At 63.8% G+C, this 55,533-nt stretch carries 57 protein-coding genes (2 of these 57 only partly in view); 25 read left to right on the plus strand and 32 right to left on the minus strand.

Annotation, left to right across the window (positions count from 1 at the left end):
* A protein-coding gene (locus QN413_RS13720; RefSeq protein ID WP_323497150.1) for a helix-turn-helix transcriptional regulator crosses the window boundary here: on the plus strand, window positions 1-119 show its end. Its footprint begins 613 nt before the window's first position; 119 of the gene's 732 nt are visible here — the last part of the coding sequence; its start codon lies off the left edge, out of view; the stop codon is at window positions 117-119.
* A gap of 73 nt (window positions 120-192) precedes the next feature.
* Here the strand turns inward: QN413_RS13720 and QN413_RS13725 are convergent, their stop codons facing one another.
* From QN413_RS13725 to QN413_RS13770, 10 genes are all read right to left on the minus strand, one after another.
* The gene (locus QN413_RS13725; RefSeq protein ID WP_323497151.1) at window positions 193-909 is read right to left on the minus strand and encodes a response regulator transcription factor; all 717 of its coding nucleotides are present in this window, start codon (window positions 907-909) and stop codon (window positions 193-195) included.
* 25 nt (window positions 910-934) lie between these two features.
* Entirely contained in the window at window positions 935-1,456 is a 522-nt protein-coding gene (locus QN413_RS13730) for a hypothetical protein (RefSeq protein ID WP_323497152.1), read from the minus strand.
* Between the two features lie 455 nt (window positions 1,457-1,911).
* Window positions 1,912-2,343 carry a hypothetical protein gene (locus QN413_RS13735; protein ID WP_323497153.1) on the minus strand — a complete coding sequence of 144 codons (432 nt, stop codon included), beginning with the start codon at window positions 2,341-2,343 and terminating at the stop codon, window positions 1,912-1,914.
* A 102-nt stretch (window positions 2,344-2,445) separates the two neighbouring features.
* Entirely contained in the window at window positions 2,446-2,787 is a 342-nt protein-coding gene (locus QN413_RS13740; RefSeq protein ID WP_323497154.1) for a DUF805 domain-containing protein, read from the minus strand.
* A gap of 200 nt (window positions 2,788-2,987) precedes the next feature.
* A complete protein-coding gene (locus QN413_RS13745; RefSeq protein WP_323497155.1) occupies window positions 2,988-3,320 on the minus strand; it encodes an FHA domain-containing protein in 333 nt (110 codons plus the stop codon).
* A gap of 112 nt (window positions 3,321-3,432) precedes the next feature.
* Window positions 3,433-4,710, minus strand: coding sequence for an FIST signal transduction protein (locus QN413_RS13750; protein ID WP_323497156.1), 1,278 nt, complete (start codon window positions 4,708-4,710; stop codon window positions 3,433-3,435).
* A 4-nt stretch (window positions 4,711-4,714) separates the two neighbouring features.
* Window positions 4,715-5,476: a PhaM family polyhydroxyalkanoate granule multifunctional regulatory protein gene (locus QN413_RS13755; RefSeq protein WP_323497157.1), complete on the minus strand. Its 762-nt coding sequence runs from the start codon at window positions 5,474-5,476 to the stop codon at window positions 4,715-4,717.
* Window positions 5,477-5,539: 63 nt separating this feature from the next.
* Window positions 5,540-6,454 (minus strand): copper chaperone PCu(A)C, encoded by a 915-nt coding sequence (locus QN413_RS13760; RefSeq protein WP_323497158.1) that lies wholly within the window; start codon window positions 6,452-6,454, stop codon window positions 5,540-5,542.
* Between the two features lie 26 nt (window positions 6,455-6,480).
* Complete coding sequence (locus QN413_RS13765) at window positions 6,481-8,859, minus strand: TonB-dependent receptor (RefSeq protein WP_323497159.1); 2,379 nt, start codon at window positions 8,857-8,859, stop codon at window positions 6,481-6,483.
* A 101-nt stretch (window positions 8,860-8,960) separates the two neighbouring features.
* Window positions 8,961-9,332, minus strand: a complete 372-nt coding sequence (locus QN413_RS13770) for a DUF2946 family protein (protein ID WP_323497160.1) — start codon at window positions 9,330-9,332, stop codon at window positions 8,961-8,963.
* 54 nt (window positions 9,333-9,386) lie between these two features.
* On the opposite strand from QN413_RS13770, the gene QN413_RS13775 reads away from it, so the two are divergent.
* Window positions 9,387-9,800 carry a VOC family protein gene (locus tag QN413_RS13775; protein WP_323497161.1) on the plus strand — a complete coding sequence of 138 codons (414 nt, stop codon included), beginning with the start codon at window positions 9,387-9,389 and terminating at the stop codon, window positions 9,798-9,800.
* Window positions 9,801-9,808: 8 nt separating this feature from the next.
* A complete protein-coding gene (locus QN413_RS13780) occupies window positions 9,809-10,993 on the plus strand; it encodes a hypothetical protein (RefSeq protein WP_323497162.1) in 1,185 nt (394 codons plus the stop codon).
* A gap of 23 nt (window positions 10,994-11,016) precedes the next feature.
* Here the strand turns inward: QN413_RS13780 and QN413_RS13785 are convergent, their stop codons facing one another.
* Window positions 11,017-11,784 (minus strand): M48 family metalloprotease, encoded by a 768-nt coding sequence (locus tag QN413_RS13785; protein WP_187054078.1) that lies wholly within the window; start codon window positions 11,782-11,784, stop codon window positions 11,017-11,019.
* 162 nt (window positions 11,785-11,946) lie between these two features.
* Entirely contained in the window at window positions 11,947-13,059 is a 1,113-nt protein-coding gene (locus tag QN413_RS13790) for a fumarylacetoacetate hydrolase family protein (protein ID WP_323497163.1), read from the minus strand.
* Window positions 13,060-13,130: 71 nt separating this feature from the next.
* On the opposite strand from QN413_RS13790, the gene QN413_RS13795 reads away from it, so the two are divergent.
* The 3 genes from QN413_RS13795 to QN413_RS13805 all read left to right on the plus strand — a co-directional run bounded on the left by QN413_RS13795 (window position 13,131) and on the right by QN413_RS13805 (window position 15,768).
* Window positions 13,131-14,390, plus strand: coding sequence for a DUF3108 domain-containing protein (locus QN413_RS13795; RefSeq protein WP_323497164.1), 1,260 nt, complete (start codon window positions 13,131-13,133; stop codon window positions 14,388-14,390).
* Window positions 14,391-14,500: 110 nt separating this feature from the next.
* Window positions 14,501-14,812 carry a DUF3567 domain-containing protein gene (locus QN413_RS13800; RefSeq protein WP_323497165.1) on the plus strand — a complete coding sequence of 104 codons (312 nt, stop codon included), beginning with the start codon at window positions 14,501-14,503 and terminating at the stop codon, window positions 14,810-14,812.
* Window positions 14,813-15,015: 203 nt separating this feature from the next.
* Window positions 15,016-15,768, plus strand: coding sequence for a ChaN family lipoprotein (locus QN413_RS13805; RefSeq protein ID WP_323497166.1), 753 nt, complete (start codon window positions 15,016-15,018; stop codon window positions 15,766-15,768).
* 40 nt (window positions 15,769-15,808) lie between these two features.
* Here the strand turns inward: QN413_RS13805 and QN413_RS13810 are convergent, their stop codons facing one another.
* Window positions 15,809-17,143 (minus strand): aminotransferase class III-fold pyridoxal phosphate-dependent enzyme, encoded by a 1,335-nt coding sequence (locus tag QN413_RS13810; RefSeq protein WP_187054076.1) that lies wholly within the window; start codon window positions 17,141-17,143, stop codon window positions 15,809-15,811.
* Between the two features lie 89 nt (window positions 17,144-17,232).
* On the opposite strand from QN413_RS13810, the gene purU reads away from it, so the two are divergent.
* Genes purU through QN413_RS13830 form a run of 4 tightly spaced genes read left to right on the plus strand, consistent with a single transcriptional unit; the run spans window position 17,233 to window position 20,737 of the window.
* Window positions 17,233-18,084: a formyltetrahydrofolate deformylase gene (gene purU / locus QN413_RS13815; protein WP_323497167.1), complete on the plus strand. Its 852-nt coding sequence runs from the start codon at window positions 17,233-17,235 to the stop codon at window positions 18,082-18,084.
* Window positions 18,085-18,116: 32 nt separating this feature from the next.
* Window positions 18,117-19,622, plus strand: coding sequence for an FAD-linked oxidase C-terminal domain-containing protein (locus tag QN413_RS13820; RefSeq protein ID WP_323497168.1), 1,506 nt, complete (start codon window positions 18,117-18,119; stop codon window positions 19,620-19,622).
* A gap of 10 nt (window positions 19,623-19,632) precedes the next feature.
* A complete protein-coding gene (locus tag QN413_RS13825) occupies window positions 19,633-20,010 on the plus strand; it encodes a CidA/LrgA family protein (RefSeq protein WP_323497169.1) in 378 nt (125 codons plus the stop codon).
* Between the two features lies 1 nt (window position 20,011).
* The gene (locus QN413_RS13830) at window positions 20,012-20,737 is read left to right on the plus strand and encodes an LrgB family protein (RefSeq protein WP_323497170.1); all 726 of its coding nucleotides are present in this window, start codon (window positions 20,012-20,014) and stop codon (window positions 20,735-20,737) included.
* Window positions 20,738-20,777: 40 nt separating this feature from the next.
* Here the strand turns inward: QN413_RS13830 and QN413_RS13835 are convergent, their stop codons facing one another.
* Window positions 20,778-22,016 carry an SGNH/GDSL hydrolase family protein gene (locus QN413_RS13835; RefSeq protein ID WP_323497171.1) on the minus strand — a complete coding sequence of 413 codons (1,239 nt, stop codon included), beginning with the start codon at window positions 22,014-22,016 and terminating at the stop codon, window positions 20,778-20,780.
* 187 nt (window positions 22,017-22,203) lie between these two features.
* Window positions 22,204-25,500 carry a carboxyl transferase domain-containing protein gene (locus QN413_RS13840; RefSeq protein ID WP_323497172.1) on the minus strand — a complete coding sequence of 1,099 codons (3,297 nt, stop codon included), beginning with the start codon at window positions 25,498-25,500 and terminating at the stop codon, window positions 22,204-22,206.
* A 128-nt stretch (window positions 25,501-25,628) separates the two neighbouring features.
* Here QN413_RS13840 and QN413_RS13845 point away from each other — a divergent pair, with 128 nt between their 5' ends.
* On the plus strand, window positions 25,629-26,282 hold the full coding sequence (locus QN413_RS13845; protein ID WP_323497173.1) for a TetR/AcrR family transcriptional regulator: 654 nt from the start codon (window positions 25,629-25,631) through the stop codon (window positions 26,280-26,282).
* A gap of 100 nt (window positions 26,283-26,382) precedes the next feature.
* On the plus strand, window positions 26,383-29,610 hold the full coding sequence (locus tag QN413_RS13850; protein ID WP_323497174.1) for a bifunctional cytochrome P450/NADPH--P450 reductase: 3,228 nt from the start codon (window positions 26,383-26,385) through the stop codon (window positions 29,608-29,610).
* Between the two features lie 23 nt (window positions 29,611-29,633).
* On the opposite strand, the gene QN413_RS13855 is transcribed toward QN413_RS13850, so the two are convergent.
* The 5 genes from QN413_RS13855 to QN413_RS13875 all read right to left on the minus strand — a co-directional run bounded on the left by QN413_RS13855 (window position 29,634) and on the right by QN413_RS13875 (window position 34,002).
* Window positions 29,634-30,428, minus strand: coding sequence for an esterase/lipase family protein (locus tag QN413_RS13855; RefSeq protein ID WP_323497175.1), 795 nt, complete (start codon window positions 30,426-30,428; stop codon window positions 29,634-29,636).
* A gap of 75 nt (window positions 30,429-30,503) precedes the next feature.
* On the minus strand, window positions 30,504-31,136 hold the full coding sequence (locus QN413_RS13860) for a TetR/AcrR family transcriptional regulator (RefSeq protein ID WP_187054065.1): 633 nt from the start codon (window positions 31,134-31,136) through the stop codon (window positions 30,504-30,506).
* Between the two features lie 34 nt (window positions 31,137-31,170).
* Window positions 31,171-31,518, minus strand: coding sequence for a phasin family protein (locus tag QN413_RS13865; RefSeq protein WP_323497176.1), 348 nt, complete (start codon window positions 31,516-31,518; stop codon window positions 31,171-31,173).
* 175 nt (window positions 31,519-31,693) lie between these two features.
* Complete coding sequence (locus tag QN413_RS13870) at window positions 31,694-32,179, minus strand: hypothetical protein (protein ID WP_323497177.1); 486 nt, start codon at window positions 32,177-32,179, stop codon at window positions 31,694-31,696.
* Window positions 32,180-32,304: 125 nt separating this feature from the next.
* Window positions 32,305-34,002 (minus strand): wax ester/triacylglycerol synthase family O-acyltransferase, encoded by a 1,698-nt coding sequence (locus tag QN413_RS13875; protein ID WP_323497178.1) that lies wholly within the window; start codon window positions 34,000-34,002, stop codon window positions 32,305-32,307.
* Window positions 34,003-34,151: 149 nt separating this feature from the next.
* On the opposite strand from QN413_RS13875, the gene rocF reads away from it, so the two are divergent.
* Together rocF and QN413_RS13885 are read left to right on the plus strand one after the other, a co-directional pair.
* The gene (rocF, locus tag QN413_RS13880) at window positions 34,152-35,063 is read left to right on the plus strand and encodes an arginase (protein WP_323497179.1); all 912 of its coding nucleotides are present in this window, start codon (window positions 34,152-34,154) and stop codon (window positions 35,061-35,063) included.
* A gap of 68 nt (window positions 35,064-35,131) precedes the next feature.
* The gene (locus tag QN413_RS13885; protein ID WP_323497180.1) at window positions 35,132-35,599 is read left to right on the plus strand and encodes a response regulator; all 468 of its coding nucleotides are present in this window, start codon (window positions 35,132-35,134) and stop codon (window positions 35,597-35,599) included.
* 16 nt (window positions 35,600-35,615) lie between these two features.
* Here QN413_RS13885 and QN413_RS13890 read toward each other — a convergent pair whose 3' ends face one another.
* The 3 genes from QN413_RS13890 to QN413_RS13900 all read right to left on the minus strand — a co-directional run bounded on the left by QN413_RS13890 (window position 35,616) and on the right by QN413_RS13900 (window position 38,446).
* A complete protein-coding gene (locus QN413_RS13890; RefSeq protein ID WP_323497181.1) occupies window positions 35,616-36,260 on the minus strand; it encodes a DUF2242 domain-containing protein in 645 nt (214 codons plus the stop codon).
* A 123-nt stretch (window positions 36,261-36,383) separates the two neighbouring features.
* Complete coding sequence (locus QN413_RS13895) at window positions 36,384-37,658, minus strand: Glu/Leu/Phe/Val dehydrogenase (RefSeq protein ID WP_323497182.1); 1,275 nt, start codon at window positions 37,656-37,658, stop codon at window positions 36,384-36,386.
* Between the two features lie 101 nt (window positions 37,659-37,759).
* Window positions 37,760-38,446: a YggS family pyridoxal phosphate-dependent enzyme gene (locus tag QN413_RS13900; RefSeq protein WP_323497208.1), complete on the minus strand. Its 687-nt coding sequence runs from the start codon at window positions 38,444-38,446 to the stop codon at window positions 37,760-37,762.
* 47 nt (window positions 38,447-38,493) lie between these two features.
* Here QN413_RS13900 and QN413_RS13905 point away from each other — a divergent pair, with 47 nt between their 5' ends.
* The 3 genes from QN413_RS13905 to QN413_RS13915 are packed head-to-tail and all read left to right on the plus strand — an operon-like array spanning window position 38,494 to window position 41,652.
* Window positions 38,494-39,537 (plus strand): type IV pilus twitching motility protein PilT, encoded by a 1,044-nt coding sequence (locus QN413_RS13905; protein WP_187054056.1) that lies wholly within the window; start codon window positions 38,494-38,496, stop codon window positions 39,535-39,537.
* Between the two features lie 31 nt (window positions 39,538-39,568).
* A complete protein-coding gene (locus tag QN413_RS13910) occupies window positions 39,569-40,705 on the plus strand; it encodes a PilT/PilU family type 4a pilus ATPase (RefSeq protein WP_187054055.1) in 1,137 nt (378 codons plus the stop codon).
* 23 nt (window positions 40,706-40,728) lie between these two features.
* Complete coding sequence (locus QN413_RS13915) at window positions 40,729-41,652, plus strand: NAD(P)-dependent oxidoreductase (RefSeq protein ID WP_323497183.1); 924 nt, start codon at window positions 40,729-40,731, stop codon at window positions 41,650-41,652.
* Window positions 41,653-41,669: 17 nt separating this feature from the next.
* Here the strand turns inward: QN413_RS13915 and QN413_RS13920 are convergent, their stop codons facing one another.
* Genes QN413_RS13920 through QN413_RS13930 form a run of 3 tightly spaced genes read right to left on the minus strand, consistent with a single transcriptional unit; the run spans window position 41,670 to window position 43,465 of the window.
* Window positions 41,670-42,440 carry a BON domain-containing protein gene (locus tag QN413_RS13920; protein ID WP_323497184.1) on the minus strand — a complete coding sequence of 257 codons (771 nt, stop codon included), beginning with the start codon at window positions 42,438-42,440 and terminating at the stop codon, window positions 41,670-41,672.
* Window positions 42,437-43,045 (minus strand): SIS domain-containing protein, encoded by a 609-nt coding sequence (locus QN413_RS13925; protein WP_323497185.1) that lies wholly within the window; start codon window positions 43,043-43,045, stop codon window positions 42,437-42,439. Before QN413_RS13925 ends, QN413_RS13920 begins: the two co-directional genes overlap by 4 nt.
* Before the next feature lie 48 nt (window positions 43,046-43,093).
* The gene (locus QN413_RS13930; RefSeq protein WP_323497186.1) at window positions 43,094-43,465 is read right to left on the minus strand and encodes a YraN family protein; all 372 of its coding nucleotides are present in this window, start codon (window positions 43,463-43,465) and stop codon (window positions 43,094-43,096) included.
* 33 nt (window positions 43,466-43,498) lie between these two features.
* On the opposite strand from QN413_RS13930, the gene rsmI reads away from it, so the two are divergent.
* Window positions 43,499-44,485, plus strand: a complete 987-nt coding sequence (rsmI, locus tag QN413_RS13935; RefSeq protein ID WP_323497187.1) for a 16S rRNA (cytidine(1402)-2'-O)-methyltransferase — start codon at window positions 43,499-43,501, stop codon at window positions 44,483-44,485.
* Here rsmI and QN413_RS13940 read toward each other — a convergent pair.
* Window positions 44,482-45,204, minus strand: coding sequence for a glutathione S-transferase (locus tag QN413_RS13940; RefSeq protein WP_323497188.1), 723 nt, complete (start codon window positions 45,202-45,204; stop codon window positions 44,482-44,484). The genes rsmI and QN413_RS13940 overlap by 4 nt on opposite strands.
* A 263-nt stretch (window positions 45,205-45,467) precedes the next feature.
* Between QN413_RS13940 and QN413_RS13945 the strand changes: the two genes are divergently transcribed.
* Entirely contained in the window at window positions 45,468-45,647 is a 180-nt protein-coding gene (locus QN413_RS13945; RefSeq protein WP_323497189.1) for a DUF2892 domain-containing protein, read from the plus strand.
* Between the two features lie 11 nt (window positions 45,648-45,658).
* On the opposite strand, the gene QN413_RS13950 is transcribed toward QN413_RS13945, so the two are convergent.
* From QN413_RS13950 to QN413_RS13965, 4 genes are read right to left on the minus strand one after another with little or no spacing between them, the layout of a single operon-like run.
* Window positions 45,659-46,339: a DUF599 domain-containing protein gene (locus tag QN413_RS13950; protein WP_323497190.1), complete on the minus strand. Its 681-nt coding sequence runs from the start codon at window positions 46,337-46,339 to the stop codon at window positions 45,659-45,661.
* Window positions 46,340-46,348: 9 nt separating this feature from the next.
* On the minus strand, window positions 46,349-46,786 hold the full coding sequence (locus QN413_RS13955) for a YeeE/YedE family protein (protein WP_323497191.1): 438 nt from the start codon (window positions 46,784-46,786) through the stop codon (window positions 46,349-46,351).
* Between the two features lie 11 nt (window positions 46,787-46,797).
* A complete protein-coding gene (locus QN413_RS13960) occupies window positions 46,798-47,232 on the minus strand; it encodes a YeeE/YedE family protein (protein WP_323497192.1) in 435 nt (144 codons plus the stop codon).
* Window positions 47,232-47,555, minus strand: coding sequence for an ArsR/SmtB family transcription factor (locus QN413_RS13965; RefSeq protein ID WP_323497193.1), 324 nt, complete (start codon window positions 47,553-47,555; stop codon window positions 47,232-47,234). The genes QN413_RS13960 and QN413_RS13965 overlap by 1 nt, the downstream gene beginning before the upstream one ends.
* Window positions 47,556-47,668: 113 nt before the next feature.
* Here QN413_RS13965 and QN413_RS13970 point away from each other — a divergent pair, with 113 nt between their 5' ends.
* Window positions 47,669-48,550 (plus strand): MBL fold metallo-hydrolase, encoded by an 882-nt coding sequence (locus QN413_RS13970; protein ID WP_323497194.1) that lies wholly within the window; start codon window positions 47,669-47,671, stop codon window positions 48,548-48,550.
* A 363-nt stretch (window positions 48,551-48,913) separates the two neighbouring features.
* On the opposite strand, the gene senA is transcribed toward QN413_RS13970, so the two are convergent.
* On the minus strand, window positions 48,914-50,185 hold the full coding sequence (gene senA, locus QN413_RS13975) for a selenoneine synthase SenA (protein ID WP_323497195.1): 1,272 nt from the start codon (window positions 50,183-50,185) through the stop codon (window positions 48,914-48,916).
* On the opposite strand from senA, the gene senB reads away from it, so the two are divergent.
* The 5 genes from senB to QN413_RS14005 form a co-directional block, all read left to right on the plus strand.
* Window positions 50,184-51,176, plus strand: a complete 993-nt coding sequence (gene senB, locus QN413_RS13980; protein WP_323497196.1) for a selenoneine biosynthesis selenosugar synthase SenB — start codon at window positions 50,184-50,186, stop codon at window positions 51,174-51,176. The genes senA and senB overlap by 2 nt on opposite strands.
* An 845-nt stretch (window positions 51,177-52,021) precedes the next feature.
* Complete coding sequence (locus tag QN413_RS13990; RefSeq protein WP_323497197.1) at window positions 52,022-52,459, plus strand: hypothetical protein; 438 nt, start codon at window positions 52,022-52,024, stop codon at window positions 52,457-52,459.
* Window positions 52,456-53,883, plus strand: a complete 1,428-nt coding sequence (locus QN413_RS13995) for a TolC family protein (protein WP_323497198.1) — start codon at window positions 52,456-52,458, stop codon at window positions 53,881-53,883. Before QN413_RS13990 ends, QN413_RS13995 begins: the two co-directional genes overlap by 4 nt.
* Before the next feature lie 35 nt (window positions 53,884-53,918).
* Window positions 53,919-55,334: a copper oxidase gene (locus QN413_RS14000; protein WP_323497199.1), complete on the plus strand. Its 1,416-nt coding sequence runs from the start codon at window positions 53,919-53,921 to the stop codon at window positions 55,332-55,334.
* A gap of 45 nt (window positions 55,335-55,379) precedes the next feature.
* A protein-coding gene (locus QN413_RS14005) for a cupredoxin family protein (protein WP_323497200.1) crosses the window boundary here: on the plus strand, window positions 55,380-55,533 show its 5' end (the start). Its footprint extends 353 nt past the window's final position; 154 of the gene's 507 nt are visible here — the first part of the coding sequence; its start codon is at window positions 55,380-55,382; the stop codon falls past the right edge of the window.

The following is a 55,533-nucleotide window of genomic DNA, read 5'->3' on the forward strand; positions in this document are numbered from 1 at the left end:
ACTTCGCGCAGCAGCACCAGACCGACCAGAAGCTCTCCCCGAAGGATCGCGAGGGCTACACGCTGCTGCTGGGCATGCGCAACTGGGAGTTCGAACTGTTCACGCGCTTGCGGCGCTAGCGCTTTCGGCATCGCACTGCCGACGACAAAGCTGATGCTGCCTACAGAAACACTGCGCCAAGACGGCGCACGTTCAGGCCTCCACTGGCAATCGTTCCAGCCGATATCCGAAACCGTAGACCGCCTGTAGCTGAAATCCGTTCTCGACTGTGAGACCGAGTTGGGTGCGTACGCGCGATACGTGCGTGTCGATGGTGCGTGCCATGGCTTGGCCATTCCAGATCGCCTGGTTCAGGTGCTCCCGCGACAGCGGACTACCGAAGTGCTTGAACAGCAATCGGGCGACTTCGAACTCTTTGTGCGTGAGCTTCACTGCAACACCGTCACGCGTCACGACCCGCTGCGCTGCATCGAAGTGCATGCCTTCGGTCTGCTCGACGCTTTGCGTGAGGGTCGGTACCGTCAAACGGCGCATCAGCACGTTGATGCGGGCCAGCAGTTCGAAGGGTCGGCACGGTTTGACGAGGTAGTCGTCGGCGCCGCCGTTGAGCGCTTGCACCGTTTCGAATTCGCCGGCACGCGCAGTCAACATCAGCACCGGCACGTTGGAGCCCATGTCGCCCCTCACTCGTCGCAGTACTTCATAGCCCGAAAGACCGGGCACGTTCCAGTCGAGCATCAGCAAGTCGAAGCTGTCTCGCTGCAGCAGATCGTAGAAGGCATCGCCATTGGCCAGGTGCACAACATCGTGCGCATTGCGCCGAAGCAGATCCTTGACCGTATCGGCTTCGTCGATCGAGTCTTCGAGCAAGGCCACGCGCAGGCGCGCCTCCGAGGGTCCGCCGAACAAGGCGTTCGATCCCACAGGCTGCACATCAGCTCCGACGGGTCATTGGCGGCACTGTTTCGTTTTGGTACCAATCTGCCGGCTTGACACCCCACATGGCGTGAAGACGCGACAACCGTTGCTGAAGCTCGTCGTCGCTCGCGGGAAGCAGCAAGAAGTCGTTGCGCTCGCTGCCCATCACGTGGGTCGCCAGTTCGACCTGGTTCGGCTGCATGAGCAGCGCGATCGGCGTTTGTGCCCCTGCCAGTCGACACAACAAATCGAGCTCTGTCCGAGCGCTTGCGTTCGAGCCGGCAAAGCTAACAACCAGCATCCCGAACTGTTGCCCTGAAACGTAGCAAGACACCAGATCGCTCGCACGGTCGAACGGCGCCGCAAGAAGCCGAAGCCCTTTGAGAATTTTCCAGGTGCGGGCACGTGTGCTCCCGAGCGGGTCGAGCAATGCGATCGTCTTTGCGGATGAACCGGTGTCGTACGCGTATGGCTGCGCCCTGCTGGACGACATTGCGCTGCTGCGGGTGCTGGCGCTGACCGGGGTGAGCGCGGGCATTACCGATCGCCCGTCACTTCGACATTGGCGACGCCGCTTTCATCAGTCCAGATGGAACGGTGAGACTTGTTCATTGTGAAAATCCTCCCCGGTGACCGGGATTTTTTGTGTGACAGGCTTGAAACTGGGGTGATTGTGTTCAGCCTCTACAGAGGAGGAAAGGGGATGACACAGTTCTTGACACGCTTCTGTGACATACCGCCAAAACAAAAATTTAAATGTAAAAGTCCTCACATTCACATGTGAATGACATGTGACTTTTCGGGACGATCGAATGGCGAATTAGTGCAGTTGTGGTCGAAGAGAACTTGCGACACAACAGAAGAAGTGCGAAGCGAAGTCAGCGCGCGAATGGCACTGAGCGGTGAGCGTTTGGCTCTTGCAAATGCACCGTTGCCGATGCACTTGCAAGAACGCCGGCAAAGCCGGCGTCGCGCTATCTGGTCGTTAAACGATCAGCATTTCATTGCCGCTGCCTGTTGAACAAAAGCGTCGTTCACTGCCTTGCAAGCGGCACTGAGCGTTGCCTTGTCGGCGCCCATGCTGGCCCACGCAGCCTTGGTCTGTTCCATGCTGGCCTTTATTGCGTCGCCTGCGGCGCCGTGTTGCTTGCCGGCGCAAGCGCTGACCTTGTCCAGATAGTCCTGGCATTCCTTCGGAATGTCCGCAGAAGCGGTCGTGGGCGTGGGCGTGGGCGTGGGCGTGGTGGCAGGTGTGGCCGGTGTGGCCGGTGCAGCAGAAGTTGCGGAAGATGCGGCGGATGCGGCGGATGCAGCAGGTGCCGTCGCAGCGGCCGGTTCGACAGCTGCAGCCGCAGGAGTCGTTTCAGTCTTCGAACAGGCGGTGAGCGTGACAGCAATGGCGATAAGTGCGAGAAGCTTTTTCATTTTTTGAGTCGTGATATTCGGATTGAGGAGTAGTGGATGGGCAGGATCAGTCTTCGATAGAAATGCCTTTCGAAATGCCTTTCGTAGGGCAGTGCACCATGCTCACGACGAGAGTGCGTCCGAAGATCCCCAGCGGTTCGCGCCTGGCTGCGAAGGCTGTACATACAGATAGACCAGCACCAGCATTCCGACGATGGGGATGAGCCCGATCAAGATCATCCAGCCCGACTTACCAATGTCATGCAGACGTCGCACAGTGACCGCGATCAATGGCAACAGAACGACAAGAATGACGGCAATCGGGATGTATTGGTTGATCAATCGCCCGACGATCGCGACGATCAGATAGGCCAAGAAAAACCACCAATACTCCGAGCGCGAGGCGCGACCAGAGAAATCGACGTACTTGCGAAAGCAAGTTTCGACGGCTTGTTGAATATTCATGAATAGCTCCCTTTGTGAACCACCGATTTTGTCGGCGGAAGCTATCCATTTCGAGCCACCCCGCAGCGCGGTCTGAGTCTTATTTCCCACAACCCGCCGGCGTCTTTTCGGTTAACGTTTCATTAACTTTTTAGTTCGTGACAACTCGCAGGCGATCAGTGACAAGCTGTTCACATACGGACTCCGACTCCTCGCGTTTTTCAACTGCTCGAGATCATCAGGTCGGAGTCGCGATAGCTCTCGACCTCGAAGAAGCGAAAGCGTGTCTTGCCTATCTTCAACACATCGAGGTGTTGCAAAGCCTGCCGCTCGTCGACGAGGCGTTCGTTAACGAAGACGCCGTTCAAGCTGTGGAGATCGCGGATGGCGGCCGGCGCGTCGTCCGGCATTTCAATGCATGCGTGCTGACGACTGACGCTCGTGTCGGAGACCACTACGTCGCAAATACCGTCGCGCCCCAGCAGCGCGTGAGCGCCGGAAAATACGATCAGTCTGGACAAACCTTCGTCCAGTCGAAGCAGGCTTCGTTTCATGTCTCTTCCCTTGTGCAGTGACACGCGGAGTCTCGCGCGACCCGCAATTCAATGTGTCAGACAAGGTGAGACAGCGGCACATTTCCGTCAACGACCGCACGCTGATCGCCGATTATTCGCTGGTGAAAACTGTCAGTACACCGGTGTAGCCATAGAGGTGATGGCGCGCGATCTCGCCGGCTGCGAAAAAGCCGACGAGCGGAACGTCGCCGAGCGCATGGCGAACGATCTGAAGTTCGGCACTGGGGGCACCGAAGTGCTGTCCGCCGCGGCCCGAACAGCTCACGTACACCGCGCCTGCAATGCGGCGTGCCGGATGCGGTGCGGCTTCTGCTTCACCGGCAGCGACGGCACTCGCCACCGCCAGTGTCTGTTCTTCGGGCTCGAGCTCTTCGCGAATCTCGGCGCAGATGCGCATCAGGTCGGCGCGTGCGGCCTGCGCGTTGCGGCGGCAGAACGTGAGTCGCATCCCGGCTTCAGCCTGGTCGGCGATGGCAATGCCGCGACGCGTCGGATCGAGTCCGATGATGTGCCGCACCAGCACGTCGGAGCCGAGATCGCCGGTGCGCCGAATGCCGTCGCTGCCCGCCGTGGCGAGGCCGATCAACGTATTGCGCACTGCATCGATGGCTTCTTGAGGGCGTTCGAGCGATACCTGCAAGTCGGCCAGCAGCACATCGAGCGCCGGCTGACCGTCGAGCTTCAGCACCAGATTGCCGTCTGCCTCGGTGATCTCTCGTTCGCGTGCAGCGCCAGAGCGAATCGGCTGGCAGCCTTGCGTGACACGCGATACCAGTCGCACGCCTTCGCCGAAGACAACGCCCGACAAGCCACCTGAAAATACGCCGCTCGCCGCTCCGTGTCCGCGGATGTTGCCGTTGCCACCGACTGCAAATTGCAGGGCACCGGCGCGGCCCGACGAGAGACCGCCGAACAGGTAACCGGTGCTGGTGCGACCGGCCATTTCGGTGATCAACTCTGCGAGTTCAGGCGTGGCCGGGTCGGCATGAACCAGCGCTGTGTGCGCCTCGAAGCCGCTCATCTCGGCGCTGCCCAATGGCGCCACGCCGGAGAACACGCGGTATTGATCGCTCGACAGCGCGCACAGCATCAAGCTGATGCCAGGCTCGTTGAAATACTCGGCGTTGTTGGCCGCCACGCCAATGCCGATGGTGCCGGACCAGTCGGTCACCTCCGGCAGCTCGGCACTCAAATGCGCCAGGATGTCTTGTGCATCGGCACCGTAGTGATCGGTGATGTAGAGCAGCCCGAGCGTCGGCGACGACGCGTAGTCGGGCAAAGTCATTTGCGCTCGCAACTGGGCGAGCACGAGGCCGGCCGCCATGCGCCATTGCGGATGGGTGGCGTGACCGGTGGGAAACAATTTCATGGGTTCATCGTTTTGCGACCGGGCGTCTGGGCGCCGCGGCGGGTTTCTCTGGGGATTTTCTGCCTGTCGGGGTGGTCTTGCGAGATGCGGGTGATTTCTTCTTTGCGGCGAGCGGGCTGCCGGCTTTGGGTTTGGACTTGTTTGCGGAGTCGGCCAGCGGCTTCGGCATGGCAGGCATCTTGAGTTGCGATGCGTCGTGCAGTGCCGACGCAGCGATCTCCTGAAACTGCTGTGTGAGCGAGCCCCACCACTTCAACGGATCGACCACGCCGGCAGCGCCTGTGGGTGCGCCTTCGGCCTTCGCGTCGGTTTCGGCTGCTGCCTCTGCATCTCCCTCGGGCTCCGAAGCCGCAGGTGACGACGATGGCGTAAAAAAAGAAGAGGCCGATGGCGACGCCGAGGCCTCGGCAGCAGGCGCGGCAGCCCGCGTGAACGCACTCGCGATGTCTTCCATCCGAACATTCATGCCGCGCAGGGTCGACAGCGTCATCTTCTGCACTTCGAGCGCCTGAATCGTGGCCTTGAGGGCGTGGCCGTTTTGTTCGAGCCAGTATTGAACCGTCTTCAGCTCCTGGATGCGCTTGTCCACCTCTTCGACACTCAGCGTGGGCGCCACCCAGCTCGACAACCCCGGCAGCGCACCACCATTTCCCGCGCCGATACCGCCGATCCCACCGCCGCCAGCACTGCCGGTAGCGAGGTTCTTCAGGAAATCGAAGCCGGGAACGAACTGGCTGAAGGCAAAGGGCTTGCTTGCATCGGTCATGGCAGGTGTCTCCTGGAGGTTTTTTGTGCCGTCAGCTTACTCCAGGGGACCGCATTTTCAGCGTCAGTGCATGTGCTGCATCGGGGTGGCCGGAGCGCCTTCCGGAGCACCGACGGGCAGCTTCAGTTCCAGAGAAGTCTTCGCGCCTTTGGCGTCTTCGAAACGCAGCGTCACCGGCACTGATGCACCCTTCGGCAAGGCCGCTTTCAAGTCCATCAACATGACGTGATAGCCGCCTGGCTTGAGCTCTACCGTTTGACCGGCCGGCAGGTCGACGCCACCCGACACCGCACGCATCTTCATGGTGTCGCCTTCCATCTTCATCTCGTGCACTTCAGCGACACCGGCTGCGGGCGTCGAGATGCCGACCAGCCGTGAGCCCGATGGCGAGGTCAGCTTCATGAAAGCGCCGGTGCCGCTCTGCCCCGCCACCGACTGACGCACGTAGGCATCCCGGACGTCGACAGTGGCGACGCCCGCCGCGACCACCATCAGTCGCGCCGCCGGTGCCGCCATGCCGTCGGTCGACGTGCCGCTGGCCGGGACTTGAGCCCAATCCGTGCTGCCGACATCGCAGGTTTGCAGCACCTTGAACCAGAGTGGCCCCGGCGCGGCTGGCACCTTACCGTTGAGCACGAATTCGGCGCGCTCTTTGCCCGGCAACGCGTTTTGCGGCGACTCGGCCGTCCAGCGCACCTCGGCCTCCCCGTGCGCCGCATTGGCCACAGCCCGTTGCACGTCGAGCTTCCAGCCGGCCCGTGGCTCGGCATTCGCCAGCATGAAGCCGACAGGCAGGCGCACGCCGATGCCAGTGGTCGCCCCAGCATCCTTGCAGGCATGGCCGACACGGAAGACCGCGCGGTAGTCGCTGCCTGCTGTCGCGCCGCCGGGGGGCAGCGTGACATGGGCCAGGGCGGCAGCAGTGCCGGTGAGCAATAGGCAAGCGGCAATGGTTCTGAGGGCGGTCGAAGTGGTCATTGAGGAAGTCCTTTGATGTATGTGAGTCACAGGTCGAAGCGAAGTTCGGCCGTGTAGGTGCGCTGCGGGTACGGGTGGAAGTTCCAGTACTGGTAGTTGTTGGCGTTGTCGATGCCGAAGGCGGCCGACCATTGCTTGTCGATCTGGTAGCGCACACGCAAATCGACGGTGAAGTACTTGCTGGCGCCGAAGTATGCGTAGGCGTTGACGTCGCTGTTATCAAGGTTGGAATACTGCTTGCCGCTGTAGCGCGCTGCCACGGTAAAGGCCCACCGATCGTCCGGCTTGTACGTGGCGTACGCGGTGGAGCGCACGCGCGGCACGCGCGGCTGCCACTTGCCGACCGCTGCAGGAAACGCCGCATCGGCCACCGTCTTCGAGTTCGCGTAGGTCAGGCTGCCGCCGACATCGAGCCCTTTCATCAGCACGTCTTGCCCGGTGTACGCCAGCTCGACGCCGGTGGTGCGCACCTTGTCCACGTTCTGCACGCGAGAGACGGTCGATCCGGGGATCAGCTGGTTGAACAGCGCGTTCTTCGTCGTCTCGTGGAACAACGTAGCGCGCGCGGTGCCGTTGCCCAGGTCTTTTTCTAGCGACAGTTCACCGGTCCACGACTTCTCCGGCTTCAGGGTTGGGTCGTTGATGAACGACAGCGCACCACCCGATGTCGCGCCATACAGCTCACCCACGGTCGGATAGCGCACCGCGCGCCCGACCGATGCCTTGAGCACCGTATCGTCGGTCAACTGGTAGGCCAGCGCCGCCTTGGGCGACACGTCGGACTCACTGCGTTTGGCATAAGGCAGCGTGCTGGCCACAGTGGTGGCGGTGAAGCCATCGGTCGCCTGCCAGTCCTCGTAACGCAGGCCCAGTACCGTCTTCCACTTCGGCGCGAAACGCCAGCTGTCCTGCACCCATGCGTTGAGTGTCTCGGTACGGCCGCCGACGTTACTGACTTGCGACAGCGACCCAAGCGCCGGGCCGTCGACCCAACTGCCGGCCACATTGGACTTCTGGATGCCCAGCTTGTACGCATCCCGCCCGACACCGAAGTCGACGATGTGCGCACCGCCGACGCCTTGCGGGCGCCACGTGCCCTTGGCCGCCAGCGTGTTCCAGCCGGTGCGCCCGTCGCCCTGGTCTTGCAGCGTGCCGACACCCCCGAAAGCGGCCAGCGGCAATGTGACGGTCGGTGCGCGCTGCTGGTCTTTCGAGTAGTCGTACAGGCTGGCCGACACCTCCCAGTCGAAGACGCCCTGCGTATGGCTCTTGACCGACAGGCCATGCATGGCGTGGGTCTGGTGGTCATTGGTCAGCGGAAAGGCCGTCGGCGCCAGCGTGAAACTGCGGCCGTTGATGTTGACCGGGCCACTGTAGACCGGCAAGCCAGCCGCATTGTTCAGATAGCTGGCCGAGCGGCCCACCGACGTGTTCTGCCAATAGCCCAGCGTGTAGCTGGCGGTGATGGTCGGCGTCAAGTCATAGGCCAACCTGATCTTGGCGTGGTCCTGGATCGTGTGATACGCCGTGCCGGTACCCAGGATGTACCACGGCGTGTTGGTGGTGTTCAGGCCGACCACCGCGCCAGCGACGGGCGTGCCGCGTGTACCAGCCACGCCAGAGGCCAGCGTGGCTGTGGTGAAGGTCAGCGGCTGGCCACGGCTGTCGGTGCGGTTGATGTCGACCCACCACGACCACGGACCCTCGTTGTTCTCGCCGCTGCGACTCCCGAGCGATGCGCTGGTCTGCCAGCTGTTGAAGGTCTTGCTGGTGCTGTAGAGGTCGTTGGGCTGCGACGAGTAGCCGGCCTTGACGTGCGCTTCGAGCTTGGTCGGCATGCGCGTCACGAAGTCGACCACCGCACCCGCCGAGTTGCCCGGATAGGCGGCAGAAAAAGGCCCGTACATCACGTCGACCCGCTCGATCTCCTCGGGTGTGACGAGCCCCCAGCGCGGCGCGTAATTGGTGCCGTTGGCGATGCCATTGCCCAGGTAGTTCGACAGCAGGATGCCATCGGCATAGACGGCAGAGCGCGCACTGTTGCCGGTGCCGGAGGCGCGCGTCGACAGGATCGCGTGGTTGTAGTCGCCGATGTAGCGCTTGCGCACCAACAGGCTGGGCAGGTACTTGAGCGCGTCTTCACTGTCGGTCGCGTTGATGCGGGTTTCGATCTCTTCGCGCGTCACGCCCTCGATGGTGGTCGGGATCTGCGTGGGCAGCGAGGTCGGGCGGCCACCGGTGACGGTGACGATGCCGAGCGACTTCACGCGCTCGGGGGTTTCGTCCGCGGATGCTGCCGGTGCGGCGGAAGGTTTAGACACAGGTACTGCGTTTTGCGCCAAAGCCGGCAACGCCAGCCACGGGAACGCTGCGCCGAGCGCGAGCGAAAGAAGGGTCTTGTTCAACTGAAATTCTCCACGCCGCCACGAGGCGACGCTCCATTGCAAGGAAGGCGGCGACGCTGCACCCTCTTCGGGCGCAGCGCGCTACGACATCGACAAGAGGATCAGGAGAAAGCGGGCGGCGCGCGCGCCGGTGGCGGCGCGGCAGTGGCCGCGGCGATGCGCGCGGCCGGAATCGATTGCACTGCCCGGCCGAGCGGCAACGCAAGCACGATGGCTGCGACCACCGGCAAAGGCGGCGGCGCACCAGCGAGCATGCACAGCGGGCAATCCATGTGCATGCTGCCCAGGTCTTGCGCGCCATCGTCGGTTTGCACCACGACCTTGAACGCGCCGGCGCTCGAACACACCAGTTCCATCGCCTGCGGGTTGACGACGGGTGACGCGATGGCCACGCCGAGCGACAGCGCAAACCACGCCAGCACCAGGCGCGCAAGAAACTGCACGTGGAAGCGAGGGCGGCGCGAGGTGAACATCGGTTGCGATTATGGCTTGAGGCACACTCCGCTTCCCAGCGACCGAGACCTCTCATGCACACCATTTTTCATCTGGCCTTTCATGTGCGCGACCTCGATGTCGCCCGTCGCTTCTATGGCGGCGTGCTCGGCTGCACCGAAGGCCGCAGCACCGACACATGGGTCGATTTCGACTTCTTCGGCCACCAGATTTCATTGCATCTGGGTGAGCCTTTCGCCACCACCAACACCGGCCGCGTCGGCGACGCGATGGTGCCGATGCCGCACTTCGGCCTGGCGCTCGAACTGCCCGACTGGAAGGCGATGGCGGCGCGGCTCGAAGCGGCGCACGCCGACTTCGTGCTGGAGCCGCAGGTTCGCTTCGAAGGCCAGCCAGGCGAGCAATGGACCATGTTCTTCTGCGATCCGTTCGGCAATCCGATCGAGGTCAAGGGCTTTCGCTCGCTCGCTACGGTCTACGACAAGTGAGGCGGCAGGTGTTCGGGCGTGCGCAGCGGCTGGCTTTCATCGGCGCGTGGCTTGTGGGTGCCGCTGGCGCCGCACACGCCATACAGGACTGCGAGCTCGACGGCGCACCCATCAACACGTCCAACGGCAACACCACGGCTGGAAAGACCGGCCTCATCCGCTGCAAGGACCGCGACAGCGGCGAAGTGCAACGCGAGCAGCAGTTGCAGAACGGCGTCTTCATGGGCCTCGTGCGCTACTACGAAAAAGGCAAGCTGTTGAAAGAGCACAGCGTCAACGCCAAGGGCAACATGGACGGCCGCGCGAGGGAGTTCGTCCCCGCCACCGGCCAGGTGCTGCGCGACGCGTTGTACAGCGATGGGAGCGAAGTCGGGCTGGTGCGCGGCATCTATCCCAGTGGGCAATTGCGGCGACTGAGTTTTGCGTCCTCCGAGGCCGGCAGCAGCGGCGAACGTGCGTATGTCGAATACACGGAGCGCGGCCAGTTGTCGGCGCTGCGTTGCGCCGACAAACCCGTGCTGGCACCGGTCATCGACGACAGCAAGTTGTGCGGCTTTGCTTCGGCCGGTACACCGTCGCAGGTCGAGTTGTTCGATGGCAAAGGCACTCTGCGCATGCGCGTCTCTTATGCCGCGGGCAAGCGCGTGCGCAACGAAAACCTGTACGACAACGGCAAACCCCAGACGCAAGATGAGATCGTGGGCAACCAACGCACCGAGCGACGCTTTTCCTCCGAAGGTGTGAAGCGGCGCGAGGTACTCTGGTTGCTGGTCGAACGCGGCGCCGTCAAGCAGCGCGAGCAAGAGTTCTCGGAGCAAGGCTCGCTGGTGCGCGACCAGCGTTGGACTGCTGCCGCAGAACCGTTGATCGACGACAGCTTCTATCTGAATGGGCAGCCGCGCAGCAAGTCGGTCTACGCGGGGACGGGCGACGCACGCACTGTCGACATGGCGCAATTCCATGACAACGGACAGCGATCTATGCAAGGACGCTACCTTGCGGCCGGCCGCTCGTCGCGGCAGATGCCGATCGGCACGCACCAGAGCTTCGACGACAAGGGCGTGCTGGTCGCCGAATCGGTCTACGACGACAAGGGCCGCGTCACGCGGGAACGTGCGTTTGACGAGAACGGCAAGCTGCAGCGCGACGACGAAGTCTTCGAAGACGGGTCGCGCAAGGCGTTCGCAAAGTAGCTACGCCTGCGGCTGTCTCGAACTTACTTGCCGCTGTCCAGCCGCTTTTGCATTGCCGCTGCGCGATCGGCCGAAGGCGGATGCGAACTCATCATCGAGCTGCCGGTGCTGGCCGTACCGCTCAACTTCGCGAGCTTCTGAAAGCTCGTAACCAGCCCCTTGCGCTCGAGCTTGCTGGACGTCAGCAAATCGAAAGAGTAGTTGTCGGCAGCGCTTTCCTGCGACTGCGAAAACTGCGCGTTGATGAACTTTTCGCCCAGGTCGCCGGCCTGCGATTGCGACAGCGCCGCTGCCACACCACCGGCTGACGCCGCCAGTCCACGGACTGCAGAAGCGGCATAGGCGGTCTGCATGCGCGCCTTCGAATGGCCCAAGGCCACGTGACCGATTTCATGGCCGATCACACCGCGCAACTCGTCGTCGTTCATCAGGTCCATCAGGCCGCTGTAGACGCGGATGCAGCCGTTGGCCATGGCCCAGGCATTGACGCTCGGGGTTGTGTAGACCTTGTAGTTGGCGGTCTTGCCGTTGACGCTGGTGGGCATGCCGCGCACCACCTGTGCGAGGCGCACCGCGTACTTGCTGGAGGGCGCGGCGATCTGGCTCTTCTGGTCCATGGCGGCGCACGACTGGTCCGACATCGAAGCGATATCGCCATCGCTCAACGACATGGCCTTGTAAGCCGTACTGCCGGCATCGGTCAGCTTGGCTGTGTCCATCGTCTTCATGGTCTCGCAGCCGACAACAAGGGTGGTGGCCGCGACGATGGCGGCCAAGGTAAACGTACGCATTGAAAAAACTCCCTGATCTTTTTTGATTTGCGTGGAGCCGCATGACGGCTGCCATCGCACGAAAGCTGCTCAGGGTCGGATGCCCCGTGCGCAGCAGGCCGCGGATGATAAGGGCGGAAATCGAGTTGCCACCCTGGGCAACAGGTCGCACTCACCAGTTGTTCACGAGTCCTTGTTTTCTTCGGCGTCCAAACCCGCAGCCGCCTCCTCCGCGTCCGCCAACGACTTCGCCCCGCGCCTGGTTCTGGCCACATTGACCAAAGCCGCCTCCCCCGCCATCACGATCTCCTGATCGATCGCGCCGAACAGCGACTTGCCGTCCAGCCCCTTCATCTCGATCTTGATGGTGTCGCCGAACTTCATGAACTCGGTCGCGGGCGCGCCGTCTTGAATGGTCTCGATGCAGCGCTTTTCTGCAATGCACGAATAGCCCTTCGGCCAGTCCATGCGGCCGTCTTTTTCGACGCCCTTGTTGCTCACCGTGCCGCTGCCGACGATGCTGCCGGCGCGCACGTTGCGTGTCTTCGCGATATGCGCGATCAGTTGGCCGAAGTGAAAGGTCATCTCCGGTCCGGCGTCGCACAGGCCGACCTTGCGGCCGTTCCAGGTGCTCTCCAGCCGGAGGTGCACGCGGCCGTCTTGCCAGGCAATGCCGATCTCGTCGAGCGTGACTGCCACAGGGCTGAATGCGGTAGCCGGCTTGCTCTGGAAAAAGCCGAAGCCCTTGGCGAGTTCGGCAGGAATCAGGTTGCGCAGGCTGACATCGTTGGTCAGCATCACGAGGCGAATGCCTTCGAGCGCCTGCTCGGGACTCGCGCCCATCTTCACGTCGCCGGTGACGACCGCGATCTCGGCTTCGAAGTCGATGCCCATCGATTCGCTCGGGACCGGCACCTCGTCCATCGGGCCGAGGAAATCGTCGCTGCCGCCCTGGTACATCAACGGGTCGGCGTAGAAGCTTTCTGGCACCTCGGCGTTGCGGGCCTGGCGCACCAGTTCGACGTGGTTGAGGTAGGCAGAGCCATCGGCCCATTGGTAGGCCCGCGGCAACGGCGCCATGCACTGCGCGGCGTCAAACGGAAACGCATGGCGTGCGCGGCCTTGGTTGAGCGCGTCGTACAGGTCCTGCAGCTGCGGGCTCATGAAGCCCCAGTCGTCGAGCACCTGCTGCAGCCGGCTGGCGACGCCGGTGGCGTAGTGGGCGAGCGTGAGGTCACGGGACACGACGACCAACTGCCCGTCGCGGGAGCCGTCCTTCAGGGTGGCGAGTTTCATGATGGTGGCGGCTTGCTAATCTGGGAAACTGGAGAAACTGTCTTGGCGGCGGCAGTTTACCGAGTGAGCTCATGACACAAGGTGAACCTGCTGCCTTGCGCCCCACTCCATTCGTCATGTCGTCATCGTTGACCGCTCCTCCCTTGCCCGACCTGCCGCGGCCGCCCTGGCGCGCGCTGGTGACGGTGACGCTGGCGGTCGCCCTGGTCCACCTCGCGCTGCTCGGACTGACGCCGATGGCCGTCGGTCCACAGCCGGCACCGCTGGCCGGCAAGTTCAGCACGCGGACGATCGTGATCGCGCCGCCGCCGAGTGCGGAGCCCACTGCTGGTTCTGCTGCCACGCCCGCGAAAGCTGCCACGCCCGCAGCAGCGTCTGCGCCAAAACCGATACGCCCACGCGCCGCGCGGACGATCACGCCGCCCAAGCCCCGCGCACCTGTCGAAACGCCGCGGCCACCACCACCGCCAGTAGAGATCGTGCCGCAGCCTGCCGTCGAACCCGTGATCGAGCCAGCGGCCAAGGCGCCGGCCGTCGAACCGACGCCCGCCGACACCACGGCTGCAACAGCACCTGAAGCCGCCGCCAGTGCTCCTGGCGGCTCAGGGGGCGCAGCCTCCGCAGGCAACGCCGGCAGCGGCACGAGCCCGCAAGGCGCCATGACCGGCCCGACGGCCTTGCGCGTGCCCGGTTCCGTGCAACTCGCCTTCGCCGTGACCGGCCAGCAAGGCACGTCGCCGATGCAGGGGGTTTTTGGGCGGCTCGACTGGCTGCAGGACGGCAACGCCTACGACGCGCGCCTGGCGCTCACTTTTTTGTTCCGCACGCTGCGCACCCAGCACAGCAGCGGCGTGATCGGACCGACCGGCATCGAGCCACAGCGCTTTTCGGACAATCGCAAAACCGAGGTCGCATCCCATTTCGTGCGCGACCAAGGCAAGGTGGTCTTCAGCAACAACGCACCCAGCGTGCCTTTGCTGGCCGGCGCGCAAGACCGACTGAGCGTGGTGCTGCAGCTCGGTGCGATGCTGGCCGGCGATCCGGCGCGCTATCCGGCCGGCAGCGCCATTTCGGTCCAGACGATCAGCTCGCGCGATGCCGAGATCTGGACCTTCAATGTCGAGGGCGAAGAGAAGTTGAGCCTGCCGGCCGGCGATTTCACGGTGCGCAAATTGACGCGCAGCCCGCGTCGCGAATTCGACGACCGGATCGAGCTGTGGCTGGCGCCGGACCTCGGCTACCTGCCCGTCCGCATCAAGCAAACCCAGCCCAACGGCGACTTCGCCGACATGCAGCTGCGCGAACAACTTGCGATGAAGCCGCCAGGTTGAGCGCAGATTGAAGACCAGCCGGTGTAAGTCTGCGCGCCGGAAAATCGCTAGAAAAGCCTGTTTGTGCGATCCATTCTTGAAACTGGCGCGTTGATTGCTATCTAACTCCCATGAACGCTCTCGACATCCTCTCCAGTTCCGCCACGCACATGCTGTACGACTCCGACGCGTACGCGGTCGTGCACGTGCAGCCCACAGAGGGCGACAAGCCGCTGGCGCCGCACCTGCCCGTGCTGGCGCGCCACGGTTTCGAGATCGTCGACAAGCGCTCGGGCAAAGAGGTCTACCTCGACGGCTCGTGGGCCGAACTGTTCCAGCAACAGATCACTGCCTGGCAGATCAACACACCAACGCAGGAAGAAGTCGAAGACACGCTCGAGGGCTATGCGGAGCTGGCGCAGAACCCGGTGCTCGTTCATTGAGCATCGTCGATTCGGCGCCTGAGGCAGGATGGATTGGGCCGCGCGCTCCTTTCCTCGCTCCTCGCTAGTATTCGCAGATGCCTTCGCTCAATTCTTCGGCTCGTTTGTCCGCACTGCGGTTTCGATGGCTGGCCTCGTTGCGGACTTCATCTCGTCTTTTGGTTGTCTCGTTAGGCGCCGCCTTGTGGCTTGCCGGCTGCTCGATGCTCCCCGGCGCCCCCAGTACCGTCGCTGCCGACGTCCCCGTCGCACGCCGCATCGACGCTTTGATGCCTGCCGACGTCATCCTGCTGGGGGAGCAGCACGACGCGGCCGACCATCACCGCATCGAACGCGAGGCGGTGGAAGCGCTGGTGACGCAGGGCAAGCTGGCCGCGCTCGCTATCGAGATGGCGGAAGTAGGTACCGGCACGGCCAAGCTCCCCGCCGGCGCGACCGAAGCCCAGGTTCAGGACGCCTTGAAATGGAACGACAAGGCCTGGGGCTGGGACGACTACGGCCCGGCCATCATGGTGGCAGTGCGCGCCGGCGTGCCGGTGGTCGGCGCCAACCTGCCGCTGGCTCGCATCAAGGCCGCGATGGCCGATGTGTCACTCGACGCGCAGCTCTCGGACAGCGGCCGCGAAACGCAGCAAGCGGCCGTCCGCGCCGGCCACTGCGACCTGTTGCCGGAATCGCAAATCGGCCCGATGACCCGCGTGCAGATCGCACGCGACCGCGCCATGGCGCAGGCCATCGTCAAGGTGCGACAACCCGGCAAGACCGTGCTGCTCATCAGCGGCGCCGGCCATGCGACCAAGACGATCGGCGTGGCGCAGCATCTGCCGACCGATCTATCGATCAGATCGATCCAGTTGCAGGCCGGCGGCGCAGGAAAAGCCAAGGGGTACGACGCGATCTGGATGACCCCGGCGCTGCCCGACAAGGACTACTGCGCCTCCTTGCGCAAGGGCTGACGGAAGCCGGTGCCGGCGCATTGGCCGCGCCAGCTTCTTCTCAGGCGAACTTCTTGATCGAATCCGCCAGCGTGTTGACCAGCGTGTCGATGTGCGATTTCTCGACGATGTAAGGCGGCGCGATCACCAGCACATCGCCCGCGGCCCGGACCAGCGATCCCTTGTGGAAGCAATCGAGAAAGACGTCGTAGGCGCGCTTGCCCGGCAGGCCGGCGATGGGCGCCAGCTCGACGGCGGCGGCCAGGCCCAGGCTGCGAATGCCGATGACGTTCGGCAGGCCTCTGAAGGCGCTGTGGAACGCGTCGCCCAGCACCGGGCCCATTTCGGCGGCGCGCGAAAAGAGCTGCTCTTTCTGGAACAGCTCGAGCGTGGCGATGGCTGCCGCGCACGACACCGGGTGCCCGGAGTACGTGTAGCCATGGAAAAACTCGACCACGTGCTCCGGCGCGTCGGTCTTCATCAAAGCGTCGTAGAGCTTGTCGCGGCAGATCACGCCGCCAAGGGGAATGACGCCGTTGGTCACGCACTTGGCGAAGTTGAGCATGTCGGGCACCACGCCGTAATAGTCCGCTGCGAAGTTGGTGCCCATGCGGCCGAAACCGGTGATGACCTCGTCGAAGATCAGCAGGATGCCGTGCTTGTCGCAAATGGCGCGCAGCTTTTGCAGGTAGCCCTTGGGTGGCAGGTACCAGCCCGCCGAACCCGCCACCGGCTCCACGATGATCGCAGCCACGTTGCTCGGATCGTGCAGCGGCAGGATGCGCGACTCGAGCTCGACCAGCGGATCTTCGTTCCACACCGGTTCCTCGTTATGGATGTAGGCGTGATTCACCGGATCATGGATAAAGCGCATGTGGTCGACGCGTGGCAAAAACGCCGAGCCGAACACCTTGCGATTGCCCGGAATGCCGCCCACCGACATGCCGCCGAAACCAACGCCGTGGTAGCCCTTCTCGCGGCCGATGAATACGTTGCGATGGCCTTCGCCGCGCGCGCGATGGTAGGCCAGCGCAACCTTCATCGAGGTGTCTGCCGCTTCGCTGCCCGAGTTGCAGAACAGCACGCGGTTCAGGTCGCCGGGCGCCATCGCAGCGATCATTTCTGCGGCCTTGAACGCCTTGTCGTTGCTCACTTGAAAAGCCGTGGCGTAGTCGAGCGTGTCGAGTTGCTTCTTGATGGCTTCGTTGATCGGTTTGCGGTTGTGGCCCGCGCCGACGCACCAAAGCGACGAGATGCCGTCGATGACTTTCTTGCCGTCGTGCGTGGTGAACTCCATGCCGTCGGCCGCGACGAACACGCGCGGGTCTTTCTTGAAGTGACGGTTGGGCGTGAAGGGCAACCACTGGTTGTCCATGTTGAAGTCGCTGTAGGCCATGAAACGCTCCCGATGTTGACGCGTGGTGAATAAGGCCGCCGGGCAGACCCGCGGCGCAGGGAAATCATTTTGCGACAATCACGCCCCTGATGACCATGCCCGCCTACATCCTCACCCTCTCCTGTCCCGACCGCACCGGCATCGTGCATGCCGTTTCAGGCTTTTTGCTCGAGCGCGGCGGCAACATCGAAGAGGCGGCGCAATTCAACGACCCGACCACCGGCCTCTTTTTCATGCGGGTTCGATTCGCCTGCAGCGATCACCCTGAAGCGGCGCTGCGCGAGCAACTCATCACCTTTGCCGGAGGGTTCGGCATGCACTGGCAATTGCACGCCGCCGCCGAACCGATGAAGACGGTCATTTTGGTGAGCAAGGACGGCCACTGCCTTAACGACCTGCTGTTTCGCTGGAAGAGCGGCCTGCTCGCCATCGACGTCCGCGCCATCGTCTCGAACCACCGCGATTTCTATCAACTGGCCGCCAGCTACAACGTGCCCTTTCATCACATCCCGATGACGGCGACGACCAAGGCGCAGGCCGAGGCCAGGCAGATGGAAATCATCGAGGCCGAGGGCTCCGAACTGGTGGTGCTGGCGCGCTACATGCAGATTTTGAGCAACGATCTGTGCAAAAAGCTGTCGGGCCGCGCCATCAACATCCACCATTCGTTCCTGCCGAGCTTCAAGGGCGCCAAGCCGTACTACCAGGCGCACGACCGCGGCGTGAAGCTCATCGGTGCGACCGCCCACTACGTGACCGCCGACCTCGACGAAGGCCCCATCATCGAGCAGGACGTGACCCGCGCCGACCATACCGACACGGTCGAAGCGTTGACGGCACGCGGCCGGGATACCGAAAGCCAGGTGCTGGCGCGCGCCGTCAAATGGCACAGCGAACATCGCGTGCTGCTCAACGGACACCGGACAGTAGTCTTCAAGTAGCAGAGCTCGGCATCGTGACGTAGAGTGGCGGAATGAACGCTCCCGTCACGCCCACGCAGCACGATCTGCTTCAGAAATCCGAGCGCCAATCGCAGGTGGTGCGCGCGCTGCAGGCGCACCTGCCATCGCATGCGCTGATCTGGCACGACGAAGACACCACGCCGTATGAATGCGACGGCCTCACGGCGTACCGGGCGCGTCCGCTGGTGGTCGCATTGCCGGAAACCGAGGCGCAGGTGGCGGCATTGCTCAAGACCTGCCATGCGCTCGGCGTGCCGGTGGTCGCACGCGGTGCCGGTACCGGCCTTTCGGGTGGCGCCATGCCCGACACCATGGGCGTCACCCTGTCGCTCGCCAAGTTCAACCGCATCGTGAAAATCGATCCGGTGAGCCGCACCGCCGTCGTGCAATGCGGCGTTCGAAACCTGGCCATCAGCGAGGCGGCGGCGCCATTCAACCTCTACTACGCACCGGATCCGTCCAGCCAGATAGCCTGCACCATCGGCGGCAACGTGGCCGAAAACTCGGGCGGCGTGCACTGCCTGAAGTACGGGCTGACACTGCACAACGTAATGCGCGTGCGCGGCTTCACCTGCGAGGGCGAGGCCATCGAGTTCGGCGGCGAGGCGCTCGACAGCCCGGGGCTCGATCTGCTCGCACTGGTCATCGGCAGCGAAGGCATGCTGGCCGTCACCACTGAAGTCACCGTCAAGCTGGTGCCCAAGCCGCAACTGGCGCGCTGCATCATGGCGAGCTTCGCTGAGTTGCGCAAAGCCGGCGACGCGGTGGCTTCCGTCATTGCAGCCGGCATCATCCCGGCCGGGCTGGAGATGATGGACAAGCCCATGACCGCCGCGGTCGAAGGCTTCGTGCACGCCGGCTACGACCTCGACGCCGCCGCCATCCTGCTGTGCGAATCCGACGGTACGCCCGAAGAAGTCGAAGAAGAAATCGGCCGCATGACGGCAGTGCTGCGCAGTTGCGGCGCCACCGCCATTTCAGTCAGCGCCAACGAAGACGAGCGCCTTAAATTTTGGAGCGGCCGCAAAAACGCTTTTCCGGCATCGGGCCGCATCAGCCCCGACTACATGTGCCTGGATTCGACCATTCCACGCAAGCGGCTGGCCGACATCCTGCTGGCCATTCAGCAGATGGAAATCAAGTACAACCTGCGCTGCTGCAACGTGTTCCATGCGGGTGACGGCAACCTGCACCCGCTGGTGCTGTTCGATGCCAACGACCCGGACGAGCTGCACCGCTGCGAACTGTTCGGTGCCGACATCCTGGAGACGAGCGTCGCGATGGGCGGCACCGTGTCGGGCGAGCACGGCGTGGGCGTCGAAAAGCTCAACAGCATGTGCGTGCAGTTCACCGCGGCTGAAAACGAGATGATGTTCGGTGTCAAGCGTGCGTTCGATCCGGCCGGCTTACTCAACCCCGGCAAGGTGATTCCAACCCTGCAGCGCTGCGCGGAGTACGGCAAACAGGTGTTCCGCGCTGGCAAGACACTGCCTTTCGCCGACCTTCCGCGCTTCTGAGGGCGGTCGGATGCAAGGCTTGCGCGGACTGGCGTGGTTGCTGGTGTTCCAGTCGATCGGCGAGGCGGTGTCGCGCGGCTTGTCGTTGCCGCTGCCGGGGCCGGTCCTCGGCCTCATCCTGCTGTTGATCGCGTTGCGGTTTCCGCTGGTGCGCGAATCGGTCGGCGAGTGCGCCAACTTCTTGCTGTCGCATCTTTCGCTGCTGTTCGTGCCGGTGGGTGTCGGCGTGATGACGCACCTGTCGTTGTTGAGCCAGTACGGCGGCCGCATGCTGGTGGTCATCGCAGTGTCGACCTGGATCGGCCTCGCGGTGACGGCGCTGGTCTTGTACTGGCCCGACCGGCGTCAGACTGTCGACGACGACGCGCTCAAAGTCACGGAGAGCTGACATGCCGCGCTTCGTCGAACTCTGGATCTATCTCTCCGCCACGCCGCTGTTCGGGCTCACGGCCACGCTCGTGGTCTATCTGCTGGCACAAGCCGCGTACAGCCGACTGGACAACGTGCCGTGGGCCAACCCGGTGCTGTGGTCGGTGGTGGTGATCGCCTGCGGGTTGCTTGCGACCGGCATCGACTACCCGACCTACTTCGCAGGTGCGCAGTTCATTCACTTCCTGCTCGGACCTGCCGTCGTCGCGCTCGCCTGGCCGTTGTGGTTGCGTCGCGCCGAATTGCGCGAGCGCTATGGGCGACTGTTGCTGGCTGCCTTGCTCGGTGGCGCCGCGGCCAGCGGGTCCGCGCTGCTGATGGGCTGGGCGGTAGGGCTGCCGCACGACGTGGTGCTATCGCTTGCACCCAAGTCGGTCACTGCGCCGGTCGCGATGGGCATCGCGGAAAAGATCGGCGGCATCCCGGCGTTGTCGGCGGTGTTCGCGGTGCTGACCGGGATGATCGGCGCGCTTTCGGGCAAGTACCTCTTCGATGCGTTGCGTATCGCGACCACGTCACGCGGCTGGGCCGCGCGTGGCTTCGCGCTCGGCACTGCGGCGCATGGCATCGGTGCCGCGCGGGCACTGCATGTCAACGCAGATGCGGGTGCCTATGCGGGCTTGGCGCTCGGCCTGCAAGTGGTGCTCGCGGCGCTGCTGATGCCGTTGGTCTTCAAACTGCTCTGAACATAAAAACGCGCGCCTCGCAGTGCGGTAAAGCTTGCGGTCAAGGTTGCAGTTCGCGCACGTCGACCGCCTCGGCCATCGCTGCATAGCCGGCATCGCTGGGGTGCAAGTGGTCGCCGCTGTCGTACGTCGGATTCATTGCCACCGCGTCCTTGCGATCACGCAGCGCGACGTCGAAATCGACCACGCCAGCGATGTTTTGGCGACCTCGAATCCATCGGTTCAACGCCTGCCGGGTCGCTTCGTTTTCAATCGACCAGTAACCCGATCCCTTGAACGGCGTGACGGTGCCCAGCAGCACCTTGACGCCCTGCGTGCGCGCGGCGTCCATCAGCCGTTGCAGGCCCGCAGTGAGCTGGTCGACGCTGACCGGCGCGGCACCCGGCAAACTGCTCAGCCCGATGTCGTTGGTGCCTATCAGGATGATCGTGTGCGTCACGCCGCTCTGCGACAGCACGTCGCGATCGAAGCGGTCGAGCGCCTTCTGCCCGCTACCGTCGGTGAGCAGGCGGTTGCCTCCGATGCCGACGTTGATGACGCTCGCGACGCTGGTGGTTCTTGTCGTAGCGCCGGCCTCGATGACGCCTCCCGGCTGCGCGCGCAGCCGTTGGCCGAGGCGCGTTGGGTAGCTGCCGTCGGTGCCGCTGACAGCGCCCACGCCATACGTGATCGAGTCACCGATCGCAACGACCACGGGCGGTGTCGACGCCGACGCTCCGGTCGGCTCCCGCGCCACATCGATGCCGGTCACGAAGTGACCCCAGGGCGACACGACCGCGCCCTGCAGTTTCGCGGTGCCGGTCGCGTCGCCGGGCACCAGCCAGCTCAGCGGCGCGGGGCCCGTGTACGCCGTTGCGGCACGCGTCTCTGCATCGATGTATGCACTGACCGCAAGCGGCTGTCGCGGCGTGACGGTGAGGCGCACTGCATCGCTCCAAACCTGGTCACCGGGTGCGACGGTGGCGTCGCGCTGCCCCATGAAACGCAGCGGCCGAATGGACCCGGGCGACAGCGCGTCACCGCCCGTGCCGCGGGCCACACTCGCAGCCGCGATGTGCAGCGGCGCGGTGCCGAACGCATTCGAAAAACGCACGCGCACCGACGTGCCGCCGGCTGCAGGGTCGACACGCACACGGACCGTTTGATCGTGCAGCGTCAGTGCGGGCGGCGTCGCGATGCCGGGCACTGGAGACGGCTCGTTGTAGTCGCGGGCGGCGACTGCCCAACTGGCCGTCCAGCGAGGGGCATTGTCTGCAGCATGCGCAGCGGCGAACGGCAAGACAGCCGTTGCGGCGAGGAGGGACGCGAGGAGGGACGCGAGGAGGGACGCGAATACGGCCGCCTGCCATGGCCGTCGTCGCGACGGCAAAAGGAACGAAATCGAACTCATGCGGGCAAAGTGGCTCAGTGTGGAGAGCCATCATGACCGCATGACGGGTCGGGAGATCGGCCGCCATACGCAGGTGTTACCAGGTGTCGACGTAAGGCGTGGCCTCGCGCACGCCTCGCGATCCCGATTCGAGCCCGCGCACCAGCCAGCTGCGCGTGTCGGCCGGGTCGATCACCGCATCGATCTCCAGCGTCTGCGCCATGTTGATGGCTTCACCATTCGCGTACTGTTGCGCCACCAACTGCTTGAACAACGCGTCGCGCTCCGCGCCTTCGGCCACCGCGCCGAGTTCCTTTCTGAAGCCGAGCCGCACGGCGCCTTCGAGCCCCATCGCGCCGAACTCGCCGGTCGGCCACGCCACGGTGAACACCGGCGCATCGAAACCGCCAGCCGTCATCGCCTGCGCACCGAGCCCATAGCCCTTGCGCAGCACGACCGCGAAGTACGGCACGCGCAGGTGCGCCGCCACCATGAACATGCGGCACACATGGCGCACTTGCGCTTGCGCTTCGATCTCGGGTCCGACCATGAAGCCAGGGGTGTCGCAAAGCGCGACGATCGGCAATCCGTGCGCGTTGCACAGTTGCATGAAGCGCGCCGATTTGTCGGCAGCCTCCACATCGATGGCGCCACCGAGATGCTGCGGGTTGTTCGCCATCAGCCCGATGGGCCGACCCTCGATGCGCGCCAGCCCCGTGACGATGCCGGCACCGAAGCCGGCGCGCAATTCGAGCAACGAACCGGTATCGGCCACGCCGCGCATCGCCGCGCGCACGTCGTACACGCGCAGGCGGTTCTCGGGCACGACGTGGCGCAAGGTGCGCGGGTCGGCGCAGTGCCAGTCTTGGGTCGTGCCCTGAAAGTACGCGAGGTACTGCTTTGCCGCCGCGACGGCTGCGGCCTCGTCGTCGACCAGGATGTCGATCACGCCGTTCTTCGACTGCACGCCACTCGGCCCGATCTGCTCCGGCGAGAAGGTGCCGAGGCCACCGCCTTCGATCATGGCCGGCCCGCTCATGCCGATGTTGCTGGCCTTCGTTGCGATGATGACGTCGGCACAACCGAGCAAGGCAGCGTTGCCGGCAAAGCAGCGCCCATGCACGATGCCGACGACAGGCACCTTGCCCGACAGGCCCGCGAACTGGCTGAAGGTGTGATTGTTGAGGCCGGCCACGATGGGCATGTCGGTGTCGCCTGGCCGGCCGCCGCCGCCTTCGGCGAACAGCACTACCGGCAGCTTGAGCTGGTGCGCGATCGACAGCATGCGATCGGTCTTCTGGTGGTTGCGCATGCCCTGCGTGCCGGCCAGAACGGTGTAGTCGTAGGCCAGCACGGCGCAGCGCGACTTCTCCGCGCCGAACTGCTTTGCGTTGACGCTGCCGATGCCGGTGACCATGCCGTCGGCCGGTGTGTTGGCGACCAAGTCTTCGAGCGTGCGGCGGCGTGTTTGCGCTGCGATGGCGAGGGCACCGTATTCGATGAAATTGCCCGGATTCTCGACGGTCTCGCAGAGGTCCGCGATGTTGGCGCGAGCGGTGCGACCGCCCTGCGCTTGCCGCTTTGCGACTGCCGGGCCGCGATTGGCATCGAGCGTCGGCGCGTGACGGTCGATCACCTTTTGCAGATCGGGGCGGAGGGTGTCGAGGTCTTGCGCGGCGCCTGCAACGGTCTGCACTGCCTCGGCGTCCATCGCTTGGAGCTGCACCAGCGACTGGCCTTCGACAAGATAGTCTCCCGGCGCCGCACGCAGTGCAACGACACGGCCCGCGAAGGGCGCGTGCAGCAGATGCTCCATCTTCATCGCTTCGAGCACGCCGAGCTGCGCACCCAGAGGCACCACGTCGCCCACGGCCACGTCGAACTGCACGAGCTTGGCGGGCATCGGTGCGCGCACCATCGATGTGTCTCGTTTTTCGTGCTGTGCCGCAGTGGCCATGCCCTCTATTGGCGGCTCGACAAGAGCAACTGCGTGATCGATGTGCGACGCGTCGGCCAGCAGTTTCACCAGATGTTCTTCGACGAAACGCGTGTGCACTTCTTGCGTCGCGAACTCTGGCCGTGCGGCCAGAGCGCGCAACAGCGAAAGATTCGTGGCAAGCCCATCGATGCGGCATTCGTCCAGCGCGCCGAGCGAACGCCGCAACAGGTCTGCGAATTTTGGCGATGACGAATGCACGATCAGCTTGGCGAGCAGCGTGTCGTAGTGCGGCGATGGCGCGAGGCCGACATAGCCGTGCGTATCCACGCGTACGCCCGGTCCTGACGGAAGATCGAAGCGCGTCAGCGTGCCGCCCGACGGCCGTGCATTGCCCTGCGCGTCCAGCGTCTCGGCATTGATGCGCCACTGCACTGCAAAGCCACGCTGCGGCACGGTCCGATCGGGCGCAATGCCGAGGTCGTGCAACGATGCGCCGCTCGCGATATCCAGTTGCAGCTGAACCAGATCGAGCCCGGTCACCGCCTCGGTCACCGTGTGCTCGACCTGCAGCCGTGGATTGGCCTCGATGAAAACGAAGGGCAAGGTCGTCGATTCGGTATCGACCAGGAATTCGAAAGTGCCGAGGCTGCGATAGCCCACTGCCTTCGCCATCCGAAGTGCCGCCTGCGTGATCTGCTCGCGCAGTGCTTCGGGCAAAGAAGGACTCGGCGCGATCTCGACCAGCTTCTGGAAGCGCCGCTGCAAAGTGCACTCGCGCTCCCCCAGGCTCGCGACCGATGTACCGTCGCCGAGCACCTGCACTTCGATGTGGCGCGCGTTGCGCATCAGGCGCTCGACGTACACACCCTCGACGCCGAAAGCCGCTCTGGCTTCCGACGTACAGCGAGCGTAAGCCTCGGGCAGATCGTCCGCGTTCAACACCGTGCGCATGCCGCGGCCCCCGCCGCCGCCGATGGCTTTGAGCATGATCGCGGCACCCAGCGCCTGCTGCTCCGCGAAGAAGCTCCGCGCTTCCGCCAAAGTGACGGCACCCGCGCTGCCCGGCATCACCGGCACATCGCACCGCATGGCCAGCGCCCGCGCGCGCGCCTTGTCGCCGAACAACGCGAGCTGCTCAGGCGTCGGGCCAATGAAGGTCAGGCCGGCTTCCGCGCAGGCCTCTGCGAAGTCCGCCCGCTCGCTCAGGAAGCCGTAGCCCGGATGCACCGCGTCGCAGCCATGCGCACGCGCGACGGCGACGAAACAGGCGATGTCGAGATACGCGGCCGGCCCCGTCGCATCGAGCGCCACCGCCGTGTCGGCCAACCTCGCGTGCAAAGCCGCCGCATCGTCCTGCGCATGGACCGCGACACTGGCGATGCCCGCATCGCGCATGGCGCGCACCAGCCGAACCGCGATCTCGCCGCGGTTGGCAATCAATACCTTCTTGAACACTTCGATCCTTGTCTTTGGGCAGGCACCGTCGTTCGCGTGTCTTCTGCAGTCCCCTTGGCGTCTTTGTCAGGGTTATCGATAGAGGCGAGTGCTTGCCTTGCCCGCACGGTGCTTCAACAATCCTACTGATGGGTATAACTTCGGGAACAGGGTCGGCAACACAGAGCAAACCCTTTGCCGCCACAGGCCGACAACGCGCCGCCACGCAACGCACCGACCAGCAACGCGAGCGCATCCTCCAGGTCGCGGCGCAGCTCTTTGCAGACCAGGGCTACGCCAACACGACCATGGCGCAGATCGTGCGCGCGCTCGGCGTCACCAAGCCCTTCGTCTACTACTACTTTCGCGACAAGCAGGAGATCTTCGAGACGCTGTCATGGCGCCCGGCCGTCGATTGCCTGACGGCGATGGACTTCCCCGCGGACGATCGCCGACGTGCCGTGGTCAAGGTGATGGAAGGCATCGAGCGGTTGATCCGCCTGACCATCGCGCATCACCCCTGCGCGTTCTTCGCCTACCGCGAGCCACAGGTCTATCGGCCTGAATACCGGGCCGCAGCGCTCAAGCTGGCGCACCATTTCTACGACCGCATGTGTCCGCTGCTCGAAGAGGCGCGCAATGACGGCGACCTCGATTTCGGCGATGCCAAGATCACCGCGCTCGCAGCTTGCAGCCTGCCCGGCTTTTGCTACACCTGGTACCGGCCCGACGGGCGCCTGTCGACCGACGAAATGGTGCGCACGCTGTGCACCTACGCGTGGCGCGTGATCGGCCTGCGCTAAGGGAATACCCCGCCACGTCGCCCATCGTGGTGGTCCCAATACTCCGGGAGTCATTTCGACCCGAAAAGCAAGTCTCCGCAAGACTCCAACAAGGCTCCCCATGGCAGGCAACAACGCGCTCTATCCGATTCCCCATCCGGCCAAGAAGCCCTTCGTCGGCAATCTGTTGTCGATCGATTCCGCGTCCCCCGTGATGGACATGTGGCGCATCGCCCAGGAGCTGGGCGGTATCTACTGGCTCGACATGCCGGGCATGCCGGTGATCGTGGTGTCGTCACCTGCACTGGTCGACGAGCTGTGCGAAGAAGCGCGCTTCGACAAGAGCACCAAGGGCGCGTTGCGGCGCCTCCGTGCCGCATCGCACGGGCTCTTCACCTCCGACACGCACGAGGCGACCTGGAGCAAACCGCACAACATCCTGCTGGCCAACTTCAGCCAGCGCGCGATGCAGGCCTACCACCCGATGATGCTGGACATCGCCGAGCAACTCGTCACCAAGTGGGAGCGCCTCAACTTCGACGACGAGGTCGACGTCACGCGCGACATGACCGCGCTGACGCTCGACACCATCGGCCTGTGCGGCTTCGGCTATCGCTTCAACTCGTTCTATCGCGAGGGCTTTCATCCCTTCGTCGATGCGATGGTTCGCACGCTCGAAACGGTGCAAGACCGGCGCGGCCTGCCGCTCGAAGAATTCATGATGAAGAAGCAGCTTGCGCAGCAGCGCAAGGACATCCGCTACATGCACACGATGGTCGAGGACATCATCAAGGAGCGGCGCGAGAGCGGGGCCGACATCGCCAGCAAGCCCGATCTGCTGAGCTACATGATCGCCGGCGTCGACAAGAAGAGCGGCGAGAAGCTCGACGACAAGATGATCCGCGACGAGTGCATCGAGTTCCTGATCGCGGGCCACGAGACGACCAGCGGATTGCTGTCTTTCGCGACTTACTTTCTCATCAAGAATCCCGACGTGCTGGCGCGGGCGCAAGCCGAAGTCGACAGCGTGTTCGGCACCGATCTCACGGTGCGGCCGACCTATGCGCAGGTGAATCGGCTGCAGTACGTGCTGCAGATATTGAAGGAGTCGCTGCGGCTGTATCCGACCGCGCCGGCCATCTCGATGCGCGCAAAAGAGAACACCACCATCGGTGGCAAGTACACGATCCACAAGAAGAACATGGTCATCATGCATGCGCTCGCACTGCATCGCGACAAAGGCATCTGGGGCGAGAACGCCGACCAGTTCAATCCCGAGCACTTCACCCGCGAAGCCGAACGCACGCGCCCAGCCAATGCGTTCAAACCCTTCGGCAACGGGCAGCGCGCCTGCATCGGTCGCCAGTTCGCCTTACAGGAAGCAGTGCTCACGCTCGGCATGGTGATTCAGCGCTTCAAGCTGATCGATCACACCGACTACCAGTTGAAGGTCAAGGAGGCGCTGACGATCAAGCCTGAAGGCTTCAAGATCAAAGTCGAGCCGCGCGACCCGATGGCGTTGCGCAGCCGGCCCGGTGCGGCGCTGGCGGATGCTGCTACATCGGAAGTCGCGGGTGCGCTGGCAGTGCCGATGACAACGCGCGGCGCAAGGCACGGTACATCGTTGCTGGTGCTGCATGGCTCCAATCTCGGCTCTGCAGAAGACCTCGCGAGGCAGCTCGCGCAGGCCGGAGAAATGCGCGGCTTCTCCACCACCATCGCATCACTCGACGACTATGCGGAGCGCTTGCCGGCCAACGGTGCGGTGGCGATCGTCAGCGCGTCGTACAACGGCACCGCGCCAGACAACGCCGTCGAGTTTTGGCGCTGGCTCGATGCAGCCGACGACTCGTTGAACGGCGTGAGTTACAGCGTTTTCGGCTGCGGCAACACCGACTGGGCATCGACGTACCAGGCGGTGCCGCGGCGCATCGACGAGAAGCTGGCGCAGCTCGGCGCCGAGCGCATCCATGCGCGTGGCGAAGGCGATGCGCGCGAAGACATGGACGGCGCCTTCCAGGATTGGGCAGACGCGTTATGGCCGGTGCTCAACACCCGCTTCCACATCGAGGCCGACGCGAACGCAGCGAAGGCCGAAGCGCTCTACACGCTCGAAGAGTTGCCGCCGCCGCAGACCAGCGGGCTGGTCGAATCCCTCGGTGCGGTGGCGCTGCGCGTCATGGTCAACGATGAGTTGCAGACCACGACCGGCGCCACGCCGTCCGACCGCTCGACCCGGCACATCGAACTCGCACTGCCGGAAGGCGTCGGCTATCGCGCCGGCGACCATTTGAGCGTGGTGCCGCGCAACAGCCCGGCCCAGGTCGAGCGGGCGATGAAGCGCTTCGGCCTGTCGCGCGACGCGCACGTTCGGCTCAAAGCCGCCACCGGGCGCAAGGCGTTCTTGCCAGTCGATGAAGTGATCGCGGTCGAGCGGCTGCTCGGCGACTATGTCGAACTGCAGGACGTCGCCACGCGCAAGCAGATCGGCACCATGGCAGAGCACACGCGTTGCCCGGTCACGCAGAACGCGTTGGGCGCGAGCATCGGCGGGGACGAAGCGGCAGCGGCTCACTACAAGAGCGAAGTGCTGATGCCGCGCAAATCGGTGCTCGATCTTCTGGAGGAATTTCCGGCGTGCGAGTTGCCGTTGGCGGTGTATCTCGAAATGCTGTCGCCGCTGTCGCCGCGCTACTACTCCATCTCGTCGTCGCCCAAAGTCGACGCGTCGCGCTGCAGCGTGACGGTCGGTGTGGTGAGTGCGCCGGCGCGATCGGGGCGCGGCACCTTCGAGGGTGTGTGCTCCAACTTTCTCGCGCGCGCCGAACCCGGCGACACAGTGCATGGCTTCGTTCGTGCGACCACCGCGGACGGCTTCGGCCTTCCTGACGACGCGAGCAAGCCGGTGATCATGATCGGCCCCGGCACCGGGCTGGCGCCGTTTCGCGGCTTCTTGCAGGAGCGTGCTGCGCAGAAGGCCAAGGGCACGGTGATCGGTGATGCGATGCTGTTCTTCGGCTGCCGGCATCCCGAGCAGGACTTCATCTACGCGGATGAATTAAAGGCGTGGGCAGAGGATGGCCTGGTCGACTTGTACACCGCGTTCTCGCGGGCCGGAGGGCGCAAGGCCTATGTGCAGGACCTGATTCGCGAGCAAGCCGGCTCAGTCTGGAAACTGATCGTGGCTGGCGCCACGGTGTACGTATGTGGCGACGGCTCGCGCATGGAGCCCGATGTGCGCCGTACCTTGAGCGACATCGCACGCGAGCATGGAGAGGACAGTGCGACGTGGATGGCAGGGATGCTCGCCAAGCAGCGCTACGTGCTGGATGTCTGGGCAAGTAACTGACTCGCCCAGGCAAACGGAACGCGTTAAGTTCTATCGGGATTGGGGTAGAACAGGGGCCCGAGCAGCGTGCGGTTGAATGGCTTCCACTGTCCTTCAGGCTGCGACAGGCGATCTGCCAGCGCGTACATCACCGCAGGATGCGCACCGAGTCCGATGTGGCTGGCGATCACCTCGATGTTTTCCGACTGCGGGCCGGTCTTCTCAAGACTGCATTGCCATGCCACCACGCCATCGGTGCGGCTGAAAATCGAAGTGGTAGGTACCGGAGGCGTCGGGCTGACGTACTTCATGCGCTTGGGGTCGTGCGAGCTTTGGCCGCTCACGCCTTCGTACACGCGCCATGCATTGGTCGCACGCGGGCTGCCAGAAAACGGACTGCCCAGCGTGATGACATTGCGCACGAGTTCAGGATGTGCCGATGCCAGCAAGCGGGCATACACGCCGCCGAGGCTCCAGCCGACGACGCTGACCTTCTGCCCGTTCTTATCGTGCAGTTCTCGCAGCAACTTGACCATGCCGGCCTCGACACCTGCGCGCGGACCCATGTTGCGTCCGAGACCCCATCCATGCGCGTCGTAGCCGCGGCTTTCAAGGTAGCGGCGCAGGATCCCGGTCGAGGTGTCACTGGCGACCAGGCCCGGGAGCACCAGCACCGAATGGCCATCGCCGCGCGGCGTGAGTTGCAGCAGAGGCCACATGGCGATGCCGGCACCCGTCTCCCAAAGCGCTCGGACTTCCGCCAGCAGCAGCAGGCGCGACGGCGGCTTGATCGCTTCCTGGCGGCTTGGGTCGATTGCAGCTTGGGCGGCAACGGTCATGTGATTTCTCCTTGTCTGAATTGTTGTCGAAACTGATCTTGGCCGGTGTCTCGGGCCGTGGGACATCAGGCCCATTTATCCGAGGTATTTGCCGCGCAGGTAATCAAGGTAAGCCCTGGATTCGCTTGAAACGTAAGGCGAAACCAGCGTAAGCGTGTAGAAAGCCGCAAGCCCGGGGTCGGCCTTCGCCAAGGCATCGCGCCCCGGCACCAGCCGCTCGAACGACAGCCAGCAAGTCGTGGTGAAAACCATCTGCAGCGCGAGGATTCGGGCCTGCTCGGCGCTGGTCTCGATCACGCCTGACACCACCAGCCCCTCGCACAGCGCCTGCGCTGCGACCAGGTTGTGCGCGGTGAGGTCTTGCGCCCGCTGGCCGAGCAACGGGTACTCGCTCGACAGGAAAGCCATGTCGCGATAGATGAAGCGGTACTCGTTGATGGCCTCGAAACGCAGGTGCAGCGCGAGCCAGAGATCGTCGATAGCGGCGATCGAGGTCGACGAAGTGTTCAACGCTTCGAGCCGTTGCTCGAAACGCCGGAACAGCCATTCGACGATGAGCGCCTTGGCCTTGAAGTGATAGTGCAGGTTGCCTGGACTGATGCCGAGTTCGGCCGCGATTTTGTGGGTCGACACGGCAGCCAGACCGTCTGCGTTGAACAGCGCGAGGCTGGTCAGCAGAATGCGGTCGCGTGTGTTGGGACTTGCCACAGGTGATGAGACAGCCGCCGCGCTGCTGACGAGTTCAGCGCCTGCGCCGGGATGGCGAGGCGGGCGTCTTTGCCGCGGTGCGAACCGAACGATCAGCCCCTCCGATTCGATCGAGTTGCTCGCGAAGTTCGCGCACCTCGTCTCGCAGCGCCTGGACTTCTTGCAGTGTCGGCATGCCGAGCCGCTGCAACGCCGTTGCCACGCGTTGGTCGAAAACGTCTTCGAACTTGCGGATGCCGAAGCTGTCGAGGCTCGGGAAGCCGCGGCCCGGTACGGCATCGCTTTTGGGCTGGATGCCGAGCAGACCTTCGATGACGTTGGTCTGGCGCTTGACGACATCGTCGCGAACGTTGCCCAGCGCCTTCAGGCCCGCACGCAGCAAGACTTCCGCCTTGCCGGGTTTCGCCTTGGGTGCAGGTGCATCTATGGATGCAGCGGCTATTGCGGCGGGGCCAGCAGGTTTGCCGGCAGCGGCCCGCTTTCTGACAACGGGTGCCTTGGGCGCAGCAGCCCTTTTGGCAGGCGCCAGTTTTGGAGTCGGCGCCCTGGTCACCACCTCAAGCTGCCTTGCGAACAGCGCGGCGAACCGGCTTTGCAGCGGCGCGGACCTTGGCCTTGGCGGTGCGAACGGCCTTCGGCAGATCGACACCGCTCACGCGCACTTCGATCTGCTTGGCGCCCTCGACGATCTTGTCGGCGATTTGGGCGGAGACATTGGCGATCGGCAGGTTGATGGCGTTCAGCGTCTTGAACATCGACGTGGCGACCGGCGATTCGATCTGCGCAGCGCGGCCGGCAACCGATTCGATGCCGTTGGTGCTGGCAGCAGCGACACGGTCCATCAGCGCGACGACGCGGCTGGTGTCGATGTCGAGGCTGTTGGCCAGGAAGCCAGTGACCTTTTGGGCTGCAGCAAAGCGCGAAGCCGCACCGCCGAGCAGACGATGCGCGCCCGTGCGGTAGGCGCTCACGAGCGTCTTGCCGGCTTCGTTGTACTGCCCGACGACATGGACGGCAACGGAAGAGAAGGTTTGCGTAGACATGAAGATTTCCTTGAAGTTGATCGGGTCGCTGGTTTGCGATGGACCGATCTTCTTCGGCAATGCCTAGGCCGCGATAACTAGAAGCGGGAGAAAGTTAGTCCAACTGCCCCAATTTTTTGCTGACTTCACGAGCTTGCGGTCGCGCCGGCGCGCGCCCGCTTGGCCGGCGCCGGCGCCTTGCGCGTTGACTTGGCAGCGGGCTTGGTCAGTGCCTTGACGATCGGTTTCGGGATCGGCTTCGGGATCGGCTTGGCCGGGGCTTTCGCGATGCTCTTGCCGACAGGTTTGCCGGCAGGCTTGCCGACGATCTTCAGGTTCGGCTTGCGCACCGCTCTCGCAACGACTTCGAGCGCTGGGGCTGCAGCAGCGGTTGCGGTTGCGGCTGCGGCCGCCGGCTGCGCCGCCGCCATCGGTCCGGCCAGATCCATCAGCGTCTTGTGCTCGGCCAGCATGTAGTCGCCGATCTCGGTGATGTCGGGCACCGCACGGCGGCAGGCGATCAGGCCGTAGTCCATGCGGCCGTTGTAGCTCTGCACTGTGACGTTGAGCGCCATGCCGTGGCTGGCGATCGACACCGGGTAGTAGCAGGTCACCAATGCGCCGGCGAAGTACATCGGAAACGGCGCGCCGGCCACGTTGGAAATGGCGATGTTGGCGACAGGCGGAATCACGTTAACCAGACCCGAGCGCCCGAACATCGAAGCCACGCCGGAGATCAGCCAGGGCGCGCCGAACATGGGAAAGTCGTCGAGGATGATCGCCTTGAACTTGTTCATGGTCGACTTCGACGCGTTCGACGACGCGTTGATCTGCTTCAGTCGCGCGACCGGATCTTTGATGTTGGTCGCCAAGCTCACCAGGATCATGCTGGCCTGGTTGTTGGCGGTTTCGTCACCGGACTCGCGCAGGCTGACCGGGATCGCGCCGACCATCGTCTTGTCGGGCAGCTCGTTGCTGTCCTTCAGGTATTTGCGAATCGCGCCTGCCACCGTGCCCATGACGACGTCGTTCAGCGTCACGCCGAAATGCCTGGCGATGTGCTTGGTCTCGGCCAGCGAAATGGTGCGGCCCGCGAAGGTGCGCTGGTTGGTGATCGACACGTTGAACGGGGTGCGTGGTGCCAGCAGGTTGAACTTTTTCGGTGCCTTGGTCAGCGATTTCTCGGCCGCCTTTTCGTCCGGCTTGGCGAGGCCACCGATGGCACGGGCGAAGGCCGGCGCCATCTTGAACAGCTTCACGTACTGCTGCGCCGTATTGCGCAGCGCGGCGCCCGCGAGCTCGGCCATGCCGAGCGAATAGTTGTTGCTGCGCGCACGGGCCCGCGGCGGTTTGACGACACGGCCGGCCGCGTCGAGATCGAAGATCGCCTTGCCGAGCGCGACGCCGGCCTGCCCGTCGATGCCAGCGTGATGCACCTTGGTGTAGAGCGCGGCCTGGCCGCTCTGCAAGCCGTCGATGATGAAGAACTCCCACAGCGGGCGGCTGCGGTCGAGCAGCGTCGAATGCAGGCGCGCCACGTACTGCTGCAACTGGCGGTTGGTGCCCGGCTTGGGCAGCGTGATGTGCCGCACGTGGTAGTCGATGTCCATGTCTTCCTCGTCGACCCAGACCGGGTTCGACAGGTCGAACGGCATCAGCGCGAGCTTGCGGGTGAACACATCGGCCAGGTGAATCCGGCTGGCCATGAAAGCCTTGGCGTCCTCGTAGAAATCGCCCTCGTAGCCTGGCGGCAAGTCCAGCACGTTGAGCGAACCCACGTGCATAGGCATCTCAGGGGTTTCAAGGTGCAGGAAGGTGGCGTCGAGGCCGCTCAGGTGTTTCATGTTGTCTCCTTGATTACGCTCTCAAAGGCGCTTGTCAGGATACCGTGCAGTCACTGAAAAAAGGGCCCCGAGGCTTCAGTGTTTCCACCCGGTTGCTTGCAGCTTTTGCACGCGCAAGGGTAGGCTCGAGCCATGACTTGCACCACGCCATGACCGCCACGCTCGAACTCATCGGCGCCCCGACCGACGTAGGCGCCAGCGTGCGCGGCGCGGGTATGGGTCCGGACGCCCTGCGCGTCGCTGGCCTCGCCGAGACGCTCACGCGCCAGGGCTTTTCCGTCGTCGATCGCGGCAACCTCGCTGGCCCGGCGACGCCTAGGGCCGCACCGACCAATGGCCTGCGGCATCTGGACGAAGTGATCGCCTGGAACCGTGCGGTCTACAACGCGGTCGACACTGCGTTGGGCGCCGGCCGCGTGCCGCTGATGCTGGGCGGTGACCACTGCCTGGCCATCGGCTCCATCAGCGCGATCGCATGGCATGTGCGCAAGCGCGGGCAGAAACTGCGGGTGCTGTGGCTCGACGCGCACACCGACGTCAACACCGACACCACCAGCCCGAGCGGCAACATCCACGGCATGCCGGTGTCGTGCCTGCTCGGCCACGGCCCGGCCGCGCTGACCGGTTGGAGCGGCGAACGTGCGGCACTCGTTCCCGAAGCGGTGCGCTTCATCGGCATTCGGAGCGTCGACGATGACGAGAAGGAAGCGATCCGCACCATGGGCCTGCGCGTGTTCGACATGCGCCACATCGACGAGCACGGCATGCGCCACACCATGACCGAGGCGCTGCAAGACGTCGACGAAGACACGCACCTGCATGTGAGCTTCGACCTCGATTGCCTTGATCCGGCGGATGCGCCCGGTGTTGGAACGGGAGTGCGCGGCGGGCCGACCTATCGCGAGATGCAGCTGTGCATGGAAATGGCGGCGGACACCGGGCGCCTGGGGTCGCTCGATGTGGTCGAATTGAACCCGGCACTGGATGTGAGGAACCAGACCGCGGAAGTGGCGGTGGCGTTGATCGAGAGTCTGTTCGGGAAGTCGACGCTGACGCGGTGACGCGTAATTGGGCGGCCTGCTTGAAAAAAGCGCGCCTCCTACGCCAGCTTGTGCCGGAGGAGACGGCGATGTCGCAGGCGCTGGCCCTAAAGTTGAGCCATGACCGGATCTCCCCGATGACGACCGACGTGCCCCACTCCAACGACGCCCGAGACAATCCGCCGAATCCCGAGGAGACGTCCGCAGCGCTCGGCAAACTGCGGGTACTGGTGGTGGAGGACGACGCTGCGGCGCTGTCGGCCACCGTCGAACTGCTGCAGGTGCTCGGCCACTGGGCCACGGGCGTCAAGAGTGCAGAAGTGGCCAAGTCGCGCTTCATGGACGGCGCGTTCGACGTGCTGCTCACCGACATCGGCCTGCCTGCCTTGTCGGGTTACGACCTGGTGCAAAGCCTGCCGTCGGGCCATCGCATTCAGGTGATTTTTGCGAGCGGGCAAATACAGCCCGACGATCCGATGCCCGGAACCATCTGGCTTGCCAAACCGTTTACCGTCGAGCAGCTCGAAGCCGCGCTGGCGACGGCCCGCGCGGCCTGAACCTTCGCTCTGTCGATTACTTGGGTGGCGCTGTTGCCGGACTGGCGGGCGCGGCCGGCATGGCCTCTGGCGCGCCCAGCGCCGCCGGCGATACCGAGGGCTCGTTGCCCTGCTGAGCCTTCAAGAACCGTTCGAGCAACGTAAAAAAGCGATCGTAAAAGCCTTCGTCGGTCAGCGTCTCGCTCGCAATCTTCACCATGGCATCGTCGCTCGACGAATACGGCAGAGAAAGTGAGCCGATGGCGCCGACACCCACGCTTGCCGAGTTGTTGACTTTCTTCAGCGCATAGCGGTCTTGCAGCGCCGTCACGAAGGTCACGGTGCGATGACCCTTGGCGACCTCTGATGCGCAGACCACGCGCAACTCGACTTCGACGTGTACCTCACCGGTCGGCTGGAAGCTCTTGCGGCCCGTCACCAGGTCGGTGCTCGACGCCGTGAGCATGTAGCCCTGACTCAGCAGAGCGCGACGCGCCGCTTCACAAGTTTGTCCCTCGCTGGCCGAATAGCTGCGGGTGTGGGTGGTGGTCGAATCGAACTCTTCCGGCTCGTAGGAGACAGGCTTCGGCGTGCTGCCGCAACCGGACAAAAGCAGCGCAGCGGCGAAAGCCAGCGCGGCAGAAAAAGGGACGAAAGCGCGAGAAGAAAAGACTGTGGACATGGCGTGTCGATGCTAGCGGCGAAATCACCGACGACTTGCCGGCACCCGGCTTCGACACACCTCGAACGCAAGCGTTCCCCGCGCCCAGAAACGAGCGCCTCTACCTCACGCTTGAAAGTGAACTCAAGGGTACAGACCGCGTTCCTGCCGCGCCATCAAAATACGCTCGCAGGCCACCGCATAGGTGGCAGTGCGCAAGCTGATCTTGTGCTTGTCGGCCGTGTCCCAGATCTGGTTCAACGCATTCATCATGATGCGGTCGAGCCGCACGTTGATCTCGTCTTCGTCCCAGAAGAACGACGAGAAATCCTGCACCCATTCGAAGTAGCTCACCGTCACGCCGCCGGCGTTGCAGATCACGTCGGGCACCACCAGCACGCCGCGCTCGGCCAGGATGTCGTCGGCCTCGGGCACCGTCGGGCCGTTGGCGCCTTCGAGCACCAGCTTGGCGGTGGTCTTCTTGGCACGTGCCGCGGTGATCTGGCCTTCGAGAGCAGCTGGAATCAGGATGTCGCAGGCCACGTCCCAGAAGGCTTCGTTTGGCACGACGTCGCCACCCTTGAAGCTCACCGCGCCCGCCGGCGTGCGCGACACCGGAACCAGCTCGGCCAGGTCGAGCCCTTTCTCGTTGACGATGGTGCCGGTGTGATCCTGCACAGCGACGATCTTTGCGCCGGCCTCGACAAAAAGCTCGGCTGCGACAGAACCCACGTTGCCGAAGCCCTGTACCGCAATACGCGCACCGCGCAGGTCGAGGCCCAGGCGGCGAGCGGCTTCCCGGCCGGTGACGAACACGCCGCGGCCGGTCGCCTTGACGCGGCCCAGCGAGCCACCGAGGTGCAGTGGCTTTCCGGTGACGACACCGGTGGCCGTGCCACCGGTGTTCATCGAATACGTGTCCATCATCCACGCCATGATCTGGCCGTTGGTGTTGACGTCGGGCGCGGGGATGTCGGTGTGCGGGCCGATGATGATGCCGATCTCGCTGGTGTAGCGGCGCGTGACTTTCTCCAGCTCTTTGAGCGACAGCTTCTTGGGATCGACGCGAATGCCGCCTTTGGCACCGCCATACGGCAGGTTGACTGCCGCCGTCTTGACCGTCATCCAGGCCGACAGCGCCATCACTTCTTCCAGCGTGACATCGGGGTGGAAACGCACACCGCCCTTGCCCGGCCCGCGGCTCATGTTGTGCTGCACGCGATAGCCTTCATAGTGCGCGATCCGGCCGTCGTCCATTTCGATCGGCACGTCGACGATCAGCGCGCGCTTCGGTCGCTTGAGCGTTTCAGCCCACTTGGCCAGGTCGCCCAGGTAAGGCATCACACGGTCGACCTGCTGCAAATATGTCCCCCACGGACTGGTGGGTGTGGGATTGACGAAGGAAAGTTTTTCGCTCATTCGAGGCTTCCGTGTGTTGGGTGGATGCCGTCGACGATAGACCTTGCCCTGCGACTGCGCCATGACTTATGCGCGCAGCGCAGGGCGTTATGCCGACGCGGTCAGCGCCCGCCGAAGATGGCGGTGCCGACGCGCACCATCGTGCTGCCGGCAGCGATGGCGGCTTCCAGATCGGCGCTCATGCCCAGCGACAGCGTATCGAGCTCGATGCCCGCCGCGTTTATCCGGTCGAAAACTGCAGCCGCCGTCATGAAAAGCGCCCGCTGCGCGTCGAAGCCGGCCGCCGGTTCCGGGATCGCCATGAGCCCCCGCAGCCGCAACCGTGGCAACGCCGCAACATCCTGCGCAAGCGCCACCGCCTCCTCCGGCGACACACCCGACTTGTTGGCACCGCCATCGACATTGACCTGCAAACAGACCTGAAGCGGGGGCAAATCAGCCGGCCGCTGCTCGCTCAGGCGCTGGGCGATCTTCAGTCGGTCGACGCTGTGCACCCAGTCGAAATGCTCGGCCACCAGACGGGTCTTGTTGCTCTGGAGCGGGCCGATGCAGTGCCACTCAAGTTCGGCACGAAGGTCCGCCAAGGACTGGATCTTGCCCACACCCTCCTGAATGTAGTTTTCCCCAAAAGCGCGTTGACCTGCTCCATACGCATCGCGGACCGCCTCTGCTGGGAAGGTTTTCGATACCGCAAGCAAGCGCACGCTCGCCGGATCCCGTCCGGCGGCTGTGCAAGCCGTCACGATCCGGGAGGTAACTTGCTGGAGGTTGTCACAAATCATCGTCATAATCGTCAAAAGCGTATCAAAACGTCACCGACCCATTCGAGGACCCCGTGGACATTACCCAACTGCTGGCGTTCAGCGTCAAAAACAAGGCTTCGGACTTGCATCTCTCGTCCGGCTTGCCGCCGATGATCCGGGTGCATGGCGACGTGAGGCGCATCAATGTCGACGCGCTCGATCACAAGGCGGTGCACGCCATGGTGTACGACATCATGAGCGACACGCACCGCAAACACTACGAAGAATTTCTGGAAGTCGACTTCTCTTTCGAGATCGATGGCCTGGCCCGCTTTCGGGTGAATGCCTTCAACCAGTCGCGCGGCGCTGCGGCGGTATTCCGGACCATTCCTTCGAAGATCCTGTCGCTGGAGCAACTCAACGCGCCCAAGATCTTCGGCGAACTCGCATTGAAGCCGCGCGGCCTGGTGCTGGTGACAGGCCCGACCGGCTCGGGCAAATCGACCACGCTCGCCGCGATGGTCAATTACCTGAACGAAACCGAGTACGGCCACATCCTGACGGTAGAGGACCCGATCGAATTCGTCCACGAATCGAAAAAGTGCCTGATCAATCAGCGCGAAGTCGGGCCGATGACGCTGTCTTTCGCGGCCGCTCTGCGCTCTGCCCTGCGCGAAGATCCTGATGCGATTCTGGTTGGCGAAATGCGCGACCTGGAAACGATTCGCCTGGCCATGACGGCGGCTGAAACGGGCCATCTGGTGTTCGGCACTCTGCACACCTCGTCGGCGGCCAAGACCATCGACCGGATCATCGACGTGTTCCCGGGCGAAGAGAAAGACATGATCCGCGCCATGCTGTCGGAGTCGCTTCAAGCGGTGATTTCTCAGACGCTGTGCAAGACCAAGGACGGCCAGGGCCGCGTTGCGGCGCACGAGATCATGCTGGGCACGCCGGCCATTCGCAATCTGATCCGCGAGGGCAAGGTTGCGCAGATGTACTCGTCGATTCAAACTGGCAGCGGTCAGGGCATGCAGACGCTCGACCAGAACCTGACCGACCTGGTGCGCCGCAGCGTGATTTCATCCGCCGAGGCACGCGGCAAAGCCAAGATCCCCGAGAACTTCCCGGGCTGATTTTTTTTCTGGATTTCTCCGGAGCAGACACATGGAACGCGATCAGGCCAGCCAGTTCATCAACGAACTGCTCAAGCTCATGGTGAGCCGCAACGGCAGCGACTTGTTCATCACCGCCGACTTCCCGCCGGCCATCAAGGTCGACGGCAAAGTGACCAAGGTGTCGGGCCAGGCGCTCGGTTCGCAGCACACGCTGGCGCTCACCCGATCGGTCATGAACGACCGCCAGACGGCCGAGTTCGAGCGGACCAAGGAATGCAACTTCGCGATCTCGCCGACCGGTGTCGGGCGCTTTCGCGTCAACGCATTCGTGCAGCAGGGCAAGGTCGGCATGGTGATGCGGACCATTCCCGCCAAGCTTCCGACCATCGACGGCCTCGGTATGCCGCAGGTGCTCAAGGACGTGGCGATGACCAAGCGCGGCCTGACCATCCTGGTTGGCGCCACGGGCTCGGGCAAGTCGACCACGCTGGCCGCCATGATCGACTGGCGCAATGAAAATTCATACGGCCACATCGTGACTGTCGAAGACCCGGTCGAGTTCGTGCACCCGCACAAAAACTGCGTGGTAACGCAGCGCGAAGTGGGCATCGACACCGACAGCTGGGAGGCCGCTCTCAAGAACACGCTGCGCCAGGCGCCCGACGTCATTTTGATGGGCGAAATCCGCGATCGCGAGACGATGGAGCATGCCGTCGCATTCGCCGAAACCGGTCACCTTTGCATGGCGACGCTGCATGCCAACAGCGCCAACCAGGCGCTCGACCGCATCATCAATTTCTTTCCGGAAGAGCGCCGCAACCAGTTGTTGATGGACTTGTCCCTGAACCTGCGCTCCCTGGTGTCGCAGCGCCTGATTCCGACCGAAGACGGCCAGGGGCGCATCGCAGCGGTCGAGATTTTGCTCAACACGCCCCTGATCTCCGACATGATCTTCAAGGGCGAGGTCGGCGAGATCAAGGAGATCATGAAGAAGAGCCGCAACCTGGGCATGCAGACTTTCGACCAGGCGCTGTTCGATCTGTTCGAAAACAACGCGATCACTTTCGACGACGCCATTCGCAATGCCGATTCGGCGAACGACCTGCGTCTGCAGATCAAACTGAACAGCCGGCGCGCCAAGTCGCAAGATCTGTCTGCCGGCACCGAGCATTTCGCCATAGTCTGAGCTCGCGGCGCTAAGCTCGGGGCATGAGCAGCCTCAATACCAAAATCTATTCCCTCGTCCCTTCGCACAAGGTCGCTTTTCTCGGCCTGGGCGTGATGGGTTACCCAATGGCCGGGCACCTTGCTTTGGCGGGGCACAGTGTGACGGTTTACAACCGCACCGCCGCCAAGTCCGCTGCCTGGCAAAAGGAGATTGCTGCAGCGGGCGCGGTGGCCAAGCTCGGTCATGCGGCCACGCCGCGCGAAACCGTGGCCGATGCGGACATCGTTTTTTGCTGCGTAGGCAACGATGACGATCTGCGCTCGGTGGTGCTGGGTGCCGATGGCGCTTTTGCGGGCATGAAGAAGGGCTCGGTGTTCGTCGACCACACCACGGCCTCGGCCGATGTCGCGCGCGAGTTGTCCAAAGCTGGCCTGGCTCTGGGCCTGCAGTTCATCGATGCGCCGGTGTCGGGCGGGCAGGCGGGCGCTCAAAACGGCGCGCTGACCGTGATGTGCGGTGGCAACGCCGCCACGTTCGCACAGGTCAAGCCGGTGATCGACGCCTTCGCACGCGCGGTGACCCTGCTGGGTGAAAGCGGTGCGGGCCAGTTGGCGAAGATGGTCAATCAGATCTGCATCGCGGGACTCGTGCAGGGATTGTCGGAAGCCATCGCCTTCGGCCAGCGCGCCGGTCTCGACATGGAAGCGGTGCTCGGTGTCATCAGCAAGGGCGCAGCGCAGAGCTGGCAAATGGAAAACCGCGGCAAAACGATGATCGAGGGCAAGTTCGATTTCGGCTTCGCGGTCGACTGGATGCGCAAGGACCTGGGCCTGGTGTTCGACGAAGCCAAACGCAACGGCGCGCAGCTGCCGGTGACGCAACTGGTCGACAAGTTCTACGCCGAAGTGCAACAGGCCGGCGGCAAGCGCTGGGATACTTCCAGCCTTATCACCAGGCTGAAATAGGAACAGCGCTCGCTCTGCTAGCGAACCGGCGTGGTGCTGGCGCCGCCGCTCGGCGCAGGCAGCGGCTCCATCGGCGGCAGCGGGACGTTGGAGCGTGAGGTCGGGGCGGGCGACACGCTCGAGGGCGACGAGACCGGTGCCGGTGCGCTGTTGGCACGCGTCTGATTCGCCAGGTCCGCGTCGCTGACGATTTCGACCACACGCACCACGCGGTCGACCCCCGAAACACCGCGCGTGATATCGGTCGCGCGATCGGTCTCGCGGCGGGTCGCGATGCCCATGATGTAGACGGTGCCGCGCTCGGTCACGATCTTGAACGAGTTGGCGAAGATGTCCTTGGCGTCGAGCAACGATGCCTTCACCTTGCCGGTGATGTAGGTGTCGTTGGAACGCTGCGGGAACGAACTCGACGGGCCGACCACGAGTTCATTCACCACTGACCGCACGTTGTCGACGCGGCGCAAGACCTCTTCGGCGCGACGCTTGTCGGCCTCGCTGCCGACGGTACCGACCATCAGCACCTGCCGGTTGAAACTCACCAGCGTGACGTTCATGTCGTCGTTCGCGATCTCGCGGATGCGTGCGGCGCCGCGCAGTTCGATGCCCTGGTCGTCCAGCTGGGCGCCGGAGCTGCGGCGATCGGTCGCGACCAGGCCGGCACCAGCCGCCGCGGCTCCGCCGATGACCAGCGGCACGCAGCCGGAAAGGCCGGCCACCAAGGCGGCGCCCAGCGTGAGTGCGGCCATCGCCGTGGCGATGCTGCGGGTCGATGTCGTTGGAATCGTCATGTGGAACCTTCCTGTTCTCCGAGTAATTGGGCGTCCACTCCGTCGCACAGGCAATGCAGCGCGAGGAGGTGGACTTCGTGGATGCGTGCCGCGCGTTCGTGCGGCACCGTGACCTGTACGTCTGTTTCGCGCAATGCGCGGCCTATGGCGCCGCCACTGCCGGCCGCATGGCCCAACAGCGCAACGACGGTCATGTCGCGCGCATGCGCCGCCGTGACCGCCGCCAGCACCGCGGACGACTGGCCGCTGGCGCTGAGCACCAGCAACACGTCGCCGGCGTGGCCTAGCGCCCGCAGCTGGCGCGCAAAGCGGTCGCTGTCGATGGCGCCAGGCGTGTCGGCCGCCGGATCGGTGGCGTCACCGGGCAAGGCGATGGCGGCGAGCTCGGGTCGCTCGCGCTCGAACCGGCCGACGAAGTGCGCAGCGAACTGCGCTGCCAGCAGCCCCGACACGCCGGAGCCACAGGCCAGCACCTTGCCGCCGCTGGTCACGCAGGCCAGCAGCGCCTGCATCGCTTGCGAAATCGGTTTGCTGAGCGCCGGGCCCGCCTGGTATTTGAGGTCGGCGCTGTCGATGAAGTGCTGCTGTATCCGTTGCTCAAGCATTTGGGGTCGGATGATAGCGACAGGCACTGCAACAAATCGTTCGATCCATTAGTGACCCGCGTCGAAGGCGCCTTTCAGCCACTCGATTTTTTCCTCGACCAGCACCACATCGAACCGGCACGGCGGCAGTGTGCGCAGCCGGCTGAGGTAGTGGCGCGCGGCGAAGATGATGCGGCGCTGCTTGACGCCGGTGATGCTGCCGCCAGCGCCGCCATGCGTACCGCTCGCTCGCTGCCGCACCTCCACGAACACGAGTGTGCCGTCGCGTGGATCGCGCATGATCAAATCGATCTCGCCGCCGCCGCGACCCGGCGTTCGATAATTGCGGGCGACCGGTACCAGTCCGGCGTCCTGCAGGTGTTCGAGCGCGGCGTCTTCGGCTGCATCGCCACGCTGCTTGGTGGTTTTAGTTGTCGCCATCCCTGCGATCCTGTTGTTGTCCCGGAGAAACCATTGGCTTCAATCACCGCCGCGTCGTTCGGCGCAGCCCTCTCGGCCGCTGGCGATGCCGCGGGCAGACAGGATTATCCCCAGAGCACGCTCTACGTCGTCGCTACGCCGATCGGCAACCTGGCCGACATCACGTTGCGCGCGCTGCATGTTTTGCAGATGGTCGACGCTGTCGCCTGCGAAGACACTCGGCATACGCAAAGCTTGTTGCGGGCCTATGGCATCGACCGACCCGGCGGCCAGTTGCTCGCGCTGCACCAGCACAACGAAGCCGAAGGGGCGCAGGGCGTCATCGCACGCCTGTCTCAAGGCGAACGCATCGCGTATGTGAGCGACGCCGGCACGCCGGGCGTGAGCGATCCCGGCGCGCGGCTGGTGGCTGCCGTGCGCGCAGCCGGGCTTCGCGTGCTTCCCTTGCCGGGCGCGAGCGCCGTTACCACGCTGATCAGCGCTGCGGGTCTCGTCGCGGGTGGTGACGACAGCAGCGCTTTCGTCTTCGCGGGCTTTCTGCCAAGCAAGGCTGGCGAACGCGACACGGCCGTGCAAGCGCTCGCGTTGGAACCGCGCGCTGTCGTCTTGCTCGAAGCACCGCACCGCATCGAAGCCGTGGCCAGAGCGCTGACCGTGCTGGGCGACCGGCGGATCACTATCGGTCGTGAACTGACCAAGCAATTCGAAGAGATCGTTACCCTGGCTGCCAGCGAGCTACCGGCGTGGTTCACCGCGGGACGAGACCGCACGCGCGGGGAATTCGCACTCGCTTTGCATCCGATGACAGTCGCTGTCGATGATGGCGCGGAAGGCGAACGTGTGCTGCGACTGCTGCTCGAAGAGCTGCCGGTGAAGACCGCCGTGCGCCTCGCCGCGGAGATCAGCGGCGCGCCGCGCAATGCGCTCTACGACACTGCGCTGCGCATCCGCAAGGACGGGAGCAGGCGTGATGGCGACCACCACACGAACAGCGATCTCGACGACGAGCCGAGCGATTAGCCGTCAAGTTCCGGGTAGTGCCTGAAGATGCCCTCTTCGTTGAAGGCGATGCGGCGCGGACTCTGCAGATAGGCGTGCACCCGCTCGCGGCGACTCACATTGCCGTGAAGCTTGGAAACGAGAGGCGTGTCGGCCAGAACGCGTGCAGTGGCTTTGGGAAACGCATAGCGCAGACCGGCGACCAACTGGAACAGCGACAGGTCCGCGTAGGTGAGCGCACTGCCAACCAGATGCAGATCGCCAGCCGGATTGCGTTGCAAGATCTGCTCGAACCATCCCAGGAACTTCGGCATGCGCTCTTCCCGAAAGGCCTTGGCACGCTCCAAGGCGGCAGCACGCTGGTCTTCGTAATAGGCATCGACCGAGATCGGATGGTGCGTGTCGTGTGCCTCGGCCACCGCGTCGGCGATGGTCAATTGCAACTGATGCGTCCACAGCCCATCGACCTCGCCCGCGAGGCCGAGCCGCGACCCGAGGTATAGAAGGATGGCGGCGGTTTGCCCGACCACAACTTCGCCATCGACAAGGAACGGCGGCGCGAACGATGCGCGCGGATTCTTCGGATCTTGCAGGCTGCGCCCCAGCGCCGCTTCAACACCACCCTTCGCAGGCGATTGACGCGCGACGTCGACGTACTCGGCGCCGGCAGCTTCGAGCGCCAGTCGCACGAATTCACCGCGGCCCTGAATGGTCGGCCAGTAATGCAATCGATAAGCCATAAGCAATCTTCTCAGAACTTGCCTGCATGCATGCAGGCAAGCCGAGGGGACCGACGTTGTCAAAGGGGTGTGCGGTTCATCGGCGCAAAGCAACTTCCCGGCCAAAGAAAAACCCGCTCCCAAATAGATCGTGCGGGTTGAAACTTGGGCCTTGTTGGCCTCTGAAGTTCGACGCGGCCATCCGACAGCCTGATTTATTGATCCACATCACATGCCAGTCCAGCTCGCAGCGCCATGGTGATGATTGTCCAAAGGAACAATAAATGAAGCCCAACGTCGGCACCGCTGACCGCATCATGCGAATCGCAATTGGCCCGGGCTTGATCGCGGCCAGCGTACTCGGCACCATCGGCAAGGCTAATCATGGGCGGGGCCCTTCGCTGACGCAGGCAGCCCATGCCATCGCCGGGTTTGAAGAGTTCTCGCAGGTACCGCCTAACTGAGCGGCTGTCGATCAGTTGGAACGGATTCCCAAATACGCCGTGGAGTTGGGCGATCCGCTGGCGGCTACCTTGTCGAATCGGACCAGGACGAGGACTAAAACGGTCGCCGCGACCGGCCCTGCGAAGGGGTGGAGCAGGCAAGCAAGGATCGGGGCTACCAATATAAGGTGACGCAGACCCCAGCTATACAACAAGCCGGCGCGACGCACGTAGGCGATGCCGGCCTGATTCCAGCGCTTGCGCAATGCGGACTCCACCGGCATGCCGCTGATGAAACCCACATGGTTGTAGTAGCGAACAGCCATTGCCGAGCACACCAGTGAGGCGAACAGCAACGCAAGCAACAGGAGCTCGAGCACCAGCTTCGGAGTCAGGCTCGGCAGCATCGCCGCTTCATCCAGGCTCGCATGCAGTGAGGGTGCAGCAAGAGTGACAGTGCCGATCAATCCAAGCATCGCTGTCGATGCCGTCATGGTCGCCGACATCAGCGAGTTTCGCAGCGTCTGCACCGCGAGAATCTCCGAGCCAGGGTTCTGCGACACGGCAATGAACCAGTCTTCCCGCAGCGCCGCATGCGCGCTGCGTGCCATGCGCTCGGGGCGGCGTCGCTGCGCGACCATGAGCACCGTCTCGTACGCCATCAACACTGCGATGGTCACCAGAGTACTCAGCCAGGCGAGGACGGCGGACATCGCTCTGACTCAGGTGGGTCGAAGGCCGGCAGGCTGCTTGCGACGCTCGAGCAGTTCGAAGGCGCCCATGCCCACGAGCATCGCCGCTACGAAGACAAGCGCCTTGACCTCGCCCATTCCCAGTGCGACCAGACCGGGCCCAGGGCAGAAACCGGCGACACCCCATCCGATACCGAATACGACGCTGCCGATCAGCAGACGACTGTCGATGTCCCGCGCCGTGGGCAACTTCATCGGCGCACCGAGGAATGACACGGTGCGCTTGCTGGCCAGCGCGAACGCCAGCGCTCCGACGGCAATCGCGCCCGCCATCACAAAAGCCAGCGAAGGGTCCCAGGCGCCACCCAGGTCCAGGAAGCCCAGCACCTTGGCCGGATTAGCCATGCCAGACACGATGAGGCCAAGTCCGAAGACGAGGCCGGCCAGCAACGATGTAAAAACGGTCATTCAATGTCTCCTCAGTTGCCAAGCCAATGGCGGATGATGAACACGGTCGCGAAGCCAGCGACCATGAAGGCCCCAGTGGCGACCATCGATCTCGGCGACAAACGCGCCAACCCGCACACGCCATGTCCACTGGTGCAACCCGACCCGTACCGAGTGCCCACACCCACCAGCAGGCCGGCGATCACCAAAGCACCAAAAGACGCATCGATTCGGGGTTTGGGAAGCGCCGCGACCAACTCATAGACCCAGGGCGCACCCACGAGGCCCAGCACGAATGCGGCACGCCAGGCCAGGTCGCCCTTGTTCGGCTTGAACAGCCCGCCGATGACGCCACTGATACCGGCGATGCGGCCGTTCAGCAGCACGAACATCGCCGCGGCCAGACCTATGAGCATCCCACCGGCCAAGGTGGACCAGGGGGTGAATTCATTCCAGGCGATGGACATCATTGTTCCTTGGGACAGTAGAGCCGGTAGAGCACGGCCAGGATCTCGAGCAGGTTTGGGTCGGCGACGCTGTAGAAAATGTTCTTGCCCTGACGGCGCGTGCTGACGACCCCCTCTGTGCGCAGCACGCCGAGCTGCTGTGAAAGCGTTGGTTGACGGATCTCCAGATGTTCTTCGAGTTCACTGACGCACATCTCGCCTTGCGCAAGCTGGCACAGCAGCAGCATGCGCTCGACGTTGGCCAGCAGCTTGAGGGCGCTGACAGCCTCGTCTGCGGCATGGCGGAGGACTTCGGGATCGATGACGGTTTTCGGGCGTTTCATGGAGCGTCAGTGCAGCAGTATGTTGAGCGGACAGCAGGTCAATCGGTTCTCTTCATTATATTTATATATATACTATACTTCAATAGATCGAAAACCAAAAATCGGAGTTCACTATGAACGCTCGAATCACGACACAAGCCTTCTTCGACCCGAAGACCTGGACAGTGAGCTATGTTGTGTGGGACCCCGCCACGCAGCGCGCCGCGGTCATCGACCCGGTGCTCGACTACGACTTCAAATCGGGCCACACCAGCACCACCTCGGCGGATCAGGTGCTGGCCTATGTCGTCGAACACGCGCTTCATGTCGACTGGATTCTCGAGACCCACGCGCACGCGGACCATTTGTCCGGTGCGCGCTACCTGCAGCAGCGCGTCGGTGGCCGCATCGCCATCGGCGAAAACATTCGGACGGTGCAGGCCACCTTCAAGAAGCTCTACAACCTGGAGCGCAGCTTCCTTCCCGACGGTAGCCAGTTCGACCACCTGTTCAAAGACGGTGAAACGTTCCGGATCGGCGAGGCCGAGGCCACGGCGATGCTGGTGCCCGGTCATACCCCGGCCGACATGGCCTACCTCATCGACGATTCAGTCTTCGTCGGCGACACGCTTTTCATGCCTGACGTCGGCAGCGCTCGCGCCGATTTCCCCGGCGGGGAAGCACACCAGCTGTACCGCTCGATGCACCGCCTTCTGGCCCTGCCTCCCGAGACGACGATGTATGTCTGTCATGACTACCCGCCGGCTTCGCGGCCTGCCCGCTGGCAAACGACGGTGGCCGAGCAGAAAGCCCTGAACATCCATGTGCGCGACGGCATCACCGAAGACGAGTTCGTCGCGATGCGGCAGGCACGCGACGCCACGCTAGAAGTGCCGACGCTCATCTTGCCGTCGATCCAGGTGAATGTTCGCGCTGGGCACCTGCCTCCGGCGGACGAAAACGGTGTGTCTTACCTGCGCATCCCGCTGAACACGTTGCCCATCCACGGCCGATAAGTGTCTCAAGCGGCGGGTGGGCCTATCCGGGCATCTGGGAGCATCGTGACGATGGATGCACTTTTCATGAACTCGCAGCCGCCCGAGACGGACCAGACTCTTCGAGTTGCCAAGCAGCGACGTCAGCCGCTGAATCAACGGGTTCCCTGCAGTCATTGGGATCCAGTGGAGCAACAGCGCGCGGCGCAATCAACGCTCTTAATCGAGGAGTCTGTATTTCATCGCACCTTAAGTGCGCCGCCATCGTCGCGCTCACCCTACCCTCAATGAATTCCCACCCTGCTGACACGTCGCGCCAAACCGAGGTCACGCGGCAAGGGTCCGACGTCATGCCCTTCAGGTAGAAGTCGACGACCCACGCCTTCACCAAGACCGCTGGGGGCAGCTGCGAAACCCCGCGAACACATCGCTGCGGTCCGCTGGAAAGAAGTTGCGGTAGCTTGGATGCTTCATGTGCTGCACAGTCGCGAACGATCCTCCGCGCAGCACCGACCGGCCATCGAACCATGGCTGCGAATAGTCGCGGTAGGGGTGCGGGACGAACCCCGAATACGGTTTAAACGGACTCGCAGTCCACTCCCAAACCTCACCCCATTCGAAGACTTCTCCCTGCTCAACAGCCAGTTTCGCAGCGGTTTCCCATTCGGCCTCGGTTGGCAAGCGGCGGCCAGCCCAACGGCACCACGCTTCGGCCTCATGGGCCGTGATTTGCACGGCCGGTGCCAACGGATCGATAGGTAACCAACGACCGAACCGAGATCGCTCCCATCCACCGTGCCCGCGCCGCAGATGCAGCGGATGCGTTGCACCGCTGTGCCGCCGCCAATCGCGACCGGCCGGCGTCCAGGTCCTGTCATCTGTGTAGCCGCCGCCGTCGACGAAGGCGAGGAAAGCGTCCCATTTCACCGTCGCCCGGTCGATGCTGAACGCAGACACTTCGATGTTTGCAGCGCACAGTTCGTTATCAAAAGCGAAGCCGGCGTTGTCCACTCCGACATGTCGCAGCCCGCCCGGAATGTCCCACGAACCCGAGGCGACCGCCCGGCGCGGCGCGCGACCCGTCATGCCAGGGCCAAGATCGATGCCAAGCCGCTGCGCCATGAAGTGCCATGCTTCCCGATGCATGTCTTCATGGAACAGGACGAGCCGAAAGAAGTACAGGTCTTCTTCCTTGGTGCTGCAAGCGCGGAGCAACGTCAGTGTGGCCTCACGCACTGCCGTTAGATAGCTGCGCGTGGCCGCAGGGTCGGGCAGCGCAAGTTGCCAGCGCAGGCCATGCGCGACGTTCGACGAGTCATAGAGCGCATCGGCGCGCGGCAGCACTGATGTGCGTCGTGGTGCGAAAGGATCGCAAGCTATCCCGAAGCCGCGCTCCGTGTTGCGCGACAACCAGAACTCTTCGAACCAGCCGATGTGCCCCAACTCCCAAAGCGGCAAATTCACAGCAGTATCCTGTGCAATTCGAAGGCCATTGGGTCCGAGCCCCCTTTCGAAACCGTCGAACAAGCTCAACAACTGGGTACGGCCTCGGGTGAGCGCCGCCTCGATCTCAGCGGGTCCGGCCTTGCGCATCGCCTCTGCGCTCGTGGATGTCATGGTGTCGCCCAGGTTGTGCACCGGTATAACCTCGTTCATGGTTCGCCCTTCTCTTTGCATCGTGACGCCCGCGCTGGCCAGTTCCAACAACGGCAACTGGCAAACAGCTTTGCGATGGTCAAAGATGTTGCGCGAACATTATCGAATTGCGCTGGTCGATCACTGGGACGGCACGCCGGCCGACGTCATGATTGCGCTGCATGCGCGACGTTCGGCGGCCTCGATCGAGCGCTGGTGCGGCACTCAACCGCACCAGCCCTTGGCAGTGGTACTGACGGGCACGGACCTGTACCGGGACATCCAGTTCGATGCGAGCGCACAGCGCTCACTGGCGCTGGCCGACCGGCTGGTGGTGCTGCACGAGCGCGCAGTCGACGACCTGCCGGTGCTGTACCGCGACAAAGCCACTGCCTGCTTCCAGTCGACCCGCTCGCTGGCACCGCTTCGCAAGCCACATCGGCATTTGCGTGCGCTGATGGTGGGTCACTTGCGCGCGGAGAAGGCGCCACAGACGTACTTCGCCGCAGCTCGTCGACTCGTTGATCGTCCGGACATCCTGCTGGACCACATCGGCGCCGCGCTGGACCCGGCGTGGAGTATCGAAGCGAAATCGGCGCAGCAAGCATGTCCAGCCTACCGTTGGCTTGGACCCCTGCCGCATGCCGACGCACGCCGCCGCATCCAGGCAGCCCATGTACTGGTGCATCCGAGCGTGATCGAAGGCGGTGCTCACGTGGTGATGGAGGCGGTGTGCAGCGGAACGCCGGTGCTCGCCAGCCGGATCGCGGGAAACATCGGAATGTTGGGGGAGGACTACGGTGGCTATTTCGAACTGGGCGACTCCGAGGCCCTTGCCGCATTGCTGCAACGCTGTCGCGACGAGCCGGCAATGCTCGATCGTCTTGCTGCGCAGTGCGCGTCGCGCGCCCCTCTGTTTGAACCCGCCCTTGAGCAAGCGACCTTGCTCGCCTTGCTATGCGCAATGATCGGCAGCAAGACGTCCGGCAAGAATACGGGGCCATATCGATAGCCCCAACACCTTCAATTCGCAAAGCGCGTTTACTCCGCGGGCGCAAGCGCCCCTGCGACGTCCCGTCTTCTTTCTTGAAGATTGGATAGGCGTCGTTCGGTGCCTGCACGGGCATCACGATCACGTTCACGACGATTTTGAAAGAGGCTCGCACAGCCATCGGCACGTGCATACACCGCTCCTGCACAAGCACGCGCACGTGCCGGACGCGCACCATCGGCACGAGCACTGACGCTCCGTGGCTCATGCGATCTAAGTTCGACTCAAAAATCGCTTGACCTTGTCATAGTGTCAACGTTCATACTTCACAAAATGTCGTTTGTTCGAAAACTGCTGCTTTGGGCTGTGATGCTCGCGGTGCCCTTTCAAGGCTATGCGGCTGCGACCATGCAATTCTGCGCAGCAGGCGAAGTACCGGCGATGGCAGCAACAGTTTTCGAGCCAGTCGTACCGCACGAACACGTTAAACCGCAGTCACACGCGCACGACAGCCGACATGTGGATTCGGCGTCTGACGTCGAGAGCACGCCACATCATCACGATCAGGCTTCAGGGGACGCCGATACGGCCCACAAGTGCGGAACCTGCGGGGCATGCCACTCGGTTGCACTTGTTGGCACCACGCCCGTCGTGATTGCACCTGCCTTGCCACCTGCGGCAATGGCAGAACCGTTTTCTGCGGTGGCGTCGTTGACGCCCCGCGTCCTCGACAAACCTCCTCGCGTTTAACGCGTTCGTTTGTCCGTGACGTCGCGTCACGGGATCTGCGAACGCTCATGCATCGCCTGCGTCGTGCCCTTTCCGGCAGCACTGACGCACTCCGTTCATGAACTTGCGAGGACGCCATGTTCCATTCATCGTCAGCCCGTCGGCTGGCAGCATTCCGTTTTCTCGCCGCGGCTGCCATGGCAGCTTCGGCAACTTTCACCGCCGTTGGCGCTGTGGCTCAGCCTTCGCCTGCCGGCTCCAGTGCGCCGACAACCTCGACGCCGCCTGTCCTCACCTACAAGTCCGCGCTCGAGGGTTATCAGCCCTTTGATGACGGAAAGCCCATTCCCTGGAAAGAGGCCAACGAGACGGTCTACCGCCGTGGCGGCTGGCAGGCCTATGCCAAAGAAGCGTCTGGCTCGGGCAACGCCGGGGCCGAATCGCCCAAGAGCGGCGCCGCGTTACCCGCTTCGCCGCCAAGCCATTCGATGCCCATGCCAGGCATGCCCGGCATGCCCGGCATGCCCGGCATGCCCGGCATGTCGGGTGCGCCCGCGAAGAAGGACAAGCCATGAAACGCGCCTTGCGTTTGACGGCCATCGCCCTCGCGGCCGCTTTCCTGGCCGGCTGCGCCTCGGTAGGTATCGACGACGCCCTGAAGGACACGAACGCCAACGCGCACCAGTTCACCGGCGGCAAGCTCGAACTCAGCCGGACCCAGGAGCAGCGTGACCGCCGCGCGGCGCTGTCTCAGGACTTGCTCGCCAAGCCGCTGTCGCAAAGCGATGCGGTGCAGCTCGCACTGGCCAACAGTCCGTCGGTCCAGGCCCTGATTGCCCAGAGCTGGGGCGACATCGCCGCGGCCAACCAGACCAGCCGGCTGCCCAACCCGATTTTCAAGTTCGAGCGGATGCGCCTGAACAGCGAACTCGAGCTCGGACGGCTGCTGTCCTTCGGCCTGGTGGACCTCATCCTGCTGCCGCAGCGCCTGTCGATTTCGAAGGGTCAGGCCAACCAGGCCAAGGTGCAGTTGACCGGGGCCGTTGTCGACCAGGTCACGCAGGTCAAGCAGGCCTGGGTCCGCGCGGTTGCTGCCCAGCAGTCGCTGCAGTACGCCGAGCAGGTCAACAAGTCGGCCCAGGCCAGCGCCGAACTCGCGCGCCGAATGCAACTCATTGGGAACTTCAGCAAGCTCCAGCGGGCACGCCAACAGGTGTTTTACGCAGACGCGACCACCCAACTCGCCCTGGCGCAGCAGGCCACCACTGCGGCCCGCGAGGAACTGGTTCGCATCCTGGGTCTGGACGACGAACAAGCCGCCAAGTTGGCCTTGCCCGAACGTCTTCCCGATCTGCCCAAGACACCTCGCGAGGCGAAGGAAGTCGCGGCCACCGCCACCGAGCAACGCCTCGATGTCCAGCTTGCCCGTGCCCAGCTGGACGTGGCGGGACGATCGCAAGGCCTCAACCTGCTGTCGACTTTCGTCGACGTGGAAGTGGGTGGTCGCCGCGACACGGTCTTCGACAACGCGCAAGGCACCAAGAGCACACGGCGCGGCTTCGAGCTCGACATCCGACTGCCGCTCTTCGACTGGGGTTCGGCTCAACGCGACGCATTGAACGCGCAGTCGCTGGCTGCGGCCAACCGCTACGACGCCACCGTGCGCGGCGCCTCTTCGCAATTGCGCGAGGGGTACTCTGCCTACCGCACGGCTTACGACATCGCGCGGCACTACCGAGACGAAATCGTGCCCTTGCGTCAGGCGATGGCGGATGAAAACGTGCTTCGCTACAACGGCATGCTGATCGGCGTCTTCGAGCTGCTTGCTGAAGCACGCGACCAGATTTCCAGCGTGACCAACGCGATCAACGCCCAGCAGCAGTTCTGGCTGGCCGACGCCGCGCTCGCGGCTTCGGTGATCGGCAAGCCGACCTCCATGGGCGCCTCGATGGCCAGTGCGAGTGGCGAAGGCGCATCCGCTGGCGGCGCTGCTCATTGAGCGCACTGCTTCGCTCTCTAACCGAATTGAACGACATGACAAACAGACGCAATTTCTTGAGCGGTGCAGGTGCCATCACGAGCGCCTTTGCAGCGGCAGGCGTGAGCAAGGTGGCGATGGCGGCCTTGCCTGAGCCCGTGTTCCAAACCACACCCGACACCATGGCACCGCTGATGCCAACGACCGGACGCCCCTACAACCCCGTGGTCACGCTCAACGGCTGGACATTGCCCTGGCGCATGAACAACGGCGTCAAGGAGTTCCACCTGGTGGCCGAGCCTGTGGTGCGCGAGATGGCCCCCGGATTCAAGGCCAACCTTTGGGGGTACAACGGCCAGTCGCCTGGACCGACCATCGAAGTGGTGGAAGGCGACCGGGTGCGGATCTTCGTGACCAACAAGCTGCCCGAGCACACGAGCGTGCACTGGCATGGGCAGCGCTTGCCCAACGGCATGGACGGTGTCGCGGGGTTGACCCAACCGCCGATCCGCCCGGGCAAGACCTTCGTCTACGAATTCGTGGCGCGCCGCCCCGGCACCTTCATGTACCACCCGCATGCGGACGAAATGACGCAGATGGCGATGGGAATGATGGGCTTCTGGGTCACGCACCCCAAGGCCGAGCATCCGCTGATCGAGAAGGTCGACCGCGACTTCGTGTTCCTGCTCAACGCCTACGACGTCGAGCCGGGGAGCGCAACGCCCAAGATCATGACGATGCTGGACTTCAATCTGTGGTCCTGGAACAGCCGGATCTTCCCGGGTATCGATTCGCTCAACGTCCGGCACAACGACAAGGTTCGCATCCGCGTCGGCAATCTGACGATGACGAACCACCCGATGCACCTGCATGGCCATGAGTTCGAAGTCACGGGAACCGATGGCGGCCCGACACCGAAGAGTGCGCGCTGGCCCGAGGTGACGACGGACGTGGCCGTCGGCCAGATGCGCCAGTTCGAGTTCCTCGCCAACGAAGAAGGCGACTGGGCCTTTCACTGCCACAAGAGCCATCACACGATGAACGCGATGGGCCACGAGGTGCCCACGATGATCGGACTGGACCACAAGGACGTGGCCAAACAGATCTCGAACCTGATCCCCGACTACATGGTCATGGGCGAGCGCGGCATGGCCGACATGGCAGAGATGGAAATGCCGATCCCGGACAACACCGCGCGAATGATGACAGGCGAAGGCCCGTTCGGCTCGGTCGAGATGGGCGGCATGTTCAGCGTGGTCAAGGTGCGAAAAAACCAGAAGGCTGGCGACTACGCCAACCCTGGCTGGTTCAAACACCCCAAGGGCACCGTCGCCTACGAACTGGATGGGCCGCCGCCGGAGACCCCGCGCCAGCGCGGCGCCGGCGCGGCCGCGATGCCGGCGCAAAACATGCCGGCCAAGAACATCGAAGTCCAGATCCGGAAGCCTGCTGGCGGCCATTCTGGCCACTGACTTTTTTCACTTCCCTCAGACCTTCCGACCGCTCAAAGGCAAACCATGAAACACATCTTCCGCGACACCGCTTTCGCAGCAACGCTCGCTCTGGCCGCGGCCGGCGCTTCAGCCTCGGGCAACCACACCGGGGGTCACAGTCACGATGCCGACGACGCGATCGGCAAGCCCGGGGTGGCTACCAAGTCGACACGCACGA

The sequence above is a fragment of the Variovorax sp. LG9.2 genome, assembly GCF_035018885.1.
In the GTDB taxonomy this organism is placed as follows: Bacteria; Pseudomonadota; Gammaproteobacteria; order Burkholderiales; family Burkholderiaceae_C; genus Variovorax.

Bases quoted from the DNA above. Each gene is read 5' to 3' on its own strand.
- QN413_RS13730 (WP_323497152.1), bottom strand. From the start codon at position 1,456: ATGCCCGCGCTCACCCCGGTCAGCGCCAGCACCCGCAGCAGCGCAATG.
- QN413_RS13735 (WP_323497153.1), bottom strand. From the start codon at position 2,343: ATGAAAAAGCTTCTCGCACTTATCGCCATTGCTGTCACGCTCACCGCC.
- QN413_RS13740 (WP_323497154.1), bottom strand. From the start codon at position 2,787: ATGAATATTCAACAAGCCGTCGAAACTTGCTTTCGCAAGTACGTCGAT.
- QN413_RS13745 (WP_323497155.1), bottom strand. From the start codon at position 3,320: ATGAAACGAAGCCTGCTTCGACTGGACGAAGGTTTGTCCAGACTGATC.
- QN413_RS13750 (WP_323497156.1), bottom strand. From the start codon at position 4,710: ATGAAATTGTTTCCCACCGGTCACGCCACCCATCCGCAATGGCGCATG.
- QN413_RS13755 (WP_323497157.1), bottom strand. From the start codon at position 5,476: ATGACCGATGCAAGCAAGCCCTTTGCCTTCAGCCAGTTCGTTCCCGGC.
- QN413_RS13760 (WP_323497158.1), bottom strand. From the start codon at position 6,454: ATGACCACTTCGACCGCCCTCAGAACCATTGCCGCTTGCCTATTGCTC.
- QN413_RS13770 (WP_323497160.1), bottom strand. From the start codon at position 9,332: ATGTTCACCTCGCGCCGCCCTCGCTTCCACGTGCAGTTTCTTGCGCGC.
- QN413_RS13775 (WP_323497161.1), top strand. From the start codon at position 9,387: ATGCACACCATTTTTCATCTGGCCTTTCATGTGCGCGACCTCGATGTC.
- QN413_RS13785 (WP_187054078.1), bottom strand. From the start codon at position 11,784: ATGCGTACGTTTACCTTGGCCGCCATCGTCGCGGCCACCACCCTTGTT.
- QN413_RS13790 (WP_323497163.1), bottom strand. From the start codon at position 13,059: ATGAAACTCGCCACCCTGAAGGACGGCTCCCGCGACGGGCAGTTGGTC.
- QN413_RS13795 (WP_323497164.1), top strand. From the start codon at position 13,131: ATGACACAAGGTGAACCTGCTGCCTTGCGCCCCACTCCATTCGTCATG.
- QN413_RS13800 (WP_323497165.1), top strand. From the start codon at position 14,501: ATGAACGCTCTCGACATCCTCTCCAGTTCCGCCACGCACATGCTGTAC.
- QN413_RS13805 (WP_323497166.1), top strand. From the start codon at position 15,016: ATGCTCCCCGGCGCCCCCAGTACCGTCGCTGCCGACGTCCCCGTCGCA.
- QN413_RS13810 (WP_187054076.1), bottom strand. From the start codon at position 17,143: ATGGCCTACAGCGACTTCAACATGGACAACCAGTGGTTGCCCTTCACG.
- purU (WP_323497167.1), top strand. From the start codon at position 17,233: ATGACCATGCCCGCCTACATCCTCACCCTCTCCTGTCCCGACCGCACC.
- QN413_RS13820 (WP_323497168.1), top strand. From the start codon at position 18,117: ATGAACGCTCCCGTCACGCCCACGCAGCACGATCTGCTTCAGAAATCC.
- QN413_RS13825 (WP_323497169.1), top strand. From the start codon at position 19,633: ATGCAAGGCTTGCGCGGACTGGCGTGGTTGCTGGTGTTCCAGTCGATC.
- QN413_RS13830 (WP_323497170.1), top strand. From the start codon at position 20,012: ATGCCGCGCTTCGTCGAACTCTGGATCTATCTCTCCGCCACGCCGCTG.
- QN413_RS13845 (WP_323497173.1), top strand. From the start codon at position 25,629: ATGGGTATAACTTCGGGAACAGGGTCGGCAACACAGAGCAAACCCTTT.
- QN413_RS13850 (WP_323497174.1), top strand. From the start codon at position 26,383: ATGGCAGGCAACAACGCGCTCTATCCGATTCCCCATCCGGCCAAGAAG.
- QN413_RS13855 (WP_323497175.1), bottom strand. From the start codon at position 30,428: ATGACCGTTGCCGCCCAAGCTGCAATCGACCCAAGCCGCCAGGAAGCG.
- QN413_RS13870 (WP_323497177.1), bottom strand. From the start codon at position 32,179: ATGTCTACGCAAACCTTCTCTTCCGTTGCCGTCCATGTCGTCGGGCAG.
- QN413_RS13875 (WP_323497178.1), bottom strand. From the start codon at position 34,002: ATGAAACACCTGAGCGGCCTCGACGCCACCTTCCTGCACCTTGAAACC.
- rocF (WP_323497179.1), top strand. From the start codon at position 34,152: ATGACCGCCACGCTCGAACTCATCGGCGCCCCGACCGACGTAGGCGCC.
- QN413_RS13885 (WP_323497180.1), top strand. From the start codon at position 35,132: ATGTCGCAGGCGCTGGCCCTAAAGTTGAGCCATGACCGGATCTCCCCG.
- QN413_RS13890 (WP_323497181.1), bottom strand. From the start codon at position 36,260: ATGTCCACAGTCTTTTCTTCTCGCGCTTTCGTCCCTTTTTCTGCCGCG.
- QN413_RS13895 (WP_323497182.1), bottom strand. From the start codon at position 37,658: ATGAGCGAAAAACTTTCCTTCGTCAATCCCACACCCACCAGTCCGTGG.
- QN413_RS13900 (WP_323497208.1), bottom strand. From the start codon at position 38,446: ATGACGATGATTTGTGACAACCTCCAGCAAGTTACCTCCCGGATCGTG.
- QN413_RS13910 (WP_187054055.1), top strand. From the start codon at position 39,569: ATGGAACGCGATCAGGCCAGCCAGTTCATCAACGAACTGCTCAAGCTC.
- QN413_RS13915 (WP_323497183.1), top strand. From the start codon at position 40,729: ATGAGCAGCCTCAATACCAAAATCTATTCCCTCGTCCCTTCGCACAAG.
- QN413_RS13920 (WP_323497184.1), bottom strand. From the start codon at position 42,440: ATGACGATTCCAACGACATCGACCCGCAGCATCGCCACGGCGATGGCC.
- QN413_RS13925 (WP_323497185.1), bottom strand. From the start codon at position 43,045: ATGCTTGAGCAACGGATACAGCAGCACTTCATCGACAGCGCCGACCTC.
- QN413_RS13930 (WP_323497186.1), bottom strand. From the start codon at position 43,465: ATGGCGACAACTAAAACCACCAAGCAGCGTGGCGATGCAGCCGAAGAC.
- QN413_RS13940 (WP_323497188.1), bottom strand. From the start codon at position 45,204: ATGGCTTATCGATTGCATTACTGGCCGACCATTCAGGGCCGCGGTGAA.
- QN413_RS13945 (WP_323497189.1), top strand. From the start codon at position 45,468: ATGAAGCCCAACGTCGGCACCGCTGACCGCATCATGCGAATCGCAATT.
- QN413_RS13950 (WP_323497190.1), bottom strand. From the start codon at position 46,339: ATGTCCGCCGTCCTCGCCTGGCTGAGTACTCTGGTGACCATCGCAGTG.
- QN413_RS13955 (WP_323497191.1), bottom strand. From the start codon at position 46,786: ATGACCGTTTTTACATCGTTGCTGGCCGGCCTCGTCTTCGGACTTGGC.
- QN413_RS13960 (WP_323497192.1), bottom strand. From the start codon at position 47,232: ATGTCCATCGCCTGGAATGAATTCACCCCCTGGTCCACCTTGGCCGGT.
- QN413_RS13965 (WP_323497193.1), bottom strand. From the start codon at position 47,555: ATGAAACGCCCGAAAACCGTCATCGATCCCGAAGTCCTCCGCCATGCC.
- QN413_RS13970 (WP_323497194.1), top strand. From the start codon at position 47,669: ATGAACGCTCGAATCACGACACAAGCCTTCTTCGACCCGAAGACCTGG.
- senB (WP_323497196.1), top strand. From the start codon at position 50,184: ATGGTTCGCCCTTCTCTTTGCATCGTGACGCCCGCGCTGGCCAGTTCC.
- senA (WP_323497195.1), bottom strand. From the start codon at position 50,185: ATGAACGAGGTTATACCGGTGCACAACCTGGGCGACACCATGACATCC.
- QN413_RS13990 (WP_323497197.1), top strand. From the start codon at position 52,022: ATGTTCCATTCATCGTCAGCCCGTCGGCTGGCAGCATTCCGTTTTCTC.
- QN413_RS13995 (WP_323497198.1), top strand. From the start codon at position 52,456: ATGAAACGCGCCTTGCGTTTGACGGCCATCGCCCTCGCGGCCGCTTTC.
- QN413_RS14000 (WP_323497199.1), top strand. From the start codon at position 53,919: ATGACAAACAGACGCAATTTCTTGAGCGGTGCAGGTGCCATCACGAGC.